The organism is Streptomyces sp. AC512_CC834, assembly GCF_019049325.1.
GTDB lineage: Bacteria > Actinomycetota > Actinomycetes > Streptomycetales > Streptomycetaceae > Streptomyces.
Genome location: NZ_JAGMUO010000087.1, coordinates 4,865 through 58,725, shown reverse-complemented (window position 1 = coordinate 58,725; position 53,861 = coordinate 4,865). Strand labels below are relative to the sequence as shown.

59 protein-coding genes and 1 pseudogene are annotated in these 53,861 nt (G+C 71.3%); 15 read left to right on the top strand and 45 right to left on the bottom strand.

Translation table 11 applies throughout. The annotated features are described in order from the left end of the window. Nucleotides 1-94 precede the first annotated feature (94 nt). On the bottom strand, nucleotides 95-1,972 hold the full coding sequence (locus KUM40_RS27470; RefSeq protein ID WP_374227430.1) for a prolyl oligopeptidase family serine peptidase: 1,878 nt from the start codon (nucleotides 1,970-1,972) through the stop codon (nucleotides 95-97). A gap of 143 nt (nucleotides 1,973-2,115) precedes the next feature. Here KUM40_RS27470 and KUM40_RS27465 point away from each other — a divergent pair, with 143 nt between their 5' ends. After that, entirely contained in the window at nucleotides 2,116-2,955 is an 840-nt protein-coding gene (locus tag KUM40_RS27465; RefSeq protein ID WP_308401246.1) for an SURF1 family protein, read from the top strand. Nucleotides 2,956-2,992: 37 nt separating this feature from the next. Here the strand turns inward: KUM40_RS27465 and KUM40_RS27460 are convergent, their stop codons facing one another. The 10 genes from KUM40_RS27460 to KUM40_RS27415 form a co-directional block, all read right to left on the bottom strand. After that, nucleotides 2,993-4,192 (bottom strand): hypothetical protein, encoded by a 1,200-nt coding sequence (locus KUM40_RS27460; protein WP_254395749.1) that lies wholly within the window; start codon nucleotides 4,190-4,192, stop codon nucleotides 2,993-2,995. Then, nucleotides 4,189-4,761 (bottom strand): SigE family RNA polymerase sigma factor, encoded by a 573-nt coding sequence (locus tag KUM40_RS27455; RefSeq protein WP_217168885.1) that lies wholly within the window; start codon nucleotides 4,759-4,761, stop codon nucleotides 4,189-4,191. The genes KUM40_RS27460 and KUM40_RS27455 overlap by 4 nt, the downstream gene beginning before the upstream one ends. A 485-nt stretch (nucleotides 4,762-5,246) precedes the next feature. Then, nucleotides 5,247-6,332, bottom strand: a complete 1,086-nt coding sequence (locus KUM40_RS27450; RefSeq protein ID WP_217168878.1) for an aspartate-semialdehyde dehydrogenase — start codon at nucleotides 6,330-6,332, stop codon at nucleotides 5,247-5,249. Beyond that, complete coding sequence (locus KUM40_RS27445) at nucleotides 6,332-7,609, bottom strand: aspartate kinase (RefSeq protein WP_217168877.1); 1,278 nt, start codon at nucleotides 7,607-7,609, stop codon at nucleotides 6,332-6,334. Before KUM40_RS27445 ends, KUM40_RS27450 begins: the two co-directional genes overlap by 1 nt. Nucleotides 7,610-7,812: 203 nt before the next feature. Then, nucleotides 7,813-8,391, bottom strand: a complete 579-nt coding sequence (locus KUM40_RS27440) for a Uma2 family endonuclease (RefSeq protein WP_217168876.1) — start codon at nucleotides 8,389-8,391, stop codon at nucleotides 7,813-7,815. Between the two features lie 50 nt (nucleotides 8,392-8,441). Further along, nucleotides 8,442-8,831 (bottom strand): twitching motility protein PilT, encoded by a 390-nt coding sequence (locus tag KUM40_RS27435; RefSeq protein ID WP_217168875.1) that lies wholly within the window; start codon nucleotides 8,829-8,831, stop codon nucleotides 8,442-8,444. Next, nucleotides 8,828-9,103, bottom strand: coding sequence for a hypothetical protein (locus KUM40_RS27430; protein ID WP_217168874.1), 276 nt, complete (start codon nucleotides 9,101-9,103; stop codon nucleotides 8,828-8,830). The genes KUM40_RS27435 and KUM40_RS27430 overlap by 4 nt, the downstream gene beginning before the upstream one ends. 23 nt (nucleotides 9,104-9,126) lie before the next feature. Next, nucleotides 9,127-10,164, bottom strand: coding sequence for a hypothetical protein (locus tag KUM40_RS27425; protein WP_217168873.1), 1,038 nt, complete (start codon nucleotides 10,162-10,164; stop codon nucleotides 9,127-9,129). Between the two features lie 284 nt (nucleotides 10,165-10,448). Continuing rightward, on the bottom strand, nucleotides 10,449-10,634 hold the full coding sequence (locus KUM40_RS27420) for a DUF397 domain-containing protein (RefSeq protein WP_217168872.1): 186 nt from the start codon (nucleotides 10,632-10,634) through the stop codon (nucleotides 10,449-10,451). Beyond that, the gene (locus KUM40_RS27415; RefSeq protein WP_308401245.1) at nucleotides 10,627-11,424 is read right to left on the bottom strand and encodes a helix-turn-helix transcriptional regulator; all 798 of its coding nucleotides are present in this window, start codon (nucleotides 11,422-11,424) and stop codon (nucleotides 10,627-10,629) included. Before KUM40_RS27415 ends, KUM40_RS27420 begins: the two co-directional genes overlap by 8 nt. An 84-nt stretch (nucleotides 11,425-11,508) precedes the next feature. Here KUM40_RS27415 and KUM40_RS27410 point away from each other — a divergent pair, with 84 nt between their 5' ends. Together KUM40_RS27410 and KUM40_RS27405 are read left to right on the top strand one after the other, a co-directional pair. Further along, nucleotides 11,509-11,907 (top strand): hypothetical protein, encoded by a 399-nt coding sequence (locus tag KUM40_RS27410; protein ID WP_254395748.1) that lies wholly within the window; start codon nucleotides 11,509-11,511, stop codon nucleotides 11,905-11,907. Nucleotides 11,908-11,914: 7 nt separating this feature from the next. Next, nucleotides 11,915-12,442 (top strand): ankyrin repeat domain-containing protein, encoded by a 528-nt coding sequence (locus KUM40_RS27405; RefSeq protein ID WP_217168870.1) that lies wholly within the window; start codon nucleotides 11,915-11,917, stop codon nucleotides 12,440-12,442. Between the two features lie 166 nt (nucleotides 12,443-12,608). Here KUM40_RS27405 and KUM40_RS27400 read toward each other — a convergent pair whose 3' ends face one another. Beyond that, nucleotides 12,609-13,052 (bottom strand): GNAT family N-acetyltransferase, encoded by a 444-nt coding sequence (locus KUM40_RS27400; RefSeq protein ID WP_217168869.1) that lies wholly within the window; start codon nucleotides 13,050-13,052, stop codon nucleotides 12,609-12,611. 14 nt (nucleotides 13,053-13,066) lie between these two features. Next, nucleotides 13,067-14,293 carry an MFS transporter gene (locus tag KUM40_RS27395; protein WP_217168868.1) on the bottom strand — a complete coding sequence of 409 codons (1,227 nt, stop codon included), beginning with the start codon at nucleotides 14,291-14,293 and terminating at the stop codon, nucleotides 13,067-13,069. Between the two features lie 108 nt (nucleotides 14,294-14,401). Here KUM40_RS27395 and KUM40_RS27390 point away from each other — a divergent pair, with 108 nt between their 5' ends. Further along, nucleotides 14,402-15,289, top strand: a complete 888-nt coding sequence (locus tag KUM40_RS27390; RefSeq protein ID WP_217168867.1) for a LysR family transcriptional regulator — start codon at nucleotides 14,402-14,404, stop codon at nucleotides 15,287-15,289. Nucleotides 15,290-15,304: 15 nt separating this feature from the next. Here KUM40_RS27390 and KUM40_RS27385 read toward each other — a convergent pair whose 3' ends face one another. The 3 genes from KUM40_RS27385 to KUM40_RS27375 form a co-directional block, all read right to left on the bottom strand. After that, nucleotides 15,305-15,964 (bottom strand): DUF5063 domain-containing protein, encoded by a 660-nt coding sequence (locus KUM40_RS27385; protein WP_217168866.1) that lies wholly within the window; start codon nucleotides 15,962-15,964, stop codon nucleotides 15,305-15,307. Next, on the bottom strand, nucleotides 15,957-16,556 hold the full coding sequence (gene recR, locus KUM40_RS27380; protein WP_217168865.1) for a recombination mediator RecR: 600 nt from the start codon (nucleotides 16,554-16,556) through the stop codon (nucleotides 15,957-15,959). The genes KUM40_RS27385 and recR overlap by 8 nt, the downstream gene beginning before the upstream one ends. A gap of 125 nt (nucleotides 16,557-16,681) precedes the next feature. After that, the gene (locus KUM40_RS27375) at nucleotides 16,682-17,035 is read right to left on the bottom strand and encodes a YbaB/EbfC family nucleoid-associated protein (RefSeq protein ID WP_217168864.1); all 354 of its coding nucleotides are present in this window, start codon (nucleotides 17,033-17,035) and stop codon (nucleotides 16,682-16,684) included. 262 nt (nucleotides 17,036-17,297) lie between these two features. Between KUM40_RS27375 and KUM40_RS27370 the strand changes: the two genes are divergently transcribed. Next, complete coding sequence (locus tag KUM40_RS27370) at nucleotides 17,298-18,062, top strand: SLATT domain-containing protein (protein ID WP_217168863.1); 765 nt, start codon at nucleotides 17,298-17,300, stop codon at nucleotides 18,060-18,062. Between the two features lie 147 nt (nucleotides 18,063-18,209). Here the strand turns inward: KUM40_RS27370 and KUM40_RS27365 are convergent, their stop codons facing one another. After that, complete coding sequence (locus KUM40_RS27365; protein ID WP_217168862.1) at nucleotides 18,210-20,219, bottom strand: serine/threonine-protein kinase; 2,010 nt, start codon at nucleotides 20,217-20,219, stop codon at nucleotides 18,210-18,212. Nucleotides 20,220-20,469: 250 nt separating this feature from the next. Here KUM40_RS27365 and KUM40_RS27360 point away from each other — a divergent pair, with 250 nt between their 5' ends. The 3 genes from KUM40_RS27360 (at nucleotide 20,470) to KUM40_RS27350 (ending at nucleotide 23,498) form a co-directional block, all read left to right on the top strand. Next, nucleotides 20,470-21,825, top strand: coding sequence for an aspartate aminotransferase family protein (locus KUM40_RS27360; RefSeq protein WP_217168861.1), 1,356 nt, complete (start codon nucleotides 20,470-20,472; stop codon nucleotides 21,823-21,825). A gap of 177 nt (nucleotides 21,826-22,002) precedes the next feature. Further along, a complete protein-coding gene (locus KUM40_RS27355; protein WP_217168860.1) occupies nucleotides 22,003-22,704 on the top strand; it encodes a GntR family transcriptional regulator in 702 nt (233 codons plus the stop codon). A gap of 143 nt (nucleotides 22,705-22,847) precedes the next feature. Then, on the top strand, nucleotides 22,848-23,498 hold the full coding sequence (locus tag KUM40_RS27350) for a hypothetical protein (RefSeq protein WP_217168859.1): 651 nt from the start codon (nucleotides 22,848-22,850) through the stop codon (nucleotides 23,496-23,498). A 44-nt stretch (nucleotides 23,499-23,542) separates the two neighbouring features. On the opposite strand, the gene KUM40_RS27345 is transcribed toward KUM40_RS27350, so the two are convergent. The 5 genes from KUM40_RS27345 to KUM40_RS27325 all read right to left on the bottom strand — a co-directional run bounded on the left by KUM40_RS27345 (nucleotide 23,543) and on the right by KUM40_RS27325 (nucleotide 27,078). Beyond that, nucleotides 23,543-23,833: a hypothetical protein gene (locus KUM40_RS27345; RefSeq protein ID WP_217168858.1), complete on the bottom strand. Its 291-nt coding sequence runs from the start codon at nucleotides 23,831-23,833 to the stop codon at nucleotides 23,543-23,545. A gap of 52 nt (nucleotides 23,834-23,885) precedes the next feature. Further along, entirely contained in the window at nucleotides 23,886-24,743 is an 858-nt protein-coding gene (locus tag KUM40_RS27340; RefSeq protein WP_217168883.1) for a sigma-70 family RNA polymerase sigma factor, read from the bottom strand. A 124-nt stretch (nucleotides 24,744-24,867) separates the two neighbouring features. After that, on the bottom strand, nucleotides 24,868-25,080 hold the full coding sequence (locus KUM40_RS27335; RefSeq protein WP_217168857.1) for a hypothetical protein: 213 nt from the start codon (nucleotides 25,078-25,080) through the stop codon (nucleotides 24,868-24,870). Between the two features lie 73 nt (nucleotides 25,081-25,153). Then, entirely contained in the window at nucleotides 25,154-25,645 is a 492-nt protein-coding gene (locus KUM40_RS27330) for a DUF3515 family protein (RefSeq protein WP_217168856.1), read from the bottom strand. Between the two features lie 149 nt (nucleotides 25,646-25,794). Continuing rightward, nucleotides 25,795-27,078, bottom strand: a complete 1,284-nt coding sequence (locus KUM40_RS27325; RefSeq protein ID WP_217168855.1) for an adenylosuccinate synthase — start codon at nucleotides 27,076-27,078, stop codon at nucleotides 25,795-25,797. 186 nt (nucleotides 27,079-27,264) lie between these two features. Between KUM40_RS27325 and KUM40_RS27320 the strand changes: the two genes are divergently transcribed. Continuing rightward, on the top strand, nucleotides 27,265-28,176 hold the full coding sequence (locus tag KUM40_RS27320) for a diacylglycerol kinase family protein (protein ID WP_217168854.1): 912 nt from the start codon (nucleotides 27,265-27,267) through the stop codon (nucleotides 28,174-28,176). A 71-nt stretch (nucleotides 28,177-28,247) separates the two neighbouring features. Then, a complete protein-coding gene (locus tag KUM40_RS27315) occupies nucleotides 28,248-28,676 on the top strand; it encodes a DUF6086 family protein (protein ID WP_308401243.1) in 429 nt (142 codons plus the stop codon). Between the two features lie 12 nt (nucleotides 28,677-28,688). Here the strand turns inward: KUM40_RS27315 and KUM40_RS27310 are convergent, their stop codons facing one another. Both KUM40_RS27310 and KUM40_RS27305 read right to left on the bottom strand, forming a co-directional pair. Then, on the bottom strand, nucleotides 28,689-29,279 hold the full coding sequence (locus KUM40_RS27310) for a Uma2 family endonuclease (protein WP_217168853.1): 591 nt from the start codon (nucleotides 29,277-29,279) through the stop codon (nucleotides 28,689-28,691). Between the two features lie 85 nt (nucleotides 29,280-29,364). Next, entirely contained in the window at nucleotides 29,365-29,874 is a 510-nt protein-coding gene (locus tag KUM40_RS27305) for a GbsR/MarR family transcriptional regulator (RefSeq protein WP_217168852.1), read from the bottom strand. A gap of 74 nt (nucleotides 29,875-29,948) precedes the next feature. Between KUM40_RS27305 and KUM40_RS27300 the strand changes: the two genes are divergently transcribed. The 3 genes from KUM40_RS27300 (at nucleotide 29,949) to KUM40_RS27290 (ending at nucleotide 32,791) form a co-directional block, all read left to right on the top strand. Further along, nucleotides 29,949-30,866 (top strand): ABC transporter ATP-binding protein, encoded by a 918-nt coding sequence (locus KUM40_RS27300; RefSeq protein ID WP_217168851.1) that lies wholly within the window; start codon nucleotides 29,949-29,951, stop codon nucleotides 30,864-30,866. After that, a complete protein-coding gene (locus KUM40_RS27295; RefSeq protein ID WP_217168850.1) occupies nucleotides 30,863-32,485 on the top strand; it encodes an ABC transporter permease in 1,623 nt (540 codons plus the stop codon). Before KUM40_RS27300 ends, KUM40_RS27295 begins: the two co-directional genes overlap by 4 nt. A gap of 93 nt (nucleotides 32,486-32,578) precedes the next feature. Beyond that, nucleotides 32,579-32,791, top strand: a complete 213-nt coding sequence (locus tag KUM40_RS27290; RefSeq protein WP_308401242.1) for a hypothetical protein — start codon at nucleotides 32,579-32,581, stop codon at nucleotides 32,789-32,791. Here KUM40_RS27290 and KUM40_RS27285 read toward each other — a convergent pair. Then, on the bottom strand, nucleotides 32,774-33,994 hold the full coding sequence (locus tag KUM40_RS27285) for a cytochrome P450 (RefSeq protein WP_217168848.1): 1,221 nt from the start codon (nucleotides 33,992-33,994) through the stop codon (nucleotides 32,774-32,776). The genes KUM40_RS27290 and KUM40_RS27285 overlap by 18 nt on opposite strands. 91 nt (nucleotides 33,995-34,085) lie before the next feature. Between KUM40_RS27285 and KUM40_RS27280 the strand changes: the two genes are divergently transcribed. Beyond that, nucleotides 34,086-34,628 (top strand): MOSC domain-containing protein, encoded by a 543-nt coding sequence (locus KUM40_RS27280; protein WP_217168847.1) that lies wholly within the window; start codon nucleotides 34,086-34,088, stop codon nucleotides 34,626-34,628. A 400-nt stretch (nucleotides 34,629-35,028) separates the two neighbouring features. On the opposite strand, the gene KUM40_RS27275 is transcribed toward KUM40_RS27280, so the two are convergent. The 3 genes from KUM40_RS27275 to KUM40_RS27265 are packed head-to-tail and all read right to left on the bottom strand — an operon-like array spanning nucleotide 35,029 to nucleotide 36,289. Beyond that, nucleotides 35,029-35,217, bottom strand: coding sequence for a DUF397 domain-containing protein (locus KUM40_RS27275; protein WP_217168846.1), 189 nt, complete (start codon nucleotides 35,215-35,217; stop codon nucleotides 35,029-35,031). A 32-nt stretch (nucleotides 35,218-35,249) separates the two neighbouring features. After that, complete coding sequence (locus KUM40_RS27270; RefSeq protein ID WP_217168845.1) at nucleotides 35,250-35,438, bottom strand: DUF397 domain-containing protein; 189 nt, start codon at nucleotides 35,436-35,438, stop codon at nucleotides 35,250-35,252. Beyond that, nucleotides 35,438-36,289, bottom strand: a complete 852-nt coding sequence (locus KUM40_RS27265) for a helix-turn-helix transcriptional regulator (RefSeq protein WP_217168844.1) — start codon at nucleotides 36,287-36,289, stop codon at nucleotides 35,438-35,440. The genes KUM40_RS27270 and KUM40_RS27265 overlap by 1 nt, the downstream gene beginning before the upstream one ends. 231 nt (nucleotides 36,290-36,520) lie before the next feature. Between KUM40_RS27265 and KUM40_RS27260 the strand changes: the two genes are divergently transcribed. Continuing rightward, complete coding sequence (locus KUM40_RS27260) at nucleotides 36,521-36,958, top strand: ATP-binding protein (RefSeq protein WP_217168843.1); 438 nt, start codon at nucleotides 36,521-36,523, stop codon at nucleotides 36,956-36,958. Here the strand turns inward: KUM40_RS27260 and KUM40_RS27255 are convergent. The 17 genes and pseudogenes from KUM40_RS27255 to KUM40_RS27175 all read right to left on the bottom strand — a co-directional run. Next, nucleotides 36,928-37,593, bottom strand: a complete 666-nt coding sequence (locus tag KUM40_RS27255) for a response regulator transcription factor (RefSeq protein WP_217168842.1) — start codon at nucleotides 37,591-37,593, stop codon at nucleotides 36,928-36,930. The genes KUM40_RS27260 and KUM40_RS27255 overlap by 31 nt on opposite strands. Next, nucleotides 37,590-38,936, bottom strand: coding sequence for a sensor histidine kinase (locus tag KUM40_RS27250; protein WP_374227429.1), 1,347 nt, complete (start codon nucleotides 38,934-38,936; stop codon nucleotides 37,590-37,592). The genes KUM40_RS27255 and KUM40_RS27250 overlap by 4 nt, the downstream gene beginning before the upstream one ends. Nucleotides 38,937-39,050: 114 nt before the next feature. Beyond that, nucleotides 39,051-39,737 (bottom strand): response regulator transcription factor, encoded by a 687-nt coding sequence (locus KUM40_RS27245; RefSeq protein ID WP_031085127.1) that lies wholly within the window; start codon nucleotides 39,735-39,737, stop codon nucleotides 39,051-39,053. Beyond that, nucleotides 39,734-41,137, bottom strand: a complete 1,404-nt coding sequence (locus KUM40_RS27240) for a sensor histidine kinase (protein ID WP_217168841.1) — start codon at nucleotides 41,135-41,137, stop codon at nucleotides 39,734-39,736. The genes KUM40_RS27245 and KUM40_RS27240 overlap by 4 nt, the downstream gene beginning before the upstream one ends. Next, nucleotides 41,130-42,368 carry an acyltransferase gene (locus KUM40_RS27235; RefSeq protein ID WP_217168840.1) on the bottom strand — a complete coding sequence of 413 codons (1,239 nt, stop codon included), beginning with the start codon at nucleotides 42,366-42,368 and terminating at the stop codon, nucleotides 41,130-41,132. The genes KUM40_RS27240 and KUM40_RS27235 overlap by 8 nt, the downstream gene beginning before the upstream one ends. Next, nucleotides 42,361-43,356, bottom strand: a complete 996-nt coding sequence (locus KUM40_RS27230) for an alpha/beta hydrolase (RefSeq protein WP_217168839.1) — start codon at nucleotides 43,354-43,356, stop codon at nucleotides 42,361-42,363. Before KUM40_RS27230 ends, KUM40_RS27235 begins: the two co-directional genes overlap by 8 nt. A gap of 230 nt (nucleotides 43,357-43,586) precedes the next feature. Next, the gene (locus KUM40_RS27225; protein ID WP_217168838.1) at nucleotides 43,587-44,477 is read right to left on the bottom strand and encodes an alpha/beta hydrolase; all 891 of its coding nucleotides are present in this window, start codon (nucleotides 44,475-44,477) and stop codon (nucleotides 43,587-43,589) included. Nucleotides 44,478-44,627: 150 nt separating this feature from the next. Then, nucleotides 44,628-46,028, bottom strand: a complete 1,401-nt coding sequence (locus KUM40_RS27220) for a kynureninase (protein WP_254395746.1) — start codon at nucleotides 46,026-46,028, stop codon at nucleotides 44,628-44,630. Next, nucleotides 46,021-46,836: a tryptophan 2,3-dioxygenase gene (locus KUM40_RS27215; protein ID WP_217168837.1), complete on the bottom strand. Its 816-nt coding sequence runs from the start codon at nucleotides 46,834-46,836 to the stop codon at nucleotides 46,021-46,023. The genes KUM40_RS27220 and KUM40_RS27215 overlap by 8 nt, the downstream gene beginning before the upstream one ends. 189 nt (nucleotides 46,837-47,025) lie before the next feature. Beyond that, the gene (locus tag KUM40_RS27210) at nucleotides 47,026-47,439 is read right to left on the bottom strand and encodes a DUF3151 domain-containing protein (RefSeq protein WP_217168836.1); all 414 of its coding nucleotides are present in this window, start codon (nucleotides 47,437-47,439) and stop codon (nucleotides 47,026-47,028) included. Nucleotides 47,440-47,479: 40 nt separating this feature from the next. Continuing rightward, complete coding sequence (locus KUM40_RS27205) at nucleotides 47,480-48,946, bottom strand: MFS transporter (RefSeq protein WP_217168835.1); 1,467 nt, start codon at nucleotides 48,944-48,946, stop codon at nucleotides 47,480-47,482. A 98-nt stretch (nucleotides 48,947-49,044) separates the two neighbouring features. Continuing rightward, the gene (gene fbaA / locus KUM40_RS27200) at nucleotides 49,045-50,076 is read right to left on the bottom strand and encodes a class II fructose-bisphosphate aldolase (protein WP_217168834.1); all 1,032 of its coding nucleotides are present in this window, start codon (nucleotides 50,074-50,076) and stop codon (nucleotides 49,045-49,047) included. A gap of 158 nt (nucleotides 50,077-50,234) precedes the next feature. Further along, the gene (gene pyrE / locus KUM40_RS27195; RefSeq protein ID WP_217168833.1) at nucleotides 50,235-50,783 is read right to left on the bottom strand and encodes an orotate phosphoribosyltransferase; all 549 of its coding nucleotides are present in this window, start codon (nucleotides 50,781-50,783) and stop codon (nucleotides 50,235-50,237) included. 10 nt (nucleotides 50,784-50,793) lie between these two features. After that, on the bottom strand, nucleotides 50,794-51,609 hold the full coding sequence (locus tag KUM40_RS27190) for an aldose 1-epimerase (RefSeq protein WP_217168832.1): 816 nt from the start codon (nucleotides 51,607-51,609) through the stop codon (nucleotides 50,794-50,796). A gap of 58 nt (nucleotides 51,610-51,667) precedes the next feature. Then, on the bottom strand, nucleotides 51,668-52,510 hold the full coding sequence (locus KUM40_RS27185; protein WP_217168831.1) for an SRPBCC domain-containing protein: 843 nt from the start codon (nucleotides 52,508-52,510) through the stop codon (nucleotides 51,668-51,670). 52 nt (nucleotides 52,511-52,562) lie between these two features. Next, a pseudogene (locus KUM40_RS27180) lies at nucleotides 52,563-52,793 on the bottom strand (response regulator transcription factor); the annotation flags it as partial. Nucleotides 52,794-52,867: 74 nt separating this feature from the next. Then, on the bottom strand, nucleotides 52,868-53,861 hold a 994-nt coding region (locus KUM40_RS27175; RefSeq protein WP_254395745.1), incomplete at its 5' end, for a transposase.

The following is a 53,861-nucleotide window of genomic DNA, read 5'->3' as shown; positions in this document are numbered from 1 at the left end:
CCTGGCTCCATCACTACAATCACCACCGCCCCCACACCGCAACCGGCGGCAAACCACCCGTCACCAGGTTGACCAACGTCCCTGGGCAGTACAGCTAGTCGTTCGGCAGGTGCCTCCTCGCGAAGTCGAGTTCCAGGCTCACCTGCTTGATGCGTTCGTCGACGACGAGGGAGCCGTGGCCCGCGTCGTAGCGGTAGACCTCGTGGACGGCGCCCCTGGTGTCCAGGCGTTTGACGTAGTTCTCGACCTGGCGGATGGGGCAGCGTGGGTCGTTGACCCCGGCGGAGATGTACACCGGGGCCTTGACCGCGTCGACGTAGGTCAGCGGGGAGGACGCCTCGAAGCGTTCCGGGACCTCCTCCGGGGTGCCGCCCAGCAGGGTGCGGTCCAGGGCTTTGAGGCCCTCCATCTCGTCGTGGTACGCGGTGACGTAGTCGGCGACCGGCACGGCGGCGATGCCCAGCGTCCACGCCTCGGGCTGGATGCCGATGCCGAGGAGGGTGAGGTAGCCGCCCCAGGAGCCGCCGGTGAGGATCAGCCGCTCGGGGTCCGCCAGGCCCGACGTGACCGCCCATTCCCGCACCGCCGCGATGTCCTCCAGCTCGATGAGGCCCACCCGGTGCTTGAGGGCGTCGGTCCACGCGCGGCCGTACCCGGTGGAGCCCCGGTAGTTCACGCGGACCACCGCGTACCCGTGGTCGACCCAGGCGGCCGGGCCGGCGGCGAAGGCGTCGCTGTCGTGCCAGGTCGGGCCGCCGTGGATGTCGAAGACCGTCGGGAACGGGCCGGTGGCGCCGGCCGGCTTCTGGACCAGGGCGTGGACGCGGCCGCCCGGCCCCTGAACCCACACGTCCTCCACCGGGACCGAGCGGGGCGACTTCATGCCGGGCGGGTCCAGGACGACCCGGCCGGCGGTGGAGCGGACGGTCGACGGCTCGGCGGCCGAGGACCACAGGTACTCCACGGTGCCGTCGGGGCGGGCCGTCGCCCCGGAGACGGTGCCCGGGGGCGTCTCCAGCTCCGTCAGCCCGCGCTCGGCGAAGTCGTAGCGGAACAGCTCGCTGCGGGCCTCGAAGCCGTGCACGATCAGCAGGCCGCTGCCGTCCGGGTACCACTCGGCGCTCACGTCGCCGGGCAGCTCCAGGGCGAGGTCGGTCTGCTCGCCCGTCGCCACGTCCCACACCAGGGGCTCCCAGCGGCCCCGGCGCTGGTGGCCGATGAGCAGGCGGGTGTCGCCGTCGACCGGCGCGAAGCCCAGGACCTCCAGGCCCAGCTCCTCCTCGCCGCCCTTGGTGTCGTCCAGCTCGGCGACCGTGGTGCCGTCGGGGCGCAGGACGCGCAGCGCCGAGTGCATGGCGTCGCCGTGCTCGGTGTGCTCGATCGCGATCAGCGTGCCGTCGTGGGAGAGGTCGCCGACGCCCGCGGACTCGCGGTGCCGGTAGATCTCCGCCGGGGCGCCGCTGTCCCCGCGCGCGAGGTGGATCGTCGTACCGTCCTCGTCCGTGGAACGGCCGATCACCGCCGTACGCCCGTCGCGGCCGAGGACGAGGCCCGCTGAGTAGGAGGGGTCGAGGCCGGGCACCGCGGCCTGGTCCGCGCCGCCCGCGAAGGGCTGGCGGCGCCAGACGCCGAACTCGTCGCCGTCCTTGTCGTCGAACCACCAGATCCAGTCGCCCGCCGGGGCGAGCACGCCGTCCGTCGTGCCGTTGGGCCGGTCCGTGACCTGGCGCTGCTCGCCGGACGACCGGTCCCAGGCGTACAGCTCGTACGTCCCCGTCGCGTTCGACACGAACAGGGAGCGGTCCGGGGCGTCCTCGGCCCAGTCGGGCAGCGACACCCTCGGCGCCCGGAACCGCTTCTCCCAGTCGGGCATCCGCTCGCCCCGCGGCTGCCGCCCGCCCTGCGTCTGCCGCTCGTCCACGTCCACGTTTACGTTCACGTCCTGCGGAACGGACCCGTTGCTCTCAGTCATGGCCCCATACTGCCCCGACCCGGCGACAACGCGCAGAAGAGATCCCCAGCCTGTGGACAACCTCGTCCGCCCAGCCCTCCCCGCACGCGATTTCCACAGCCCCGCGGCAGAGTCGCGCGGGCGCGCACCGTACCGTGGAGGGCGTGTACCGGTTTCTGCTGACGCCCCGATGGTGGGGGATCAACGTCTTCGTCATCCTGGCCATCCCCTTCTGCGTCTTCATGGGTTCCTGGCAACTGGGCCGCTTCGAGGACCGGGTGCAGGACCACGAGACCGCCTCCACGCAGCAGGAGTCGGCCGCCCGGGAAGCGGCGAGCCCGCTGGCCGAGCTGCTGCCCGTGGACAAGGCGACGGTCGGCAAGCAGACCACCGCGACCGGCCGGTACGAGGACCAGCTACTCGTCCCGGAGCGGAAGCTGGACGACCGGGAGGGCTACTACGTCCTCACGCTGCTGCGCACCGACGCCGGTGAGGCCCTGCCGGTCGTACGCGGCTGGCTGCCCGGCACCCCCGACCCGGCGAAGGCCCCGGCCCCGCCCACCGGCGAGGTCACCGTCACCGGTGCGCTCCAGGCCGCCGAGTCCCCTGGCTCGAACGGCGTCAGCGCCCGCTCCGGGTGGCCGGACGGGCAGACCGGCGCGATCAGCGCGGCGACCCTGCTGAACCTCGTGCCGTACGACGTGTACGACGCCTGGGTCACGCTGAACGAGGGCGATTCCGGGATGCGGGCCGTGCCCGTGAGCGCGCCGCAGAACACGGGTCTCGACCTGAAGGCCTTCCAGAACCTCGGCTACACCGCCGAGTGGTTCGCCTTCGTGGGCTTCGTGATCTTCATGTGGTTCCGCCTGCTGCGCCGCGAGGCCGAAATCGCCCGGGACGCGGAGCTGGGCCTGGTCACCGAGGACGAGAAGACCGGTGAAGACAAGGCGACCGGGGACGACGAGGAGAGCGGGGACAGGGCCGCGGCCGGGCTGACTTCCTGACCGGCGCTCCGGCGGGTGCCGCGCGGGAAGGGAAGCGCTACTCCGTACCGGCCAGCACACCCGTCCAGTACACGGTCCCCGCACACGCGTTGGACACCGTGGCCGTCGCCGATCCCGAGCCGCCGCCCTGCGGGGTGTACGTCACCGACACGCTGCCCTCGGCCGGGCCGTCCTCGCTGATGAGCTGGGCCGTGGGCCCGGCCTCGCCGCCGCCCGCCGAGGTGCCGCCCGCGGCGTTCGTGTCACCGGTGGGCGAGGGATCGGCCGTGGGCCCGCCGGTGCCGCCGTCCGTGGTGCCGCCGGTGGTGGGACAGGTTTCCGAGGGCACCCAGGCGAACTGCACCTCGTACGCGGAGCCCGGCGCCAGGGTCAGCGAGGCGGTCTCCAGCGACGGGTCGGGCAGTCCGGCCGCGGCGTCCCCTGCGGCGTGCCGTGCGGTGCCGATCCTGGACGCGTCCGCCGCGCCCAGCGAGGCGGTGACCACGTTGCCGGGGCCCGTGACGGTACAGCCGTCCGAGGAGACGTTGGTGACGCGGAAGGAGCCGTACACCACGCCCGTGGAGTCGGGGGCGGCGCTGCTCGCGACGGCCGGGCCGAGCGAGCCCGGCGCACACGCGGGGATGTCGGCGGGGCTGCTGGCGGTGGGCTCGGTGCCCGGGGCCGAGCCCGTCGCGGCGCCGCTCTCCTTGTCGCCGGGCGTCTCCTTGGGGTCGGCCTTGCCCGTGTCCTCGTCCGTGCCCCCGGAACCGGCGATGCCGCTCTTGCCGCCGGCCGGGTCCTTGCCCTGGGAGGCACCGCCCTGTGCCTGCGAGGCGTTGCCCGCGACGGACGGGTCTGCGCCCGCGCCGGTGGAGTTGGAGACGTGCACGAGGGCCGGGACCGCCGTGCCGATGAAGAGCGCGGCGGCGGCCGCCCCGACGACGGCCTGGCGCTTGCGGGCCCGCCGGGCGGGTACCGCGCGCCGCAGGTGCTCCAGGGTGCCGTCGCCCGGCTCCATCTCCCGGACCGCCTGGTGCATCAACATGCGCAGGTCCGGCTCGTCGGTGCCGGGGCCCTGTTCGGCGGGGCCCTGTTCGGCGGGGCCGTGGTTCACAGTTCCGTTCCCAGCGTGCGTGTGCGTGTGCGCGTCCGTGTGCTTCTGCTGCTCCTGCCCGTCCGTCCCGGCGGGAGGCCCGTCCGTTCCGGCCGGCTCGTGCCCCTCGTGGGCGTCCGGCCGCGCGTCGTTGCCGTCGCTCATACCGGTGCCTCCATGGCCACCCTGAGCGCCGCGATCCCGCGCGATCCGTACGCCTTGACCGAGCCCAGGGATATGCCGAGCGTCTCGGCGACCTGTGCCTCCGTCATGTCGGCGAAGTAGCGAAGCACCAGGACCTCGCGCTGACGGCGCTGGAGCCCCTTCATCGCCTTGATCAGGGAGTCGCGCTCCAGTTGGTCGTAGGCGCCCTCCTCCGCGCTGGCCATGTCGGGCATGGGCTTGGAGAGGAGCTTGAGGCCGAGGATGCGGCGGCGCAGCGCCGAGCGCGAGAGATTGACGACGGTCTGACGCAGGTACGCCAGGGTCTTCTGCGGGTCACGGACGCGTTTGCGCGCCGAGTGGACGCGGATGAAGGCCTCCTGGACCACGTCCTCGCAGGAGGCCGTGTCGTCGAGGAGGAGCGCGGCGAGGCCGAGCAGCGAGCGGTAGTGCGCCCGGTAGGTCTCGGTGAGGTGGTCGACGGTGGTACCCGCCGCCACGTCCTCCGCGCCGTCGCGCTGGTTGGGCAGGCCGGCCGGCCGTGCTGCGGGCATCGGCGCGATCACCGGCATGCCACCGGCCGGACCGGCCACACGGGGACGGACGGACCGGACGGGAGGGACGGGCGGCCGCACGGCGAGGCCGCGCGTCGCTGCGGTGAAATCGAGTACCTCTGCCACGCCTGTTGGACACGCCCACCCCCAAGAGGGTTGTACGTGCCGGGCGTCACGTTCCGGTGTCCGTCGGGCAGCCGTCCGGCTGACAGTGCGTCATAGGCCCTCATCGTCCGCTCTTCCCCTATGTCCCATGTGAACGGGCGTCCCCACGCTCGTCCTCGGCGTCCCCACGCCGACCCACGCGTCCCCGCGCCCTGAATGGGTGACCGCAAAGACGCTCCCCGCCGTCCGCGTGGTTGCGGAGGGCGGGGAGGAAATCCTCTGACGGCACGGGTGTCCGGTACAAGTAGTACGGACCAACTTCTGGATCACATCTCGTCCATGGATCCTACAAATGAAACCCACAGCGGGCAGGGCGTTTTACCCCGCCGATCCGCCTTTCACCCGAACTCGGCCGCCACCAGCTCCGCGATCTGCGCGGTGTTCAGCGCCGCGCCCTTGCGCAGGTTGTCCCCGCACACGAAGAGTTCGAGCGCCGTGGGGTCGTCCAGGGCCCGGCGCACCCGGCCCACCCAGGTCGGGTCGGTGCCGACCACGTCGGCGGGGGTCGGGAACTCCCCCGCGGCCGGGTTGTCGAAGAGGACGACGCCCGGCGCGGTGGCCAGGATCTCCCGGGCCCCGTCGACGCCGACCTCGCTCTCGAAGCGGGCGTGCACGGTCAGCGAGTGCGTGGTGACCACGGGGACCCGTACGCACGTCACGGCGACCGGCAGCCGCGGCAGCCCGAGGATCTTGCGGGACTCGTCCCGCACCTTCATCTCCTCCGACGACCAGCCGTCGTCGCGCAGCGAACCGGCCCACGGTACGACGTTCAGCGCGACCGGCTCCGGGAACGGCCCGGTGTCGTCGCCGACGGCCCGCCGTACGTCACCGGGGTGGGTCCCCAGCTCGGTGCCGGCCACCAGGGAGAGCTGCCGGCGCAGCGTGTCCACGCCGTCCTGCCCGGCCCCGCTCACCGCCTGGTACGAGGAGACCACCAGCTCGCGCAGCCCGAACTCGGCGTGCAGCGCGCCCAGCGCCACGATCATGGACAGTGTCGTGCAGTTCGGGTTGGCGACGATCCCGCGCGGCCGCATCCGCACCGCGTGCGGATTGACCTCGGGCACGACCAGCGGCACGTCCGGGTCCATCCGGAACGCGCCGGAGTTGTCGACGACCACCACGCCCTTGGCGGCGGCGACCGGCGCCCACTGCGCGGCGACCTCGTCGGGTACGTCGAACATCGCGACGTCGACCCCGTCGAAGGCCTCCTCGGTGAGCGCCACCACCTCGACCTCCTCGCCGCGCACGGCCAGCTTGCGGCCGGCCGAGCGCGGTGAGGCGATCAGGCGGATGTCGCCCCAGACGTCGGCGTGCTGGGACAGGATCTGGAGCATGACCGAGCCGACGGCGCCGGTCGCTCCCACGACGGCGAGCGTGGGCCGCCCGGTACGCCCGTCCCGCCCGGTGCCTCCCGTGCCGGACATCAGCGCCCGGTGCCCCCGTAGACGACTGCCTCGTCGCTGTCGGAGTCGAGCCCGAAGGCGGTGTGCACGGCGCGCACGGCCTCGTTCACGGCGTCCTTGCGGGTGACGACCGAGATACGGATCTCGGAGGTCGAGATCAGCTCGATGTTCACACCGGCGTCGGAGAGTGCGGTGAAGAAGTCGGCGGTGACGCCCGGGTTGCTCTTCATCCCCGCGCCGACCAGCGAGATCTTGCCGATCTGGTCGTCGTAGCGCAGCGAGTCGAAGCCGATGGCCGACCGGCTCTTCTCCAGCGCGTCGATGGCCTTGCGGCCCTCGCTCTTGGGGAGCGTGAAGGAGATGTCCGTCAGGCCCGTGGTGGCGGCGGACACGTTCTGCACGACCATGTCGATGTTGACCTGGGCGTCGGCGATGGCGCGGAAGATCCCGGCCGCCTCGCCCGGCTTGTCGGGCACACCGACAACCGTGACCTTGGCCTCGGAGGTGTCGTGCGCGACTCCGGAGATGAGGGCCTGCTCCACGTGCTTTTCCCCTTGCTTGATCGGCTCGCTGCTGACCCACGTGCCCTGCAGTCCGCTGAAGCTGGACCGCACGTGGATCGGGATGTTGTACCGGCGGGCGTACTCCACGCAACGGTGGAGCAGCACCTTGGAGCCGGAGGCAGCGAGCTCCAGCATGTCCTCGAAGGAGATCCAGTCGATCTTCTTCGCCTTCGACACCACGCGCGGGTCGGCGGTGAACACGCCGTCGACGTCAGTGTAGATCTCGCAGACGTCCGCGTCGAGCGCGGCGGCGAGCGCGACGGCCGTGGTGTCGGACCCGCCCCGCCCCAGCGTGGTGATGTCCTTGCTGTCCTGGCTGACGCCCTGGAAGCCGGCCACGATGGCGACGTTGCCCTCGTCCACCGAGGTCTTGATGCGGCCCGGTGTGACGTCGATGATCCGCGCCTTGTTGTGGACCGAGTCGGTGATGACTCCGGCCTGGCTGCCGGTGAACGACTGGGCCTCGTGACCCAGGTTTTTGATCGCCATGGCCAGCAACGCCATGGAGATACGCTCTCCGGCGGTCAGCAGCATGTCGAGTTCACGCCCGGCAGGGATCGGGGAAACCTGCTCGGCGAGATCGATCAGCTCGTCCGTCGTGTCGCCCATCGCGGAAACGACGGCGACCACCTGGTTGCCGTTCTTCTTCGCTTCCACGATCCGCTTGGCGACGCGCTTGATGCCCTCGGCATCGGCTACGGAGGAACCTCCGTACTTCTGCACGACAAGGCCCACGTGCGCTCCTCGCTCAATCCGTCTCTTTCCGCACGTACGTATATGTACTGCGGTCGGCTCATTTTACCGAGCGTCCGGGTTTCGCCCCTGCGGTACCGCATGGTGAGACTCCGGGCCGCCCACTGTTCGGGGTGGCTCATGCCCAGAGGGACGCGGGTCACTCGGGAAAGTGCCCTGTGTCACACGTTCACAACTGAGAGGGCTCAGTCCGCCAGGTCTTTGAGGGGCTCGGTGTCGAGAGTGATGTCGACGGGGGCGGGGAGGTGCACGGGGGCGCCGAAGGGCAGCTTCTCCTCATGCTGGTAGCGACCGTTGTCCGGCTGGTTGAACACGACGACGGAGCAGTTGTCCCGGTCGACGAGGAGGTAGACCGGGATCCCTGCGGCCGCGTACCCGTCGGGCTTGTCCACGCGGTCCCGTTGCGCGGCATCGGAGTCCCACGAGGTCACTTCCACGGCCATCAGGGCGCTGTCGGGCGCCGACCACTCACCGTGTCCCTTGAAAGCGCCTTTGGGAACCAGCACCCCGTCCGCCCGCGCCCGTCCCTTGCGGTAGCTCTCCGTCTTGAGGCCACGCTCCGCGTGCAGCCAGAGATCGGGACGGTGCTGCATGCAGAGCCTCTGCAGCCAGGCGACGATCTCGCTGTGGTTGCCGTCCGGCATGGGCTTGACCTCGACCCTTCCCCTGATGAACTCCAGCCGCACCAATTCCGGGGCATGGCGTTCCAACTCCTCGAACTCCTCGACGGACATCTGCGGCCGGTGCTCGGTCCTGGGGGTCATGGCGTCGCCTCCTCGACACCATGGTGCCCCGACCGGCGCCTCCTGCACGCTCACGGGCGCTCCACGTGAATGCGTTCCCGGCCCGCGCAGGCGGCCAGTGCTCGGATGTCGCCCAGGTCGTCGGTGAGGATCGGGGCGTCGTCGTAGGCGAGGGAGGCGAGGACGACGGTGGCGTCGATGACGTCGGAGGTCTTGTTCTCCTGGCAGAGCGCGGCCGCGGCCTTCGCTCCGGCCTCCGTCAACGGGGTCACCCGGCAGCCGCCCAGCGTCCAGTGCAGCATGGCCGCCGAGGCGCGTCCGTCCCAGCACTGCGCCAGTACGCCGGCCGGAACCAACGGGATGACTCCGCGCAACAGCAGCGCCTTGTGGCGGCCGAGGAAGCGCCGGTCGTTCTTCGCGGCGGCGATGAGGGCGCCGCTGTCGTAGACCACGTGACTCATACGGTGCGCCGCTCCTCACCGGGTCGCTCGAAGAGGGCGGCCACCCGGGCGTCGGCCTCGGCCATCTCCTGCTCCGAGAAGGGGCCGTACTCCGCCTCGTAGTCCGCCATCGCCCGCAGCCCGGCGCGGATGACGCGGCGCTCGTCCAGGTACTGCTCCAGGGCTCGGCTGATCACGGCCGAGATCTGCTCGTCCTCGGCGGCGGCGAACTGCCGCAGTGCCGTTCCGAGCTCGGCGTCGATGCTCACGCTGAACTTCACCTTCTCTGCCATATTACGAATGTAATCCAGATGCCCTACGGCTTCCAGCGCCGTGGCGGCAGGCCGTTCGCGATGCGGTCGCGGTTGTCGCGGTAGTGGTAGCCGACCCTGTCCTCGATGGGCACGGGGCGGAACGTGTCGGGCACGGGGCCGCCCGTGGCGCGCTCCAGCTTCTTCTTGAGGTGGTACGCCGACGCGGTGCCGAGAAAGGCGATCTCCTCGACCTCCTTGATCACGTCCTCGTCGGACATCGGGTTCGCCTCGTTCTCCCTGCGGCAGTCCTCGCAGATGCCCCGGTCGATCTTCACCGTGCGTTCGTCCTGGTCACAGGTGGCACAGGCCATGATCACGCGGGTCACCTTGGCGCGCGGTTCGCGCTGCTGCGGAGGCATCTTCGACTCCAGTCGTCGGCGGGCGAGTCCGCCCGGGTTGCTGACAGTGGGTGGGAGCCCTTCGGCGAGGGCTCGGGTGATGTCCTTCGGCGCCGCGCCGCGCGACAGCCACTCCTCGGCCAGCGGTTCGAGCGAGCGGCAGTCGCCCTCGGTGAGCGCCATGCGCGGCTCGGCGGTACGCAGGGCACTGAGCGCGCGGTACGCGGCGCTGTCCGGCTCGGGGTCGGGCTCGGGTTCCGGCTCGCGCTCAGGTTCGGCGGCATCGGGTACGGCGGCGGCGAGCGCCTCTTCGATCCGGGCCAGGCCGGGCTGGTGGTCCCGGGTCACGTCCTTGCCGTGCCGCTCCCGCGCGAACTCCGCCCACCACTCCGCCGACCTGCGAGTACGCGACCAGTACGTCCGCGTGACCCACCGCATGGTGTTGTCCTCGACGGTGATGTGTTCCTTGATCCAGCGCAGGTGGCCGGCTTCGGTGATGCGGGTCAGTGACGAGCGCGTCGACTGCTGGCCGTAGCGCGGGTGTTCCGCCGCGAGCACCTTGTGGCCCATCGCGTGGCCGCTGTCGAGATGGTCGATGAAGACGGCGACCTCGGCGTCACGCGGGAGCAGATGTGCGAAGTCCGGGTCCGCGTGCGGGGCTTCGTCACCTGCGAGGCGTTTTCCGTAGCCCGGATTGGCCATGGGGTGGGACGGGGACGGCAGGGCGGGACTAGTGTTGGCGCAAGCCACGGTCGAACCTCTGTCTTCGATGCGTCGGCTAGGTCCCGGTTGGGTGTTGGCGCACCGCCGGGGCCGACTTTTTTCGGTCGTTTGCCGCGAACCTAGGGCGGCTTCACGCACCGACGCAAGCTGATCACGCAACGTCACCCGTACGAGGTACGACGCATTAACTCACGTTCAGACTTGGTTGGTTGGGTATTTCAACCAGACCAGAAAACCCAAGGGAAGAGCTCGGGTCCCGGGGCTCAAGCTCCGGGCTGAACTGCGACGACGAACGCCGACCAGGCGGGGGCCGAGACGTGGATTTGAGGGCCCGCCGGCGCCGTCTTGGAGTCACGGATGTGGATGGTGGGGGCGAGGGCGACCTCAACGCAGTCGCCGCCCTCGTCGTCGCTGTAGCTCGACTTGCACCAGTTCAGCCGGTCACTCATCACGGTCCACCATCCGTTCGATGAAACGGGTCGACTCAGCAGGGCTGAGAGCCTGCGTGCGGATCATGCTAAGTCGCTCGGTCACACGGCTGACAACCCCGGGATCAGCCGAGAGTTCACTGGCGAACGGACCCTCGGTGAAGGCGAAGCGCTCATGCGCCCGCGTTTCGAGCAGCACCATCGGCCCCAGTAGGGCCGCAGGGACGCCACACTCGAACGGGAGCACCTGCAACGCAACATTCCGCAGCCGCGACACTTCCAGCAGGCGGCGTAGTTGCTCGGCGTCCACCAGCGGGCTGCGCAGTACCGCCTCGTAGAGGACGAAGCTCAACCCGACCGGCGGCTTGCGCCTGGCGAAAATCGTCTGGCGCTCCAGACGGGCGTCGATCCGCTGCTCCACGACCTCCTCATCCAGGGGCGGGTAGCGGTTCTCGATCAGAGTCCGCGCGTACGTCTCCGTCTGCAACAGGCCAGAAACCAGCGTGGCCTCGTACGACCACCGGCTGATCGCCTCCTTCTCGCGCTCCATGAACTCCTGAGCCCTTGCCGGGTACTTCTCCCTGCTCAGGTAGTCCTTCGCTGCACTCAGCAACCCTTCCGCGCGGCACAATTCGTCGGCCGCATCAAGGACTTGGGGCGTCGGCATACGCGCCCCCTGCTCCATGGCCTTGATCGTGTCCGGGGAGTAGTTCGCGGCAGCCGCCAACTGCTCACGACTGATGTTGGCCTTGGTCCGCCATCGCTTCATCTGGTTGCCGCTGAAGCGCCACATGACAGGCGACTGGGACACAGCACGCACCTCCGATGGATACACCCCGGCGTGTATCACTTCAGTCGCTACCGAGCGTAGCGTCGCGCACGCCAGCGTGTGACCATGACGGAAACAATTCACCGCCCTTCCTGGGTCCCGTTCGCCGGGCATCAACTGCACCTCGCCGGCGTGCACTTCGACGCCCTACGGGTCGACGGCATCCGTGGAGAGCTGATCGCCGACTGGCTCGTCGAGGCCACGGACGACGACGCCGGGCCCATCGTGTGCGAGGCGAGTGGCGGACGGTGGGTGTACTTCCTGCTGGCGCCCGGCGAGATCGCGGCGTACGACTGGCCGCTCGGAGTACAGCGGTTGGGCGGCGGCGGACGGGGGACACGGACCGTCACGTACGTCGGCATCCCGGCGCTGGAGGGCAACACCTGGCCGCTGCGCTGGTACAGCGTGCCGACGGCGACCGCGCCGTACGTGTGCCCGGCCCGGCTGCGGGCCGCGCTGGAATGATGCGCGGATGGAGAGATCGTACGAACTGTCGCGGGCGGCGCAGGACGGGGACGTGGCGACGGTGGTCCGGTTGTTGGACGCCGGTGTCGCGGTGGACACCCTTGGAGAGGACGCGCGGACCGCGCTGGATCTGGCGGCGCAGTGCAATCAGGCCGACGTCGTGCGGGTACTGCTCGCGGCCGGTGCGGACACGGCGGCGCATGCCGGGCCGTACGGCGACCTGACGCCGCTCACCTGCGCGGCGATGTTCGGGAGTACGGAAGCCGTCGGGGCACTGCTCGACGCCGGGGTGTCCATGGCGGCGCAGGACCGGATCCCGTACACGCCGCTGGTGGTGGCGGTGGGCGACAACCATCTCGAGACCGTGGCCCTGCTGGTCGAGCGTGAGGCGGACGGCGCTCGAATGGGCAGCCGGCTTCGGGCACGTCGAGGCGGTGTGCCTCCTGCTCGACCTGGGGGCCGAGGCCACGGACACGGCCCTGCGCGCGGCGCTGTGATGCGCGCCCTCCCACCCCCACCATCCCAAAAACCGTGAACAGAAAAGCCGAACTGTCCTCGCAGCGCTCGTCTGAGCACCCAAAGGACACTTCCCCACCATCTGTTCACGCTTTTCAACACATCCCCCGCCCCCACCCCGCCGCAACGGGCCGCGTCACGTGACCGGGCACAGGCCCGGCGGACGGCCCGATGAAGCGGCGTCGTCATTCCTCCGGGCGGAGCAGCCCCGTGTCGACGGCTCGTCGCGGGTCGGACCAGACCGCCATTGCCGTGTTCATGTGGAGGAAGCCGAGCCCGCGGTAGAAGTCCTCGGTGCCGGGGGCGGCGTAGAGGATGATCTTCTTGTGGCCGTCCGCCAGCTCCAGGAGCTTGCGGATGATGTCGGACCCGAGGCCCCGCCCCTGGTATTCGGGGTGGACGGCCACGTCGGCGATGTAGGCGCAGTCGACACCGTCGGCCAGCGCCCGCCCCGCGCCGACGAGCACGTCACCGGCGTAGACGAAGCACATGAAGCGGCTGTTGCCGAACACGGTGGCGAGTGCCTCGGGAGGTTTGTTGCCCAGCGGGGCCAGCAGATACAGCCGTGACAGCTCATCGAGGTCCACGTCGTCGAGGCGGTGGACCCAGGTGTGGTTCTCCAACGTCACGTCTTCCCTTCATCTCATCCGGCGGTGGGGACGAGGTCGTCCTCGGACTCGTTGTCCGGGGTCTTCTTCCCCCAGCCGGTGCCCAGCCGCAGCAGCAGCGAGGCCGCGGCCAGGGTCACACCGAACCAGATGACGCTCGTGACACCGACGTGGTCGACGAAGAGACCGCCGAAGAGCGCGCCGAGCGCGATGCACGTGTTGTACGCCATGGTGTTGAGCGACATGGCCGCTTCGAAGGTCTCCGGTGCGGCGGCGAGCGTCATGTTGATCTGGGACAGTTGCACGGCGCCGAAGGAGAGTCCCCACAGGACCAGCGCGACGACGGCGCCCGTCTCACCGTTGCCCACGGTGCGCAGCAGCAACAGGGCGACCAGGAGTCCTACGAGACCGATGACGAAGGTGCCGCGCAGGCTCTTGTTCACCGTGTAACCGGCGACGAAGTTCCCGACCGCGCCGCCGACGCCGAAGATGATCAGGACGGTGGTGATGAAGGCGGACGACGCGTCCGCGGTGTCCTCCAGGTAGGGGCGCACGAACGTGTAGGCGCCGAAGTGTCCGAGCACGAAGAAGACGACGATGAACAGCGCGGTGCGCAACTGTCCGTTTCTGAGCGGCAGTTGGAAGACCTCGCGGACGGACACGGCGTTCTGCGACGGCATCGACGGGATGAGCGCCACGACCGCGATCAGGACCAGCACGCTGAGGCCGGCCCAGATGCCGAAGGTGGTCCGCCAGTCCGTCTGCGCCTCGATGACGGTCCCGAGGGGGATGCCGACGACCGTGGCCACGGAGATGCCGGACATCACCACGGCGGCGGCCCGGTTCGCATGCCGTTCGGGCACGATCCGCATGGCCATGCTCACGCCGATGGCCCAGAAGACTCCGCTGGCGAAGCCCATGCAGAGCCGGGTGCCGAGGATCAGCGGGTAGTTCGGTGAGACGGCGGTGACGAGGTTGCCCAGGGCCAGCACCGCGAGCAGCGTGGTCAGCAGCGGGCGTCGGTCGACTCGTCTGGTCCAGGCGACGATGAACGGTACGCCGAGACCGGCCGCTACGCCCTGTGCGGTGACCATGAGGCCGGCGACGCCGACGGAGATGTCCAGGCTCTCGCTCAGCGGCGTGAGCAGGCCGACGGGCATCAGCTCGGTGGTCAGGAAGACGAAGAGACTGGCCGTGATGGCGGCGACGCCCAGCCATCCCCTCAGGGGCGAGGGCGGACTCTCGTGTACGCGTGCAGACATGACAACTCCAAGGGTTGGGTGGCCCGTCCCCGAAGTCTGCTTCCGTCCCGATCAATGAGTCCAACACATGTTTGTCACCGTATTCATCTTGGAGCAAGATAAATACTCATGGAACTCCAGCAGATGCGCTACGTGCTCGCGGTCGCCGAGACCATGAGCTTCACTCGTGCCGCCGAGCGCTGTCTCGTCGTCCAGTCCGCCCTCAGCCACCAGATCGCGCGGCTGGAGCGGGAACTGGGCACCAAGCTCTTCGAGCGCACCACCCGCCGGGTGCGGCTGACGCCGGCCGGGGAGGCGTTTCTCCCGGCCGCCCGCCAGTGCCTGGCGGCCGCCGAACGCGCGGTCGTCGAGGTCGCCGCCGCCATCGGCGAAGTCCGCGGGCAGCTCCGCGTCGGCGTGATCTCGTCCGTCGCCGCCGTCGACATCCCGCGCGCCCTGCGCGACTTCCGCCGGCGGTGTCCGAACGTACGCATCAGCCTGCGCGTGGGCGCCAGCGAGGAACTCGTCGAGCGGGTCAAGGAGGGGGACATCCAGGTCGCCTTCCTCGGGCTTCCGACCACCGCCCGCCCCGAGGGGGTCGAGGCCCACGTGATCGGGCGGGACCGGCTCGTCGCCGTGGTCTCCCCCGATCACCCGCTCGCCAAAGGAGGGCCGGTCGATCTGCGACGGCTCGCCGAGGAGGAGTTCGTGGACCTGCCGGTGAAGACCGCCGGCCGCGCCCAGTCCGACCTGGCCTTCTCCGCCGCGGGCCTCACCCGTGACGTCGCCTTCGAAGTGACGAACACAGCCTTCCTCGCGCGGCTGGTCGGACAGGGCCTCGGCGTGGCCATGCTGCCCTCCGCGTACGCGCCCCAGCTCAGCGGCGTGACCACGATCCAGGTCACCGACGCACCCGCCCGCGTCGAGTACGTCGTCTGGCCAACTGGCAGCCGCACGCCCGCGGCGACCGCGTTCCTCCGCCTGCTCGAGGTCCCGGACGTCAGCGACGAGACCTGAGATCCAGGAGCGCCGCTACGTGACCGGGCGCAGGCCCAGCGGGTCCGCGATCTCCTGGACCATGACCCGGCCGGCCTCCTTCTCCAGGGCGTCGTCGCCAAGGTCCTGGTCGGTGTCGAGGCCGTTCAGCTCCTCCAGGGGCTGGTTCAGGCGGACGTGGGCGACGACCGACTGGAGGGCGCGCAGGGTCGCGGAGGCCGTGGAACCCCAGTTGGAGAAGTAGGAGAACTGCCACCACCACAGGGCCTCCGTGGTGCGGCCGGCCCGGTAGTGGACCATGCCGTGGCGGAGGTCGGTGATGACGTCGGTGAGGTCGTCGGAGATACGGGCCGGGACCGGGGCCTTGCGCGGCTCGTAGGGGTCGAAGACCTCGGAGTAGACGTCGACCGGTTCGAGGATGCGGGCCAGGTTCTCGCGGATCTCGTCCACGTCCAGCTCCGGGCCCGGGTCGGGCTCGTAGCGCTCGTCGGGGACGATGTCCTCGTGGGCGCCCAGGCGGCCGCCTGCCAGCATGAGCTGGGAGACCTCCAGGAGGAGGAAGGGGACGGCCGAGTCCGGCTCGTCGCCCTTCGCCACCTCGGTGACGGCGACCAGGAAACTCTCGATCTGGTCGGCGATCTGGACCGCGAAGTCGTCCGGATTCTGGTTGGTCGCGTGCAGCGTGGCGTCAGACATCTAGGAGTCGTCTCCCCTCGAAGGCGCGGCCGAGGGTCACCTCGTCCGCGTATTCCAGGTCGCCGCCCACAGGGAGGCCGCTGGCCAGGCGGGTGACCTTGAGGCCCATGGGCTTGATCATGCGGGCGAGGTACGTGGCCGTCGCCTCGCCCTCCAGATTCGGATCCGTGGCCAGGATCAGTTCCGTGACCGTGCCGTCCGCCAGGCGGGCCAGCAGTTCACGGATACGGAGGTCGTCGGGGCCGACCCCGTCGATCGGGCTGATCGCGCCGCCGAGCACGTGGTAGCGCCCGCGGAACTCGCGGGTGCGCTCAATGGCGACGACATCCTTCGGTTCCTCCACCACGCAGATCACCGCCGGGTCGCGGCGCGGGTCGCGGCAGATGTTGCACTGCTCCTCCTGCGCGATGTTTCCGCAGGTCGCGCAGAAGCGGACCTTGGCCTTCACTTCCATGAGGGCCTGGGCGAGCCGCCGTACGTCGGCCGGTTCCGCCTGGAGGATGTGGAAGGCGATCCGCTGCGCGCTCTTGGGACCGACGCCGGGCAGCCGCCCCAGCTCGTCGATGAGGTCCTGGACCACGCCTTCGTACAACGGACTGCCGTCCTTCCTGAGGTTCGTGCACTACGTACGGTAGATGGCTTCGGCCGGTCTGAGAAAGGCGAACTGGGAAAGGCGGACCGAGAAGGGCGCATCCAGAAGAGCGGATTCAGGCGGATTCAGAAGGGCAGGCCTGGGATGCCGCTGCCGCCGCTGCCGCCGCCCAGGCCCTGGGCGAGCGGGCCGAGCTTCTCCTGCTGGAGGTTCTGCGCGTTCTCGTTGGCCGCCTGGACGGCGGCGACGATCAGGTCGGCGAGGGTCTCGGTGTCCTCCGGGTCCACCGCCTTGGGGTCGATCTTCAGGCCGCGCAGCTCGCCGGAGCCGGTGACCGTGGCCTTCACCAGGCCACCGCCCGCCTGGCCGTCGACCTCCGTCTGCGCCAGTTCCTCCTGCGCGTTCGCCAGGTCCTGCTGCATCTTCTGGGCCTGCTGAAGCAACTGCTGCATGTTGGGCTGGCCGCCACCGGGGATCACGTTCAGCTCCTATCGCTTATCGCTTGTCGCTACGGTTTTGCCGTTCGGGACGAGCCTACGTGGTCCGGGCGGCCCTCGCCCCAGCACTCTTTCGAGTGATACGGAGAGATCCCTATACCTGATCAACGCCCTCTTCCGGGCGGAAAAGCGGCCGAACCCGGCCCTTCGCCACCCATTGGGCGGTAGGAAGGGTGCCGGCGCAGGAGGTCTTCGCGGCCGGCGAGCAGTACGGCGAGCAGTGGCGAGCAGTAGGGAGTGCCGGGTGGGTCAGCCGGAGATGCAGCCCGAGAGGCCGCCGCAGGACGGGCGGGACGGCGAGGAGGCGGCCGGACCGCGACCCGTCGACCTGACCGGGCGGGCGTTTCCCCTCGGGGACTGGGCGCTGCCCGCCGAGCGGCTGGACGAGCTGTACCGGTGGGTGGAGCGGGGTGCGCTGGACACGGCGGCCTGGTATCTGGCCGACCGGGTGTGGAAGCGGCGCGGTGCCGTACTGCTGCGGGGCGGGGCCGCGGTGGGGGCGGTCGCCGGGGCGGCGCTGCCGCTCCTCGACATGTCCCAGATGGTGGGCGGGGCGGCTCCCTGGGGGTATCTGGCGCTGCTGTGGGCGGTGGCGTGCGTGGCGGGTGACCGGTTCTTCGGGGTCACGTCCGGGTGGATGCGGGACGTGGCCACGGCGCAGGCGGTGCAGCGGCGGCTTCAGGCACTCCAGTTCGACTGGGCGTCGGAGAGCGTGCGCGAGGTGCTGGGACCGGCGGACGGCACGGCGAGTGAGGCGGCGGAGCGGTGCCTGCTGGTGCTGCGGCGGTTCTCCGAGGACGTGACGGAGCTGGTGCGGGCGGAGACGGCAGACTGGATGGTGGACTTCCGGACCGGGGTCGCGCCGCTGGGCTTGCAGTCCGGGACGGCCGGCGGCGCGGCGGGGCGGTCCGAGGCGTGGGCGGGGGCGGTGGGACCGGGTCGGTTCTCCGTGCCGGCGAACGGGGCCCGGCCGAACATGCCCCGACAGCGGCCACCGGAGCCGCGCTGAGGTGTTGGGGCGGTGGGCGTCGGCGTGGTCCGGTGTTTGGCCTCGCGACTCCGGCCCCCGGATCGCAGGGTCGGGCCGCGCGGCCCGGCCCTGCCGCCGCTGCCCGGCTGAACAAGGACCCGGCGCACCGCCGCCCTCAGGGTCCGCTCACTGTCGGGTGTAGATCAGGCTGTCCCCGCTGTCGTTGTTCACCCGCTGCAGGCTGCCGTCCGGCAGCAGCGTGACCGTGGTGGGCTCCCCCGGGGTGCAGGAGGTGGCCGGTCCGACCGTCACCGTTGAGGGGCCGACGCGCACCGGGCCTTCGGAGCCCGGGGCGCCGGTCAGGTCGGCCTCGAAGACGCAGTGGTAGGTGCCGTTGCCCGTGGGGCCGTCGGCGACGAGGGAGACGACCGTGTCGCCCACGTCGCCCTGCTGGATGGTCAGTCGCCGGGTGTGGGCGCCGGTCGCGTTGTCGATGGTGGCGGACCACGTCCCCAGGTAGGCCGTGGGGATCGTGCCGTCCTGGGCCGTCTGGGAAGGGTTCGGCCCGTCGACGCCGGTCGTCGGGGTCGACCCGTCCGTGCCGGGTCCGGGCCCCGGGTTCTGGGACGCGCCGGCCGTCGGGGTGTTCGTGGGGTCGCCGCCGGCCCGGTCGCCGTCGTCGCCCCCGCTCATCAGGGCGTAGACCGTGCCACCGGCGCCCAGCGCGACGACCAGGGCGACGACGATCAGCAGCGCGGTGGAACGGCCGCTTCGGGACGGCTCCCGCGACGGGCCGTACGGCGGCGGGGGCTGCGGGGGCCCGTAGGGCGGAGTCGGGCCGAGGTCGGCGCCGTACGGCGGCTGGTCTCCGGGCGGCGGGGCGTTCCAGCCGGGGGTCGGGGCGTACCCGTGGGCGGGCGGCTGGGGGTGTTGCGGGTACTGCGGGTGGCCGTGGGCGGCGGGCGGGGGCGCCGGAGGGCTCTGGCCCTCGACCAGGGTGGTGAGGTGGTTGAACGGGGCGCCGCTGCCCGGGTCACGCGGTGGCGGCGCGCCGCCCGGCGTCGCGGCGACAGGTTCCACAGGTTCCCGGTCCGGGACGGCGGGCGGATTCTCAGGGGGACGCGGCTGCGGGTTCCGGACCGTGTCCGGACCGTCGCCGCCCGGCTCCGGGACGGCCCCCGCGGCCGGGACCGCCGCAGCGGCCCCCGGTGCACCCGGTGCACCCGGTGCCTGCGGGTGCACCGGGTGCTCGAAGTTCTCCGGGTTCTCCGGGTTCTCCGGGTTCTCCGTTTCCAGTAGCTGTACCGCGTGGCGGCCGAGCTGGGCCACCAGCGCGCTGGGCAGCCACGGGTCGCGGGAGCGGCCGTCGGTGACCGTGTCCTGCGCGCCCGTGCGCTCCAGGACCTCGGCGAGGGAGGGCCGCGCGGCCGGGTCCTTCCTCAGACATTCGCGTACGAGGTCGGCGATGCCCTCGGGCACGCCCTCCAGGTCGGGCTCCTCCTGCGCGATGCGGAACATCAGAGCGTGCACGCCGCTGTTCGCGTTGCCGAAGGGCAGGGCGCCCGTGGCGGCGTAGGCGAGGACCGAGCCGAGGCAGAAGACGTCGCACGCGGGCGTGACACGGTTGCCACGCACCTGCTCGGGCGCCATGAAACCGGGCGAGCCGACGAGCGCGCCGGTACGGGTGAGCCCGCCGTCGGTCACCGTCTCGAGCGCGCGTGCGATGCCGAAGTCGATGACGCGGGGGCCGTCGATGGTGACGAGGACGTTGGACGGCTTGAGGTCGCGGTGGATGATCCCGGCGGCGTGGATGTCCTGGAGGGCGTGGGCGAGCCCGGCCGCCAGCGTGCGGACCGAGCGCTCCGGCAGGGCACCGTGGTCGTGCCCGACGACCTGCTTGAGGCTGGGCCCCGCGACGTACCCGGTGGCGACCCACGGCACGGCGGCCTCGGTGTCCGCGTCCAGTACGGGCGCCGTCCAGTATCCGCCGACCCGGCGCGCGGACTCGACCTCCTGCCGGAACCGTCCGCGGAACTCCTCCAGCGCGGCCAGTTCCTCGCGCACCAGCTTGACGGCGACGGTGCGGCCGCGGTCCGAGCGGGCCAGGTAGACATGCCCCATGCCGCCCGCGCCCAGCCGCCCCAGCAGTCGGTAGGCTCCGATGCGCTGTGGGTCCCCGTCCCCCAGCTTCCGCATGCCGCGCCGCCTTCCCCTCCGAACGTGAACAACAGAGCGAGGATAGTGCGGGGCGGCCCCGCGCCGAGTCGCCCCTTGTCCACGGTTCCGTAACGGAACGGAGCGGCTCCCCCACGTCGACACAGGTCCGACACACGTCGACACGGGTCGACACCGGTCGACACACGTCGACAACCTGTCGTGGAAAGCTCCCGACCGCAGACAGGACGCCGATTCCGTTTCCGCATCGCGGACATCTACGCTCGGCCGCATGACCCCTCAGCCGAATCCCCAGGCCGGCGCGGCCGTGAAGGCCGCGGACCGCGCGCATGTCTTCCACTCCTGGTCAGCGCAGGAGCTCATCGATCCGCTCGCCGTCGCCGGCGCCGAGGGGTCGTACTTCTGGGACTACGAAGGCAAGCGCTACCTCGACTTCTCCAGCGGGCTCGTCTACACCAACATCGGCTACCAGCACCCCAGGGTCGTCGCCGCGATCCAGGAGCAGGCGGGGCGGATGACGACGTTCGCGCCCGCGTTCGCGATCGAGGCGCGTTCGGAGGCGGCGCGGCTGATCGCCGAGCGGACGCCCGGCGACCTGGACAAGATCTTCTTCACCAACGGCGGGGCCGACGCGGTCGAGCACGCCGTGCGCATGGCGCGGCTGCACACCGGCCGGCCGAAGGTGCTGTCGGCGTACCGCTCGTACCACGGCGGCACCCAGCAGGCGATCAACCTCACGGGCGACCCGCGCCGCTGGGCCTCGGACGGCGGCGCCGCCGGTGTCGTGCACTTCTGGGCACCCTTCCTGTACCGCTCGCGCTTCTACGCCGAGACCGAGGAGCAGGAGTGCGCGCGGGCGCTGGAGCACCTGGAGACGACGATCGCCTTCGAGGGCCCGGGGACCGTCGCCGCGATCATCCTGGAGACGATCCCGGGCACGGCGGGGATCATGATGCCGCCGGCCGGATACCTGGCCGGGGTCCGCGAGATCTGCGACAAGTACGGGATCGTCTTCGTGCTCGACGAGGTCATGGCCGGGTTCGGGCGGACCGGTACGTGGTTCGCGGCGGACCTGTACGACGTGGTGCCCGACCTGATGACCTTCGCCAAGGGCGTGAACTCGGGGTACGTGCCGCTGGGCGGTGTCGCCATCTCCGGGAGGATCGCCGAGACGTTCGCCGAGCGGCCCTACCCGGGCGGCCTGACGTACTCCGGGCACCCGCTGGCCTGTGCCGCCGCCGTCGCCACGATCGACGTCATGGCCCAGGAGGGCGTCGTCGAGCACGCGGCGCGGCTCGGTGCCGAGGTCGTCGAGCCGGCGCTGCGGGAGCTGGCCGAGCGCCACCCGAGCGTGGGCGAGGTGCGCGGGACCGGCATGTTCTGGGCGCTGGAACTGGTGAAGAACCGGGAGACCCGGGAGCCGCTGGTGCCCTACAACGCGACCGGACAGGCGGCCACCCCGATGTCCGCGTTCGCCGCGTCCGCCAAGTCCCACGGCCTGTGGCCGTTCGTGAACATGAACCGGACCCACGTCGTGCCGCCGTGCAACATCTCCGAGGCGGAGCTGAAGGAGGGCCTGGCGGCCCTCGACACGGCACTGTCCGTCGCGGACGAGTACACCGAGTAGGACCTGAGAGCAGGGTCCTGAGGACAGGGCCCCGAGAGCAGGCCCTGCCCGCATACGGGCAGGAGGGGAACCCGAGCGCGTAAGGTGGCGTGCCCGTACACCGTAGACACGTGTGCGAGCACGCCACAGACGTATGTGCGCGTACGCCCCCGGACGCGACGAGGAGACCGCCCGACCATGCCCGGCCCCAGCGGCACCGGTGCCGTCACGCGCAGCACCCTGCGGCAGCAGATCGCCGACGCGCTCCGCGACGAAGTGCTGGCGGGGCGGCTCCAGCCGGGGCAGGAGTTCACGGTCAAGGAGATCGCCGAGCAGTACGGGGTGTCCGCGACGCCGGTGCGCGAGGCGCTGGTCGACCTGTCCGCGCAGGGGCTCCTCGACGCCGACCACCATCGCGGTTTCCGCGTGCACGAGTACTCGGTCGACGACTTCCGCGGCATGATCGAGGCCCGCGCTCTCGTGACCGACGGGATGTTCCTCGCCCTCGCCGCGGACCTGCCGGGCGGGCCGGACCCGGGCCACCCGCGCGTCGCCGCCGCCCTCGCCGGGGTCCGCCGGCGCGGCGACGAGGCCCAGCGTGCCGCCGCGGCCGGCGACCTGACCGTCCTGATCGGCTACGACCTGCGCTACTGGCGCGAGCTGGCCGCCCTCTTCGGCAACCCCTACCTCTCCGACTTCCTGCACCGGCTGCGCGTGCAGAGCTGGGTGTGCACGGTGCAGCACCTGCGCCGGCTCAGCGAGCTGCGCGGCGCGCTGTGGTGCGGGCACACCGAACTGGTCGACGCCCTCGCCCTCCGCGACATCACAGGCGCGCGCTCGCTCGTCAACGCGTACAACGCCCACTCGCTCGCCCTCATCGAGCGGCTCACCGGGCGATGACGTGGTGACGTGATGACGTGATGACCAACGTCTGAGGTGTCGTGGTCCGGCGTCAGGTGGGTAGGGGACCTGCACGCGACACGCAACACGCAAACGCACCGACTACGCTTCCCTGACCGCTGTGCTGTGTGAGGAGCCCTCCTTTGGCCTGTGACCTGTGGCTGGTACCGCTCGTCGATGTCTTGTGCCACACGCCGGACAACCCGTTCGCCGAGGAACTCGCGCAATACGACAAGGTGCTCGCCGAGGCCGGACTGCCGCCGGTGCCGGTGTACCAGTACATGCCGGGGCTCTCCGGCGAGGTCGCCCCGGTGGCCGGGTTCGACTACGACGCGCTGCACTTCCTGCGCCGGGCGCACCTCCTGCAGGTGTGCGGGCTCCAGGTGACGCCGGTGGACGAACTCGGCGGTGACTACGAGCAGTTGCTGGAGATGTTCGAGTCGACGGCCCAGCAGTCCCACCTGGTCTGGCACTACGACCACGCGGGCGCCTACGTCCCGGTCGACTTCCCGCACCCGCTCGCCAACGACGAACTCCTGGCGGACGGCGGCCCCCTGGGCTCCTCGCACACCCTGCTGCGGGAGCTGGAGGCGGTCGCCCCGGTTCTCGGGATCGATCCGGCCAACCCCCCGGCTCCGCCGCAGCCGCCGCTCGCCCCGACGGAGCTGGAGGAACCGGCCGTGCCCGCGCCGTACGACTCCAGCCCCTTCGCCCGGGAGCGCCATGTGTGGCTGGGCCTGCACGCGGCGGCCACGCGGAGCCTGGCACAGGGGTCGATGATCGTCTTCAGTTGATCCCGTGCTGAATTCCGTGCTGATTCCCGTACTGATTCCGTGCGTCACTGAATCTTGGCGAGGCCCTTCGCGAGGTCCTCGCCGTTCATGATCGGGCAGACCTCGACCTCGGCCTTCATCTCGGTGAAGAAGGGCTCACCGAGGCGGGGCATGTCCGAGTTGTCCTGCATGTCGAACACCATCAGGACCGTCCGGCGGCCACCGAGGGCACCGAAATAGGCGGCCTCCGGCTTCATGCGGTCGAGCGTCTCCTTCATCAGGTCCGCCATCTTGCCGCTGCGGACGAGTTCGTTCGACGTCTCCGTGTCCATCGTCGCTTTGAGCAGCATGCGCATCGCACTCACCTTCTTCGATCGACGCGACGCGACGCGTACAGCTCGTACAACCTCAGCCTATGCCCGCAATGTCCAGTTCGCTCAGCCGTTCCGGCTCCGCGATCACGTCGATACCGGTGATGCGGCCGTCGTCCGCGAAGGTGAACCGGAGTACCACGCGCAGCCGGCCGTTCTCGGCCATCGCCATGCCCACCCGGCCGTCGACGAGGACGACACCGGCGGCCCTGGCCCGGCCCATCGAGGCCATCGCGCCCCTGGCCACCCGCTCGACGCCGCTGATCGAGACGGGCTCGGGCGTCGGAACGACCGCCGCGTCGGCGCGCAGGACGACGTCCGGGTGGAGCAGGGCGACCAGCGCGTCGAAGTCGCCGCCACGGGTGGCCGACAGGTAGGCGTCGACCGCGCGGCGCCGGCGGGGCAGGTCGGCGTCGGGCACGGGGACGCCCCGGACCCGGCGGCGGGCGCGGCTGGCCAACTGGCGGGTGGCCGAGGGGGTCTTGTCGAGCATCACGGCGATGTCGTCGAAGGGCACGTCGAACATGTCGTGCAGAACGAACGCGAGCCGCTCGGCGGGGCCGAGGGTGTCCAGGACGATCAGCAGCGCGACACCGACGTCGTCGGCGAGCTGCGCCTCCTCGGCCGGATCGGCGAAGGCGTCGGCGGGTCCCCGGTCCGCCGAGTCGTCCAGCGGTTCCTCGCGGCGGGTGTCCCGGGTACGGAGCATGTTGAGGCAGACCCGCGCGACGACCGTGGTGAGCCAGCCGGAGGGGTTCGCCACGTCGGAGGTGTCCGCGCGGTCGGCGCGCAGCCAGGCGTCCTGGAGGGCGTCGTCGGCCTCGCCGAGGGAGCCGAGGATGCGGTACGCGACCGCCCGCAGCCGGGGCCGGTCCCGCTCGAACCGCTGTGCCATGTCGTCGGATCGTCCGGACACCGTACGGCTTCCTTCCGCGTCCCCACGCCCTCGCAGGCGGGTCGCCCAAGTCAACCACCCCGGCGTGAGCGCGCCCTCAGTGGCCTCTCACCGGTTCACCGGTTCACCGGACCAGGGTGACCCCCGGCGGCCACAGCACCCCGTCGGCCAGCAGCAGCGCGGGCCCCAGGTGTACGGGGCACACCCGCAGCGGTGTCCGCAGATGCCGGGCGACCTCGAAGCGGGCCGGGTCGCCGCAGTCGCCGCAGTCGCCGCCGGGTTCGGTCCCGCCACCGTACGGGCCCTGGCAGGAAGCGGCGCGGTCACGGTCGGTCATGCCACCGATCCGACACCAGCCCGCGCTCCGGCGCCCGGCGAAGGGGTCCGAATGAAGAGGGCCGAACGAAGAGCTACAGGGCGGTGTCGGCGTCGTCGAGGCCGACGCACTTCCGCTTCTGCGGGATCCACTTCACGGCGGGGTCCAGCGCGGCGAGGATGCCGCCCACGTCCTCGCGCGAACCGGTGTACGTGAGTTCCACGGCCGGGGAGCGGCCGTACGTCCGCAGGACGCTCACGCCGTCGCGTTTGAGCCGTGCCTCGTCCAGGACCCAGTCGACGCCGTCCGCCGTGACGCAGAGGTTGATGTTGGGCGGCAGTTCCTCGGCACCGCACCTGAACAGCGCCTTCTGGCCGCCCCAGGACGCGACTCCGTCCCCGAGGGCCCAGTCGCGCGACGCGCCGGGTATGTCGTCCGGCAGGCGGGAGACCACCTTGTCGCACTTGGGGTCGTCGGCGTGCGGGGCGGCGGAGACGCGGTGGGCATCGACGTAGAAGAGACCGCCGGTCACGGCGACGACCGCCACGGTCAGCCAGATCCACGTCCGGGTGGTGGGCTTCCGCATGTTCCGCTCGCTCCGCGCTGTCCGCGCTGTCCGTCCGCTGCTGGTTCCGGGCCAGCGTAGCCGCCGCCCGGACGCCGACGGCCGGGACCCCGCGCAGGGTCCCGGCCGTCGGCGTCGGTGTGCGTACGCGGTTCCCGGTTCCCGGTTCCCTACAGGAACGAGTTGATCTCGATCGTCTCGTCCCGGCCCGGGCCGACGCCGATCGCGGAGATCGGGGCGCCGGACATCTCCTCGAGCGCCTTGACGTACGCCTGGGCGTTCTTCGGCAGGTCGGAGAAGGACTTCGCCTTGGTGATGTCCTCGCTCCAGCCGGGCAGCGTCTCGTAGACCGGCTTCGCGTGGTGGAAGTCGGACTGCGAGTACGGCAGCTCCTCGACGCGCTTGCCGTCGATCTCGTACGCCACGCAGACCGGGATCTGCTCCCAGCCGGTGAGGACGTCGAGCTTGGTGAGGAAGAAGTCGGTGAGGCCGTTGACGCGGGTGGCGTAGCGGGCGATCACCGCGTCGAACCAGCCGCAGCGGCGGTCACGGCCGGTCGTGACACCGCGCTCGCCGCCGATGCGGCGCAGGGCCTCGCCGTCCTCGTCGAACAGCTCGGTCGGGAAGGGTCCTGCGCCGACGCGGGTCGTGTACGCCTTGAGGATGCCGATGACCCGGCTGATCTTCGTCGGGCCCACGCCGGCGCCGGTGCAGGCGCCGCCCGCGGTCGGGTTCGACGAGGTGACGAAGGGGTACGTGCCGTGGTCGATGTCCAGCAGCGTGCCCTGGCCGCCCTCGAAGAGGACCACCTTGTCGTCGTCGAGGGCCTGGTTGAGGAGCAGGACGGTGTCGGCGACGTACGGGGCGAGCTTGTCCGCGTAGGCCAGCAGCTCCTCGACGACCTGGCCGGTGGCGATGGCGCGGCGGTTGAAGAGCTTGGTGAGCATCTGGTTCTTGATGTCGAGCGCCGCTTCGACCTTCTGGGTGAGGATCGACTCGTCGTAGAGGTCCTGGACGCGGATGCCGACGCGGTTGATCTTGTCGGCGTAGGTCGGGCCGATGCCGCGCCCTGTGGTGCCGATCTTGCGCTTGCCGAGGAAGCGTTCCGTCACCTTGTCGACGGTCACGTTGTACGGCGTGATGATGTGCGCGTTTCCGCTGATCAGGAGCTTGGACGTGTCGACGCCGCGCTCGTTCAGCCCGCTCAGCTCGGAGAACAGGACCGACGGGTCGACAACGACGCCGTTACCGATGACCGGCGTACAGCCGGGAGACAGGATTCCGGAAGGGAGCAGGTGGAGGGCGTACTTCTGATCGCCCACGACTACCGTGTGGCCGGCGTTGTTGCCGCCCTGGTAGCGCACCACATAGTCGACGGAACCACCGAGCAGGTCCGTCGCCTTTCCCTTGCCTTCGTCACCCCACTGAGCACCGAGCAGCACAAGTGCGGGCACGCGCGTACACCCCTTCCGGGCGGGGCATGTCCAAGGTCGAGGGCGTACGCGGAGCGTATGGAACCGCGTGCACCGCGACCGTCGTTGGCCGCCAACCGTCGGACCGGATGCCCCGGAATAGACGAAGCCCCTGGCGCAATAGCGCAAGGGGCTCTTGCACAAAGATGCTACCCGAGGAAGCGAGGCATGGCCGAGGTGGCGACTTCCGCGAGCTCTTCCGCGAACTCTTCAGCGAGGTCCGATCAGCTTCTGGTGGTCGTCGATCCGGTCGCGCGACGGCTGGACGGGGAGTCCGTCCGGATCGCGAAAGACGTGCTCAGCGCGGGTGCGTCGCATACGAAGGTGTGTCTGGCGGACGGTCCGGAGGAGTTCGCGCGGGCGCTTGTGCGGCGCGGCTCGCGGCGGCCCGTCGTGGTCGGCGACGACAGTGCGCTGCTGCGGGCCGTGACCCTGCTGCACCGGCAGCGGGAGCTGGCGGGCTGCGCGCTGTCGGTGGTGCCGGTGGGCTCTGCGCTCGGTCTCGCCCGGTCCCTGGGGCTGCCGATCGGGGCGGTGGCGGCGGCGCGGGCGGTGCTGGACGGGGCGGAACGGCGCCTCGACCTGCTTGTCGACGACAGTGACGGGGTGGTGCTGGGGGCGGTGGGCATTCCGCCGGTTCCGGTGCCGGTACCGGCGCGGGAGGACGCGGACCCCGGTGGCGCTTCGGACGGGGCGGCGTCGGCCCGTCCCTGGCTGCGGACCTGTCAGTCGTTCGTACGGACGCTGGCGGCCTCGCGTCCGGCCCGGACCGCCGTCGCACCGGGGGTCGCCGGTCCGGCCCGGCTGCGGGTGGAGGTGGACGGGGTGACGCTGGTGGACCTGGACCAGCCGGTCGCCGGGGTGTCGGTGACGCCGGGTGCCGGAGGCGTCGCCGTGGTGGAGGTGCGGCCGCTGTCGGTGGGCGCGCAGGCATCGCCGCTGACGGCGAGCGGGCGGACGGTGACCGTGTCGGGGGCACACTTCCGCTACCGGGCCGACACGGTGGTGTGCGGGCCGGTGGGCACGCGGACGTGGGTGGCGCGCGAGGGGGCGTGGGGGCTGACGCTGCCGGCGGGATGACGGGCAAAACGACGTGCGCGAGCCCGGGGCCGGTGCCTACGCTCACCGCCGGACCTGATCAGGGGGCATGCGTGAGCCAGTACTTCGATGTGGGCGACGAGACACTGTGGAATCCGTCCAACGGGGCAGCGCGGCTGTTCCTGCGGCAGGTGGCCGTGTATGAGGCGGAGCTGGGCATCCCGTCCGGTGTCGGGGAGATGGTCAACGACGAGTGCCAGGTTGATCCCGGCGCCTACGAGAGATTTGTGAACGCCCTGGTGGAGTGGCACTACAAGACCCATCACCGGATCATCCACGCCCTTTCCCGCGGCTTCGTCGCCACGGCCCTTGCCCTCGCGAACCGGGCGGGGGCCGAGGTGCGCTTCCCGGACGCCGCCGACCACGACTTGTTGGAGGGGCGCACCGACGTGCAGGTGCCGGTGCCCGCGCAGGAGCGCTCGGAGTGGGATGAACACCTGCGCGAGCAGGCCAAGGCCATCGAACGCGCCATGCCCTGCTGAGCCACGCCTGTGTCAGGGGGCCCGGAAGCCCGACGTGTCCAGCAGGCAGTCGAACGGGGCGGGGATGGGGAGTTTCTCGCCGAACGGCCTGGTGATGCGCGACTCGTATCCCTTGGTGGACGGCGTCCACAGAACCGTGGCCTGCTCCTCCTGCATGTCGAGAAGCAGATAGACGAGAACGCCGGCCCGTCCGTATACCTCCACCTTCTCGGTCAGGTCGTTGTTCCGGGTAGCGGGAGAAGTCAGCTCAGCGACGAAGGACAGGCCCTCACCGTCCAGATGATTGCTCTCCGTCTCGAAGACTCGCTCATGCGCCACGTGGATATCCGGTCCGTAGGCGCACTCGTCTCCCGGGAAGACATAGAGGAACGGCCCTCGTTCGATCACATGCGATTCGGGAAGGTGTACCTCCAGTTGCGCGCACACCAGGCGCATCGCCCGGAGGTAGTAGCCCTTCGACCACGGCGACACGACGATGCTCCCCCTCATGATCTCGGCTCTGTAGCCGTCGGGTACAACCAGTTCATCGAGGGCTGCCAGCAGTTCCTCGAAGCTCTGGTACTCGGTGCCGCTCATCGTCGGTCGCTCCGCCATGACTGTCATGATGCGCCCTCCCCTAGATGCGGACCAGTGGCAACTCAGTGTAGTCGAGCGCCTACGCTCACGTGACCCGCTTTTCCGATCACCGTCAGCCCCGCCCGAACCGCTCCTCCCGGTGCACCCGCCAGCGCTCCATCATCGCCGCGATCTCGTCGTCGACGAACTCGAAGAAGGCGAGCGTCTCGGCCATGCGCCGACCTGCCGGGGTGTCGGCGCCGAGGCTGGTGACGCCCTCGCGCAGCGCGCTCTCCCATCGCTTGATGATGGCCTCGCGGTTGGTGAGCGCCTCGTACCACTGGTTGCTGTGCACCCGGTAGCGCTCCCGGCGTGAACCGGGTTCGCGCTCGCGGGAGACCATGTGCTGCTGGGAGAGGTAGCGCACGGCTCCGGAGACGGCGGCCGGGCTGACCTGGAGCTGTCCGCCCAGTTCGGCGGAGGTGAGCGAGCCCGAGTCGGAGGCCAGCAGCGCGGCGAAGACCCGGGCCGGCATCCGCTGCATCCCGGCCTCGACGAGCTGGGCCGCGAAGCCCTCCACGAACTTCGACACCGCCTCGGGGTCGCGCCCCGGCTCTGCTGCTCCCGCTGGTTCCGTCGTCATCCGTCGATCATCTCTCACGCTCTTGACGGTTTCTTAACTTCACAAGTTTCTGAAAGAAGCGTACGTTCCGAAACATGACGAAGGCAATCAGTGTCTCCGGACTCCACAAGTCGTTCGGACGCACGCACGCGCTGGACGGCCTCGACCTGGAGGTCGAGACCGGCGAGGTCCACGGGTTCCTCGGCCCCAACGGAGCCGGCAAGTCCACCACCATCCGCGTCCTGCTCGGCCTGCTGCGCGCCGACTCCGGCGCCGCGCAGGTGCTCGGCCGCGACCCGTGGGCGGACGCGGTGGAGGCACACCGCCGGATCGCGTACGTCCCCGGCGACGTGACGCTGTGGCGCAACCTCTCCGGCGGCGAGGTCATCGACCTCTACGGCCGGCTGCGCGGAGGCCTCGACACGGGGCGCCGGGCCGAGCTGGTCGAGCGGTTCGAACTCGACCCGACCAAGAAGGGCCGCACGTACTCCAAGGGCAACCGGCAGAAGGTCGCGCTCGTCGCCGCCTTCGCCTCCGACGTCGACCTGCTGATCCTCGACGAACCCACCTCCGGCCTCGACCCGCTGATGGAGGAGGTCTTCCAGAAGTGCGTCGAGGAGGAGCGCGAGCGCGGCCGGACGGTGCTGCTCTCCTCCCACATCCTCAGCGAGGTCGAGGAGTTGTGCGACCGGGTCAGCATCATCCGCAAGGGGCGGACCGTCGAGAGCGGCTCACTCGCCGACCTGCGCCACCTGACGCGGACCAGCGTCACGGCCGAACTCGCGGGCGCCCCGAACGGCCTCTCCCGCCTGCCGGGCGTGCACGACCTCGACGTCCAGGACCACCGGGTCCGGCTCCAGGTCGACACCGACAAGCTGGACGCCGTCCTCAAGTCGCTCAGCGAGACGGGCGTACGGTCGCTGACGTCGACGCCGCCGACGCTGGAGGAGCTGTTCCTGCGGCACTACCAGGCCGAGGACGCGAAGTCCGGGGCGGAGGTGGCGGCGCGATGACCGCCACCGCCGAAACCGCCGCCCCCGCCTTCGCGGCCCGGTCCGGGGGCTCGCGCCAACTGGCCGGTACCGGCACGCTGCTGCGGTTCGCCCTGCGCCGCGACCGGGTGATGATCCCGGTCTGGGTCGCGGTGAACGCCCTCATGGTGCTGTCCATGCCGGGCACCATCAAGGGCCTGTACGGCACCGCCGCCGAGCGCGCCGACCTGATGCGGCAGATGGAGACCAACTCCTCGCTGCGGGCCATGGTCGGCCCCGTCTTCGACGACAACCTCGGCGCGCTGACCGCCTGGCGCGTCGGGCTGTACGCCGCCGCGCTCGCCGCCGTGATGAGCCTGCTGATCGTCGTACGGCACACCCGCGACGAGGAGGAGAGCGGCCGGCAGGAGGTGGTCGCCTCGGGGATGGTCGGCCGCCGGGCCTCGCTGACCTCGGCGCTGCTCACGGCTGCCGTCGCCAACGCCGTCCTGGCGCTGCTGGTGGTGGCCGGACTGGCCGGGCAGGGAGCGGTCGGCGCGCTGGCCCTCGGGCTCGGGATCGCGGGCGTCGGGATGCTCTTCGCGACCATGGCGGCGATCGTCGCCCAGCTCACCGAGAGCGCACGGCTGGCCCGGGGCCTGACGGCGGCGGTGCTGGGCGGTGCCTTCGTACTGCGCGCTGCGGGCGACTCCGCCACGGACGACGGTTCGTCGGTGCTGACGTGGGTGTCGCCGCTGGGGTGGCTGGAGAACCTGCGGGCCTTCGCCGGTGAGCGGTGGTGGGTGCTGCTGCTGATCGCCGGCGCGACGGTGGCACAGGGGGCGGTGGCGTACGGGCTGGTCGGGCGCCGGGACCTCGGCATGAGCTTCCTGCCGACCCGGCCGGGACCGGCCGCCGGGCGCCTGCGTACGGCCGGTGCGCTGGCCTGGAGGTTGCAGCGGGGCGCCGTCCTCGGCTGGAGCATCGGCTTCTTCCTCGCCGGGGTCGTCTACGGCGGGATGACGGAGGGCGCGGCCGACCTGGTCGGGGACAACGAGCAGGCCCGCCAGATCATGGAGCGGATGGGCGGCCAGGCCGGGATCACCGACGCGTTCGTGTCCGCGATGGTCGGGATGCTCGGCCTGATCGCCGCGCTGTACGTCGTGGCGTCGGTGCTGCGACTCAGCGGCGAGGAGGCCTCCGGGCGCGCGGAACCGGTGCTCGCGGGTGCCGTGGGCCGGCTGCGCTGGGCGGCTGGGCATCTCGTCGTCGCCTTCGGCGGCGCGGCGCTCATCATGCTGCTCGCCGGGCTCGGTTTCGCCGCGGGGTACGGGCACGACGCCGGGGCGATCCTGGGCGCCTGTCTCGTGCAGTTGCCGGCGGTGTGGGTGATCGGCGGGGCCGCGGTGCTGCTGCACGGGCTGCTGCCCCGGGCGGCGGTGGCCGCGTGGGCCGTCGCGGGCGCGGTGCTGCTGCTCGGGTGGGTCGGACCGGCGCTGGACGTGCCGCAGGCGGTGCTGGACGTGTCGCCGTTCGGGCACCTGCCGAAGCTGCCGGGAGGGGAGATGAGCTGGACGCCGGTGCTGGTGCTGCTGCTGATCGCGGCCGTGCTGGTCGGGGCGGGACTGGCGGGGCTGCGGCGGCGGGACCTGACCACCTGAGATGAAACCGGCCGTGCGGGTGGGAGCGTCAGGGCAGGTATGAGTCGGGATGCGGTGACGGGTGGTGGCTGTGCGGTCTCGTTGGCAGGGGCCGTGGGTGCGGTGGTCGTGTGGTGGCAGACCTCGCGGACCCAGCGGCACCTGGGCAACGAGTTCGAGAACAACGGGCAGGACTTCGGCGCCGTCCTCACCGAACTGCCGTTGGTCTTCCTCGCCGGGGCCGTCGTGCCCGCCGTGGTGTGGGGGCTCGGCGCCTGGCTGCTGGGGCGGCGCCGACGCGCGGAGTCGTCACAGTTCCACGCGTAGCCCCGTCAGACCGCGCATCACGAAGTTCGGCCTGCGTTCCGGTTCCGCCGCCAGGCGCAGGCCGGGGGCCCGCTCCAGCAGGGACGTCATGGACGCCGCCAGTTCGATGCGGGCCAGCGGGGCGCCGATGCAGTAGTGGATGCCCGCGCTGAAGGAGATGTGGGGGTTGTCCCGACGGGTGAGGTCGAGGCGGTCCGGGGCGGTGAAGACCGCCGGGTCGTGGTTGGCGGAGCCGAACAGCATCGCCACCTCCGCGCCGCGCGGCAGTGTCGTCCCGTCGATCTCGATCTCGTCCAGCACCCAGCGTTCGAAGAGCTGGAGCGGGGTGTCGTAGCGCATCAGCTCCTCGACGGCCGTGGGGACGAGGGAGTGGTCGGCGCGCAGGGCCGACAACTGGTCCGGGTTGCGGAAGAGCGCCAGCCAGCCGTTGGTCGTGGAGTTCACCGTGGCCTCGTGACCGGCGTTCAGGAGCAGCACGCAGGTCGAGATCATCTCCTGCTCGGTGAGGCGGTCGTCGTCCTCGTCGTGGGCGGCGATCAGACCGGAGATCAGGTCGTCGCCGGGCTCCTTGCGACGGGCCGCGATCAGTACGCGCAGGTAGTCCGAGAACTCGAGCGACGCCCGGACCGCCTTCGCCGCCGTCTCCTCGGACGGGTTCAGCTCGTACATCCCGCAGATGTCCGCCGACCAGGGGCGCAGCGGGGCCCGGTCGGACTCCGGGATGCCCAGCATCTCGGCGATCACGGCGACCGGCAGCGGCTCGGCCACGTCGGTGAGCAGATCGCCGCCGCCCGCCGCCACCACTTCGGCGACCAGGTCGTCCGCCAGCCCGTGCACGTACGGCTTCAGCCGCTCCACCGTGCGCGGCGTGAACGCCTTCGACACCAGACGCCGGATACGGGTGTGGTCCGGCGGCTCCAGGTCGAGCATCCCGTGGTCGTTCAGCGTGTGGAAGGGCTCCTGCTCCGGCGGGGGCGGGGTGCGGCCGAAGTCCTCGTGCGAGAAACGGTGCTGGTAGGTCCGGCCGAGCCGGCGGTCGCGCAGCAACGCCGAGACGTCCGCGTGGTGCGGGACCAGCCACTGGTCGCTCGGCTCGTAGTAGAGCACACGCCCCCGGGCCCGCAGCTCGGCGAACGCGGGGTACGGGTCGGCGACGAAGGCGGGGTCCCACGGGTCGAATGCGCGGGCGGATTCAGCCGTCATGCCCGGACCATAGAACGCCGACCGCTCCCGTGCCCAGAGCCGTCGGTAAGGTCATGTCTCACCGAAGCCGCGCCACTGGGGGGATCCTTCGTTGAACGGGAAAGTCACGGCAGTCAACAGCAATGGCGAGTACTCGTTCACCAAACCGAACCGGGACAGCATCACGCTGCTCGCCGGGCTCGGGGTCGAGGGGGACGTACACGCCGGCGAAACGGTCAAGCACCGTTCGCGGGTCGCGCAGGACCCCACCCAGCCGAACCTGCGCCAGGTCCACCTCATCCACCAAGAGCTCTTCGCCGAGGTCGCCGCAGAGGGATTCGAGGTGCTGCCCGGTGACCTCGGCGAGAACATCACTACCCGTGACATCGATCTGCTCGGCCTGCCGGTGGGCACCCTGCTGCGCATCGGCGACGATGCGGTGCTGGAGGTGACCGGCCTGCGCAATCCCTGTCTGCAGATCGACAACTTCCAGGACGGGCTGCTGAAGCAGGTGGTGGGCCGCGACGCAGCCGGGAACGTCGTGCGCAAGGCCGGAATCATGACCGTCGTGCAGGTGGGCGGCACGGTGCACCCGGACGACACGATCAAGGCAGAACTCCCCGGCGGACCCCACCGGCCCCTGGACCGGGTCTGACCCACAGGCCGCCACACCCGCACCATGGTCGCCCCGCCCCGCCCGCCTGTCCGCGCGAGCGGGGGCCTTGGAGTCGCGGAAGCGTCCGCTACTCACTGTCATCGCGATGCCGGCCTGCCCATAGGACCCATGGTCGGAAAATGCGTGAGCACTGAGGAGGATTCTGTCATCAAGGCGCTCGAATGAGCGGCTGGAGGACAGTTGGGGGCTGAGTGTTCACGGTTTTGAGGGAGAGGGACCCCGCTGCGCATCGCGTCGCTCCGGAGGCCGTATCCGCTACGCCGGGCCATTGAGCCCTTCCCGGCGAGCGCCCGCACCTCGCCGTGATCACGATGCCGAAGCTGCGGCCCGGGTCAGCCATAAGTCCGGGCAGGCGTAGGGCTTACTGAACGAGCGGGGCTCACACACCTGGCGGGCGGAGCCGCTTGATGCCCTCAACGAAGACGGTGAAGGAGGGGGCGGGGACGGAGAGGGTGGCCCGGGTGGGCGCCTTGGAGTCGCGGATGGCTATGTGGGTGACCGACTCCGCGATCTCGACGCAGGTGTCACCTTCGCCGCCATCGGAGTAAGTGGACTTACGCCAGTTCATTACAGGTCCTTCGCCAACCGTGAATGAGGGACTCACGCCCCGGGCCAGGAGTGCCGCTTGACGCCCTCGACGAAGGCGGCGAAGGAAGGGGCGGGGACGGAGAGGGTGGCCCGGGTGGGGGCCTTGGAGTCACGGATGGCTATCCGGGTGACCGACTCCGCTATTTCGACGCAGGTGTTGCCTTCGCCGCCGCCGGAGTAGGTGGACTTCCGCCAGTTCATCACAGCTCCTTCAGCAACCGGTGAACGAAGTCCCGTGACTCCGAGGGGTTCATCGACGACGTCTTCACCGTACGGAAGAGCGTTTGGAGGCGATCCAGGTGGGCTGCCGCATCGATGAACAGGGTGCCGGTGGGTGAGTCGAGGAGCCCCGTGTCCAACTTGGGGACCGGCCCGCCCAGATACATCATCGATGCGTCAGCGCCTGCGAAGCCGTCCTGGTCGACCGGGATGATCCGGACAGTGGCGTGCCCCTTCTCGATCTCCTCCAGGATGAGCCGAAGCTGGGACACAACCGTCCGGCGGTCGGCCACACGAATACGAAGGGCAAACTCGTGGATCACCGTCTCGTACGGAGTCGGCTCGTCACCCTCGATCGCCTTGCGCCGTCGCATCCTGTGCTCCACTCGTGGCGCCAGTTCACTCTCCGGCAGATCAGGGCGCATGTACCTGAAGACCGCCCGAGCATAGTCCGGGGTCTGGAGAAGGCCGGGAACGTGCGTGACCACGACCTCCCGCAGGAAGGTCGCATGATGTTCGGCCTCGGCCACATCCATGTTCACCTGAGGCAGGACTCCTCGGTAGTCGTCCCACCAGCCGTGTGACCTCTCACCGGCCAACGACACCAGGGCGTCGATGAACGCCTCGTCCCCGCAGCCGTAATGAGCCGCCAGTCGACGAACACGCTCGCCGCTGACACCTGAGATGCCCAACTCCACCTGACTCATCTGCGCCGAAGTCGAGTTCAGAAAGGCCGCCACCTCACGCGCCTTCATGCCCGTCGCCTCGCGCAACTTGCGCAACTCGGCCCCCAGCCGCACTTGCCGAGCGGTGGGATTGCTCCTCGGCGCCATACGTTCTCCGTCCCCAACGCCTCTGCGTACGTGCCACGTTCGAGTGCCAGATTATGACAACAGCTTGCGTGAGGAGAAATTACTCCTCTACCGTCGGTGACGCGACGCACACGCTGCGGAACACCGGGGCGCCGGAAGCGCACCGCACCGTCCTGCCATGACGGATGCGGCATGGACACCGCCCGGGGGCCGCGCCCTCCCTCACCTCCCCTCACCGAACGGAGTTGACGCATGCCCGAAGACGAGGCCTGGGAGTACTCCCTGTACATCCCGAACGATCCACGCGCAGTCACCGTCAGTCGACGCACCCTGCGCCTGATCCTCACCATGCACGGACTGATCCGCCTCGTCGATGTCGCGGAACTCCTCGCGGCGGAGCTGATCGGCAACGCCGTGCTGCACACCAAGGGCCCCGCCGCACTGCGGGTGCGCTGGTCGCCGCCGGAGACGCTACGGATCGGCGCGTGGGACGCGGACCCCGAACCGCCCGACGCTCCTGCCCGATTGGCGGACGTGACCGGCGACGAGAGCGGGCGGGGGCTCGCCCTCGTCAAGGCCTGCTCCGACCTGTGGGGCTGGCAGCCCCTCTCCCGGTTCGGCAACAGAGGCAAATACATTTGGTGCGAGATCGGCGCCGGTCAGCCCGGGGTCACCAGGCGGGCCTCGTAGGCGAAGACCGCCGCCTGGGTGCGGTCACGCAGGCCCAGCTTCACCAGGACGCGGCTGACGTGGGTCTTGATCGTCGACTCGGCGACCACCAGGCGCCCGGCGATCTCCGCGTTGGACAGGCCCTGGGCGATCAGGACCAGCACCTCCGTCTCGCGATCGGTCAGGTCGCCGTACGCCGCCTGCGTCGAGGGCATCAGGCGCGGGGTGTCGGACAACTTGGAGAACTCGGTGATCAGGCGCTTGGTGATCGAGGGTGCGAGGAGGGCCTCGCCGGCCGCCACCACCCGGACGCCCTCGGCGAGCTGCCGGGCCGAGGCATCCTTGAGGAGGAAGCCGGACGCGCCCGCGCGCAGCGCCTGGTACACGTACTCGTCGAGGTCGAAGGTGGTCAGCACCAGCACCTTAGAGGTGCCGTCCGCCGCCACGATCTCCCGCGTCGCCTCGATGCCGTTCAGCTCGGGCATGCGGATGTCCATCAGGACGACGTCGGGGGCGAGCTCGCGGACCTTCGCCACCGCCTCCCGGCCGTTGACCGCCTCACCGGCGACCTCGATGTCCGGCATCGCGTTCAGCAGGACCGAGAAGCCCTCGCGCACCATCATCTGGTCGTCGGCGATCAGTACCCGGATCGTCATGCGTCACCCTCGGTCTGGGCGACGACCGGCAGGAACACCGCCACCTCGTACCCTCCGTCGTCCGTCGGTCCCGCCGTCATCTCGCCGTTCAGCATCGAGACGCGCTCGCGCATACCGGTGACTCCGTGCCCGGCGCCGGGCGACGGCTTGACCAGGGTGTTCGGCGGGATGGCGGTGTTGACCACGCGCAGGCCCAGGCCCCCCAGTACGTAGGACACCTCGACGCGGGCCGTCGCGCCGGGCGCGTGCCGCAGGCTGTTGCTCAACGCCTCCTGCACGATCCGGTACGCCGACAGCTCCACACCCGGCGGCAGCTCGCGCACCGCGCCGGTCACCGCCTTGTCCACGGCCAAGCCCGCTTCGCGCACATTGGCGAGCAGGGTGTCCAGGTCGGCCAGCGTCGGCTGCGGGGCGTCCGGGGCCTCGTAGTCCTCGGCGCGGACCACGCCCAGGACACGGCGCAGCTCGGTGAGGGCCGCCACCGCGTTCTCCCGGATGGTGGCGAAGGCCCGCTCCAGCTCCTCCGGCGGATTCGCCACGCGGTAGGGCGCGGCCTCCGCCTGGATGGCGACCACCGACATGTGGTGGGCGACCACGTCGTGCAGCTCGCGGGCGATGGTGGTGCGCTCCTCGAGCAGAGTGCGGCGGGAGCGTTCGTGTGCGGTGACCGTCTGCTCGGCGGTCACCTGCTGCCGGGCGTCGCGCCGGATGTGCCAGACCGATATCAGGAGCAGGACGATGGCGGTCAAGACGAGCAGTGGGGCCGAATTCCCCGCGTAAGGGCCGCCGAACAGGGCCTCGGAGAGGAAACCGTAAAGCGCGGTCAGAGCCCACATCCACGCGGCCGTGCGGGGCCGGGTGCGTATCGCGACGATCGCCAGGACCGACACGTGGCACATGAACGCGCCGGGCCCCCAGGGCCAGTCTCCCCACTCGCCGCCGACGACGGCGAGCACCGGGGTCGCCGCCATCGACAGCCAGAACGCGCCGACCGGCCGGACCATCGTCGCCAGCACCGGGACGGCGCACAGCAGCCCGGCCAGCAGAGACAGCAGGCCGTCGGAGACACCACCGGTCGTCGAACCGCCGAAGAAGCACAGCAGCGCGAGCGCCCCGACCACCGCGTAAGGAATCCGGGCCGCGCGGGGCCGAACCCGCGCCGGGAGGTGGCGGATCAACGGACCGTCCGTGGCCATACGGGGCAGCGGGCGGTAGGCGAAGGCGTCGTTGAACAGGTCCTCGCGCAGTCCGCTCAAGGCTCGCACGGCGAGGCGGTACTCGGGGCTGCGCGATGCGGCTCCCTCGCCAGGGGGCGGGGTCCGCATCTGGGTTGTCTCGGTCACGTTGCCAAGGTAGGCGGCGCGACAGTGGGCCGTCGTCACCAGTGAGAGGGGTCCTTCGGTATCCGCCTCAGGTACTACGGAGGTACGGACCGACCCGGCGCCTCCCACGGCCGGTCAGTATCCCGCCGGCCGGACCAGGCCCGACTCGTACGCGAACACCGCCGCCTGCGTGCGGTCCCTGAGACCCAGCTTCACCAGGATCCGGCCCACATGGGTCTTCACCGTCTGCTCGGCGACCACCAGGCGCTGGGCGATCTCCGCGTTCGACAGGCCCTGCGCGATGAGGGCGAGCACCTCCGTCTCCCGCTCGGTCAGCTCACCGACCCGGGCCTTCAACGGGGCGCGCGGCCGGTCGTCCAGCCGGGAGAACTCGGCGATCAGCCGCCGCGTGATCCCCGGCGCGAGCAGCGCGTCACCGGCGGCCACCACCCGGACCGCCTCGGCGAGCTGGTCGGCGGACGCGTCCTTCAGCAGGAACCCGGACGCCCCCGCCCGCAGCGCCTCGTACACATACTCGTCGAGGTCGAAGGTGGTCAGCACCAGCACTCTGATCTCCGGGGTCGCCCCGGTGATGCGCCGGGTGGCCTCGATGCCGCCCAGCTCGGGCATCCGGATGTCCATCAGGACGACCTCCGGGGCCAGCTCCGCGACCTTGGCCACTGCGTCCAGGCCGTCCACCGCCTGCCCGATCACCTCGATGTCGGGCTGGGTATTGAGCAGCACGGTGAAACCCTGCCGGACCATCTGCTGGTCGTCGGCGATCAGCACGCGGATCACGCGGCCGTTGCTGCTGGTCGTCATGGGGAGTCGTCCTCGGTGAAGGGAGCGGTGGAGTGGTCGGTGGGGTGATCGGTGGCCGGGGCGTCGGTGGCCGGGGCGGGGCCGTCTACCGGCAGGAACGCCGCCACCTGGTAGCCGCCGTCCGGCAGCGGGTGCGCCGTCAGGGTGCCGTCGAGCATCGCCACCCGCTCCCGCATGCCGAGCAGCCCGTGCCCGGCCCCCTGTGACGGCGCCGGTGCGCGCTTCGGCCGGGTGTTGGAGACCTCCACACGCAGCCCGATCGGAAGGTGGGTGAGGTGGACCCGGGCACTCGCGCCCGGCGCGTGCCGCAGCACGTTGCTGAGCGCCTCCTGCACGATCCGGTACGCCGACAGCTCCACGCCGGGCGGGAGCGATCTGCGCGTCCCGCTCGTACCGGTGGCGACGGTCAGCCCGGCGGCCCGGGTGTTCTCCACCAGCGCGTCGAGCCGGTCCAGGGTGGGCTGCGGGGCGTGCGGAACGGCGTCGCCCCCCTCGGGCGCCTCCAACGCGTCCGGGTGCTCGGAGCGCAGCACTCCCAGCACGCGGCGCAGCTCGGTCAGCGCCTCCAGCGCGTTCTGCCGGATGCCCGCGAGGTTCTCCTTCAGCTCGTCCGGCGGGTTCTCGACGAGGTGCGGGGCCACCTGGGCCTGGATGGAGATCACGGACATGTGATGGGCGACCACGTCGTGCAGCTCGCGCGCGATACGGCTGCGCTCCTCCAGCAGGGTGCGCCGGGCCCGCTCCTCGGCGGTCAGCGAGGTCTGCTGCGCCAACTGCGTGCGCGCTTCTCTGCGACCGCGCAGGGCCATGCCGAGGACGACGACGACCGCGAACAGGATGACGGCGAGCTGGCCCGTCGGCAGGTAGTTCGGCGCGCCCACCAGGCCCTGCAGGACATAGGTGCAGAGTGCGGTCAGGGTCAGGGCCTCAACGGACACCCGGGTGGGGACCCGCAGCGCGAGCAGCAGCATGACGAACAGGTGACCGATGAGTCCGGCGGCCGTCCAGGGCCAGGTGAACTCGTGGCCGCCCGGGACCATCTCCGCCCGCACGGCGGTGGCGCCCACCAGCATGGCCGCCATCGAGAGCCACCACGCCGCGACCGGACGCCACAGCGCGAGCACCATCGCGCCGGCCTGGGTGACACCGATCAGGAAGGCGAACCCGGGATCGACCCCGCCGTTGTCGCCGAGTTGGGCGGCGTCACCGAGCAGCACCCCGAGCGCCGCCAGACACACCACCCCGTGCGGAAACCAGCGCAGCCACACCGACGGCGGCAGCGGGTCCGCCCGCCAGGTCCACAGGTCGTCGTGGAGCACGCGCAGTACGCGATCGGCCCGGGCCCGGGACCAGGCCCATTGCCGTTTCCCCCTTCGCTTCACGGGCCCCACCCTAGACATGACGTGCACCCGCCGTACTCGTCCGGCCCTGTGGGCGATGCGTACGGACGACCCGGGAGCGGCGCCGGACACCACCACGCTCGCAGGAGCGGAAGGTGGCCCAGCAGCCGGCCAGGACCAGCGCGAACACCGGGAGCCAGACGAACCGCGCCGCGACCCAGTCCAAGCCGTCGGGAACCGTGTGCAGGCCGGGCAGCCGGCCCACCAGGAGGCCCGTGGCCGTGGTCGCCATCAGCGCGGTCTGGTGCCAGAGGAAGATCGTCATCGCGGAGAGGTTGACCAGCGCGACCGCCGCCCACGCCACAGGACACCGCATCGCACGGCGCAGCCACTCGCACAGCAGCAGGGCCAGGCCGCACTGCGCCAGGCCGAAGGTGACGGCGGCCAGGGTCGGCGGATTGAGGTTCGACACCGGCGCGCCGGGGACGCCGACCATCGACGCCGGGTAGCCCGCCCAGGCGACGAGCGCCGCGGTCGCCGCCGTACCGCCGGTGAGCAGGATCCAGCCCGCGCGGCGGCGGTCCAGTTCGCCTCGGGTCCAGGCGGCGCCCAGGCAGTAGGGGACCAGCCAGCCGGCCGCGAGGTTGACCCGGCCGAGCCAGGAAGGTGCGCCGAAACCGAAACGCAGCAGGTCTATGTGGAGGACAACGACCAGCGGCCACAGCGGATGCAACCGGGTCAGCAACGGCGTCGCCGCGGTCAGCGCGGCGAACACCAGCAGGAACCACATCGGGGACAGGGCCAGCTTCAACAGCGTGTGGACGGTCACGTACTCCGCGCCCGTCAGGAGCAGCAGCGCCGCCATCACCGTCCACAGGCCGAGGACGGCCATGACCGGTCGGAAGAGGCGGGACAGCCGGGCGGTCAGCCAGCGGACGTAGGACTCGCCCCGGGCACGGGCCGACGCGTATCCGCGGGTGGCGACATGGCCACCCACCAGGAAGAACACGGCGAGCGTCTGGAAGGCCCAGGAGACCGGGGCCAGCCAGGGCATGTCCCGCAGCGGGCTGGCCGCGTGCAGGGTGCCGCCGTCGGCGACCAGGGCCGTCACCAGCCAGTGCCCGAGGACCACCCCGAGGATGGCGAAGGCGCGCAGGGCGTCGACGGCCCGGTCCCGCGACACCGGCGTGGCGGCGTCCACGCGGGCGGCGGCGCGGCACAGTGTGCCGCGCGGTGCGGTGGCCGGCCGCGAAACCGGGTGCGTGAGGAAGGCCGGGGTCAGGTCAGTCATGGGTCACCTCCGTGGTCTCGCCCAGGGCGATCCGGGCCAGGTTCGTCAGGGAGAGGGAGCCGGTGTCGAAGTAGTCGCTGTGGCCGCCGTCGCCGGCGTCGAAGACGCGGGCGCCGAAGTTCGGGGAGAGCGGGTCGGTGCCGAAGCCGACCGTGGTGCCGAACAGGTCCGCGCTCGCGTGCGGAACGTGCTCCACCCAGTCGTCGGCGCCCCGTGCCGCCCATATCCGGGCGCCGGTGTGCAGGCTCGCGGCGGTGTCGGCGCCGGTGCCGGGGCTGCCGACCAGGACGATGTCGGCGACGTCCAGGCCGTCGGCGGCGCGGGCGCAGACCACCGAGCCGTAGGAGTGGCAGAGGAGGGTGAGACGGGTGCCGGGGCCGGTGATCCGGCGCAGGTCGGCCACCAGGGCGCGCAGCTCGGGGGCGGCCCGGTCGGCGCGGTCGGTCGTGGCGACCGTCGTGCTGACGGTGCCCGGCGTCTCGTAGCCCAGCCAGGCCACGACGGCTGTGCGCGTCCCCGCGGGAGCCTCGGCGACGAGCTGCCGGTGCAGGGCGAGGGCGGCGGCGCGAAACCGGCCGTACGTGTCGAGGCTGGTGTCGGAGCCCGGGACCAGAGCGGCGACGCGGTCGGCGTGCGCCAGGTCGCCGAAGACCTGGGTGGCCAGTCCGGCGCCCCGGCCGTCGAAGGCGAGGAGGTGGCGGGACCGGTCGGCCATCGCACGGTCCGCCGCCGCGCGGTGCCGGTCGCCGTGGCCCGCGGCCATCCGGGAGGCCTCCGCCGCGTTGGCCCGATTCGCGGCGTACGTCTCGTCCAGCGTGGCGGCCGTCGGGGCCGCCAGTATGGCGGGAGCCGGGGCGGGGATCTCGGGCCGCGCGGCAGCCGAGAGGGGGAGCACTACGGCACCGGCGATGAGGGCGGCGCAAACGGCGCGGCGCCAGCCGCCGCCCACACGCCGCCGCCGCCAACGTACCGTCGTCCCGGGCCCCATGGCCGCTCCCCTCCAGCGTGCCCGTCCATCGGGCCTGTCTGAAAGGGAAGTTATGAATCGGGCCGGGTAACCCGCGTCCCGCCGGGGAGCTCACCTGGCGGCTAGCTCTCAGGTATTACGGGTACGGGTACGACACCCGTACCTATACCCGTACCCGGCTCATTTGAGCGGGCCGTGAGCACTCTCGGGGAAACTGTTCACGCTTTTCATGACGCACCCTCCCCGCCCGCTCACCACGCCAACTGCGCGATCTCCTCCGCCACCACCGCGCACGCGTCCGCCGCCGGGTCGATCAGCGGGTAGTGGCCGACGTCCTCCAGCAGCGTCACGCCCACCACCTCCCCGGCCTTCGCCGCCGCGTCGGCGTACGCCTCGGCGACCGCCTGCGGAACGTCCACGTCGGCACGGCCCTGGACGAGGGTCGTCGCGATCCCGGTGGGCAGCAGCAGAGCGGGGTCGGCATAGGGCCGGCGCTGCGCGAACATCTCTCTTCCGCCCAGGAGTTGCCGCGCCGCGCCCCCGCACACGTCGAGCTGGTCGGCGACCTCGAAGTCGGCGATCGGCGCGAGGGCGACCACACCGCGCAGCGGTGCCGGGCGGTCGGTGCGCCACGGGGCGTCGGCCGGCAGCAGGTGCCGGGCGGCCGCCCACAGGGCGAGATGCCCGCCGGCGGAGTGGCCGGTGAGCACCACACGGCGCGCGTCGGCCTCCGGCAGGTGTCGCCGTACCAGGCCCGGCAACGCGTCCAGTGCCGCGGCCACGTCGTCGAAGGTGTCGGGCCAGCGCCCCGCTACGGGATCACCGCCCGCGCTCTGCGTACCGCGGCGGTACTCCACGCTGGCCACGGCGAGGCCCCGGTGGGCCAGGAAGCCGGCGAACGGGCTGACATGACGCCGGTCGTACGGGGCGCGCCACGAGCCTCCGTGCAGGACCACCACGACGGGAGCGGCCTCACCCGGGCCCGCCGGTCCGCGCGGTACGTAGAAGTCGATCACCTGGTCGGGGTGGTCGCCGTAACCGGCGGTGCTGTCGGGCCCGACCGCCGGGTGGGAGAGGGCCGATTTCTCCTCCGCGGCGTCCCTCGCGGCAGCGGTGCCCGGTTCTGCGGCGGCGTCCGGCATGCTCAACCTCTCAGCGGCAAAACGGTGTTGGCGGACCGGAAGAATGAAATCGGCCGTTGCCGGGACGGTATCAGGCCGATGACGTGCGCGGACATGGGGATGTGACGCAGGGTGAGGGCCAGACGGTTCGCCCGGCCCCCACCCCGCGACTCAACGCACCAGCGTCCGGGCCAGCACCCGCGCCGCCCGCTCCACGTCCGCGAAACCGACGTACAGCGGGGTGAAGCCGAAGCGCAGCACGTCCGGAGCGCGGTAGTCCCCGACCACGCCGCGCTCGATCAGCCGCTTCATCACCTCACCGGCGTCGTCGCAGCGCAGCGCGACCTGGCTGCCCCGCTCCGCGTGCGACCCCGGCGTCAGCGACTCCACCCGGCCGTACGGGACGTACGCCCCGACGCAGCGCAGGAAGAAGTCCGTCAGCGCCAGGGACTTGGCCCGCACCGCCGCCACCGAGACCCCTGCCTCGTCCCACACGTCCAGCGCCGCCTCCAGGGCGAGCAGGGAGAGGATGTCCGGCGTGCCGACCCTGCCGCGCACCGCACCGGACGCCGGGGCGTACGCGGGGCGCATGCCGAAGGGCTCGGCGTGCGAGTTCCAGCCCGGCAGCGGGGAGTCGAAACGGTGCTGGAGGTCGCGGCGCACGTACAGGTAGGCGGGCGAGCCGGGGCCGCCGTTGAGGTACTTGTAGGTGCAGCCGACCGCCAGGTCGACACCGTGCTCGTCGAGCCCGACCGGCAGCGCGCCCGCGCTGTGGCACAGGTCCCAGACGACGTACGCCCCGGCCGCGTGCACTGCCGCCGTGAGGCCGGGCAGGTCGTGCAGCCGGCCGGTGCGGTAGTCGACGTGGTTGAGCAGCACGGCGGCGATCCGGTCCCCCCGGTCCGCCAGCGCCGAGGCCATCTCGGCCGGGGTGACCGGGCACAGGGCGCAGCCCGTCATCCGGGCCGCGGACTCGGCGATGTACCCGTCCGTGGGGAAGGTGGTGGCGTCGACGAGGATCTCGTCCCGGCCCGCACCGCCCGCACCGGTCGCGGCGCCTGCACCGCCCCCACGGCGCACACCGTCCGCGCCACCGACACCGCCCGCACCGCCCTCACGGCCTGCGCCGCCCGCGCCGCCGACACCACCTGCGCCGCCCGTACTGCCCGCGCCGCCGACACCGCCGACACCGCCGACACCGCCCTCACGGCGTGTACCGTCCCCCCGCGCCATGCGCACGGCGGCGACGAGGGCCTTGAAGACGTTCACGCTCGTCGAGTCGCCCACCACGACCTGCCCGGCCGCCGCGCCGACCAGCGGGGCGATCCGGTCGCCGATCCGCTCGGGCGCGGTCCACCAGCCGCTCTCCTCCCAGGACCGGATGCGCAGCTCGCCCCACTGACGCCGTACGACGTCCTCCACGCGCGCGGGGACGTGTGCCGGGAGGGCGCCCAGCGAGTTGCCGTCCAGGTACGTCACGTCGTCGAGGACGAAACGCTCGCGCAGGGCCGCGAGCCCGTCCGCGGCGTCCAGCCGCTCCGCCTCGCTCGCGAGACTCACCGGCTCAGACATACGACCGCGCCGTCCACAGCTCGGGGAACACGTTGCCGCGGGCCCGCTTCTCCAGCCACGCCACGCCGGCCGAGCCGCCCGTGCCGGTCTTGGAGCCCATCGCGCGGCGGGTGGCGACCAGGTGGTCGTTGCGCCAGCGCCACACCAGCTCGGCGACGTCGGTGAGGGCCTCGCCGAGGCGGGCCAGTTCGCCGTTCTGGTCGCCGGAGTAGACGGCCGTCCAGGCGGCCTCGACCTCGGGTGCCGGCTCGTACTTCTGGGTGACGTCGCGCTCGAGCACGGCGTCCGGGACGTCGTATCCGCGCCGGGCGAGCAGCCGGACGACCTCGTCGTACAGGCTCGGCTCGTGCAGCGCCTTCTCCAGTTCCGCGTGGACGCGCGGGGCACCGCGGTGCGGGACGAGCATGGACGCGGACTTGTCGCCGAGCAGGAACTCCAGGCGGCGGTACATCGCCGACTGGAAGCCGGAGCCCTCGCCGAGGGCGGACCGGTAGGAGTTGAACTGGGCCGGGGTGAGCTGCGCCAGCGGCGTCCAGGAAGCGTTGAGCGCCTCCAGTTCCCGCACCGAGCGCTTGAGCGCGTCGGTCGCCACCGGGATCCGGTCCTCGCGCAGGGCGCGGGCGGCGGTCTCCCATTCGTGGACGATGACGGTGAACCACAGCTCCATGACCTGGGTCGTGACCAGGAAGACCATCTCTCCGGGATCGTCGGAGAGGGTGTGCTGGAGGTGGGTGAGCACGTCCGCCTTGACGTAGTCCTCGTACGGCGTGCTGCCCTCGAAGTCGAGATTCGGGGCTTCGTGGGACATCGCTGTCTCCTGATGTGCACGGGTAGCGGTCCGCCCTGCCGTTACCGGCACGGGGCCCCGGTCCCCAAGGCATCCTCCGCAATCGTGCCAGGAAACCGCAAGGCCCGCCCGCGCACGGCAGGCGGGCCAGGACGTGGCCGTTTCAGCCCAGTCGTTCCAGCTCAGTCGTTCCGGCTCAGTCGTTCCGGCTCAGCCCAGCACTTCGGCGGCCGCCGGCGAGGAGTCCTTCAGGAACTGGCTGCAGCGCTCGTACTCCTCCTTCTCGCCGATCGCCTGGGCGGCGCGGGCGAGGGCGTGCAGGGCGCGCAGGAAGCCGCGGTTCGGCTCGTGCTCCCAGGGCACCGGGCCGTGCCCCTTCCAGCCGCTGCGGCGCAGGGAGTCGAGGCCGCGGTGGTAGCCGGTACGGGCGTACGCGTACGACTCCACGACGCTGCCCCGCTCGAACGCCTCGTCGGCCAGCCGGGCCCAGGCGAGCGAGGACGTCGGGTACTTCGCGGCGACGTCGGCGGGGGAGGTGCCGCCCGCCAGCAGCTCGCGCGGCCCGGGGTCGTCGGGGAGGTGGGTCGGGGGCGGTCCCCCGAGGAGGTTCTCGTGAATGGACATGGCACAAGTCTGCGGCATGCGCCCCGCTCCGCCGGACGGGTCACACGGCCTGGTCGCGCTCCCGCGTTCCCTCCAGGGGCGGCGCCATGACCGAGCCGTGGGTACGGCACTGGGGCCGGCGGCAGTCCGGCGCCGGGCGGCGCACCGTCGTGAAGGCGATCACGGAGCCCGCCACCAGGACGCCCGCGCAGATCAGCATCGCCGGTCCGAACGCGTCGTCGAACGCCTGAGCGGACCGGTAGGCCTCCTCCCCCATGCCGGTGAGCAGGGGCAGCGCGGCGACCGCGACCAGGCCCGCCGCACGGGCGGCCGCGTTGTTGATGCCGCTGGCAAGGCCGGCCCGCGCGGTGTCCACGGCGGCCAGCACGGTCGCCGTCAGCGGGGCGACCAGCGTGACCATGCCGAGCCCGAGCACCAGCAGGGCCGGCAGCACGTCGGCGACGTACGAGGCGCCCGGACCGACCCGCAGCATCAGCACCATTCCGGCCGCGCACAGCAGCGGGCCGACGCTGAGCTGGAGCCGCGGGCCGAGACGCTCGGCGAGTTCGCCGGAGCGGGCGGAGAGCAGCAGCATCAGGACGGTGGTCGGCAGCAGCGCCGTACCGGCGGCCAGCGCGGACCAGCCGACGACGACCTGGAGCTGGAGCGCGGCGAGGAAGAAGAAGCCGCCGAAGGCCGCGTACACGCACAGCGTGACGACGTTGACCGCCGTGAACTGACGGGACGCGAAGACGTCGAGCGGCATCATCGGGTCCTTGCCGCGCCGCTCGACGACGACGAAGGCCACGGCGGCCGCCGCCCCGGCCACCGCGCTCAGCGCCACCGCCCAGGACGCCGTACGCGCCTCGATCAGCGCGTAGGTGAGCAGCGCGAGGGCCGCCGCGCACAGGGCCGCGCCGAGTACGTCGAAGCGCGAGTGGGCGCGCTCGTCCGAGGACTCGGGCACGTGCCGCAGCGCGACCGGCGCGCACAGCAGCGCCAGCGGCACGTTGAGCAGGAAGACCCAGCGCCAGCCCGCGCCGTCCACCAGCCAGCCCCCGAGGAACGGCCCCACCGCCGCGCCCACGCCCCCGAACCCCGACCACAGGCCGACCGCCCGCCCCCGGTCGTCGGCGTGGAAGGAGGCCTGGATGAGGGCCAGGGAACCGGGCGTGAGCAGTGCCCCGCCGATGCCCTGGAGGGCGCGGGCGATGATCAGGACGCCGGCATTCGGCGCGAGGCCGCACAGCAGGGACGCGGCGGCGAACCACAGCACGCCGATGACGAAGATCCGACGGCGGCCGAACCGGTCGCCGAGTGCGCCGCCCAGGAGGATCAGCCCGGCCAGCGTGACCATGTAGGCGTTGACCGTCCACTGCAGGGCGGCGAGGTCCGCGTCGAGGTCGCGGCCGATGCGGGGCAGCGCGACGTTGACGACGGTCGAGTCCAGCAGGGCCATGCTGGAGCCGAGGACGGTGGTCAGCAGGATCCACTTGCCCTGCGGTGAGGCCAGCCGGACATCGGGCATGGCCCCAGATATACACCCAGAGACGCGGCGAGCCCGGCGCGCGGGGCGCCGGGCTCGTGCGAACGGGTCGCTATGGACGACCTGGTTCTGACCTGGTTCTACTTGATCTTCTGGCCCGTCGAGCGCAGGTGACCGCAGGCCTCGACGACGCGCGCGGCCATGCCGGCCTCGGCCAGCTTGCCCCAGGTGCGCGGGTCGTAGGTCTTCTTGTTGCCGACCTCGCCGTCGACCTTCAGGACCCCGTCGTAGTTGCGCAGGACGTGGTCGGCGACCGGACGCGTGAAGGCGTACTGGGTGTCCGTGTCGATGTTCATCTTGACCACGCCGTTCTCCAGCGCGGTCGCGATCTCCTCGGCGGAGGAGCCGGAGCCGCCGTGGAAGACGAAGTTGAACGGCTTGCTGCCGGCCGGCTGACCGTACTTGGCGGCGATGCCCTCGTTCAGGTCCTTCAGCAGGTCGGGGCGGAGCACGACGTTGCCCGGCTTGTACACGCCGTGCACGTTGCCGAAGGACGCGGCGAGCAGGTAGCGGCCCTTCTCGCCCAGGCCCAGGGCCTCGACGGTGCGGACCGCGTCGTCGACCGTGGTGTACAGGGAGTCGTTGATCTCGTGGGAGACGCCGTCCTCCTCGCCGCCGGTCGGGGTGATCTCGACCTCGAGGATGATCCTGGCGGCGCGGGCGCGCTCCAGCAGCTCGGTGGCGATGGAGAGGTTGTCGGCCAGGGTCTCGGCCGAACCGTCCCACATGTGCGACTGGAACAGCGGGTTGCGGCCGGCCTTGACGCGCTCCTCGGAGACCGCCAGCAGCGGACGCACGTACCCGTCGAGCTTGTCCTTCGGGCAGTGGTCCGTGTGCAGGGCGACGGTGACGTCGTACTTCTCGGCGACGATGTGCGCGAACTCGGCGAGGGCTACGGCGCCGGTCACCATGTCCTTGTTGTGCTGACCGCCCAGGAACTCGGCGCCGCCGGTGGAGATCTGGACGATGCCGTCGCTCTCCGCCTCCGCGAAACCGCGCAGGGCGGCGTGCAGCGTCTGGGAAGAGGTCACGTTGATGGCGGGGTAGGCGAACTTTCCTGCCTTCGCCCGGTCCAGCATCTCGTTGTAGACCTCGGGAGTTGCGATGGGCATCTGTCCGCTCCTTGTATGTGCGGGTGGGCGCGTGCTGTTGCTTATGGCCCTGACCTAGGACTGGGGGGCGACGTCATCGTCGGCCCCATCCTTCCAGACGAACCGGGAATACCCGAGTGGACGTCCGTGCCGGTCCTCTGTGCGGCCCCGGTCCCGGCTCAGTCCAGGCCCAGCTCGTCCTTGTCGTAGGCGTACCGGTACGGCACTCCCGCGCCGTCCTGGATCTTCTCGGCGGCGCCGGTCGCCCGGTCGACGATCGTGGCGACGGCGACCACCTCCGCGCCGGCCTCGCGCACGGCCTCGACGGCGGTGAGCGGGGAGCCGCCGGTGGTGGAGGTGTCCTCGACGACGAGGACACGGCGGCCCTTGATGTCCGGGCCCTCGACGCGCCGCTGCAGCCCGTGCGCCTTGGCGGCCTTGCGGACGACGAACGCGTCCAGCCTGCGGCCGCGCGCGGCGGCGGCGTGCAGCATGCTCGCGGCGACCGGGTCGGCGCCCATGGTCAGCCCGCCGACCGCGTCGAACTCCAGGTCGGCGGTCAGGTCGAGCAGCACCTGCCCGACCAGCGGCGCGGCCTCGCCGTCCAGGGTGATGCGGCGCAGGTCGACGTAGTAGTCGGCCTCCAGACCCGAGGAGAGGGTCACCTTGCCGTGCACCACGGCCTTGTCCTTGATCTGCTGCAGCAGCTCGCCGCGTACGTCCGTCATGTACCCGAGTTTAGAGGCGGCGCCAGGCCCAGGTCGTCGTGGCCTCCAGCGGCTCCAGGGGTGTGACCAGGCGCGGGAGGGTGTTCAGGCCGTTGGGCGGCCCGGTCTGCGGCTCGACGCAGACGGCGGCCTCCTGCTCGTCGTACACCACGACCCACTGCTCCCGGCTGGTCACCTTCAGCTCCAGCCGCCCGGGCCAGGTCAGCGTGACGTCGACGCCGTCCGGCATGCCGAAGCAGTCGTCCCACGGGCCGGGCTTCGGCTCGACGCGGTTGCCGGTGGGCAGGTGGTCGTCGCCGCGCTCCTCCTGCCAGGCGGGGTCGAAGGCGATCTCGGCGCCCGGCCCGTCCGCACCGCCGAGGGTCCCCGGGCCGCCGAGGGTCCGGTTGAACCAGGGGTGCCAGCCGATCTGCGCGGGGAAGGACGACTCGTACGTCTCCACCGACATCGTCAGCGTCAGCCCGTCCTCGGCGAGGGCGATCACCTGCGTGACACGGCCGCTGTAGGGCCAGGGGTCGGTGAGGTCGTACGTGATGACGGCCTCGTCGGCGGTGACGCGGGCGGTGCGCCAGGCGGCGTCGCGGGCGGTGCCGTGGATGGCGTGCGGCGGGGAGTTGAGGGGCATCTGGTGGACCACGGCGCCGTCGCCGAAGCGGCCGTCGCGGATGCGTCCGCACCAGGGGACCATGGGGAAGCAGCCGTAGCGCTCGCCCTGGCGGAGCAGTTCCGTGCCGCCGACGCGGAGTCCGCCGATCCGGCCGCCGTTGCCCGGCAGCACGGTCGCCTCCGCGTCACCCGCGGTCAGCGTGATGGGTTCGTTACTCACCCCACGACCCTACTGGGGCGATCAAGGGTGCACCGGTACGCGGGGTCCGGGAGGCGGTTCAGCGGCGCTTGCGCAGCGCGCGGCCCACGACGATCGCCCCCGCCACGACCACGGCCGCCGCGGGTGCGGCCCAGCGCAGGGGGGCGCCGGCGACGCCCGACTGGGGCGCGGGGACGGGGGCGTACCGGCCGCGCGGCGGGGCGTGGTCCACCTCCTCCGCGCTGCGGCCGATCATCGTGCGGCGCGCGTGCGCGGCCTCGGCGGGGGGCTGGACGATCGGCTCGTCGTCGGCGCCCGGCGCCTCGGGTCCCTTGTCGCCGACCGTGTTTCCGCCCGTGTTTCCGTCCGTGTTTCCGTCCGCGCTCTCGTCCGGGGTACCGCCCGTGCTCTCGTCCGGGTTCGAGAGAGACGGCGGAGGGACCTCGGTGTCGAAGACGGAGGTGTGCCGCGGCTCGGGTTGTGGCTCCGGGGATGGCTGCTGCGCCGCCGTGCCCAGGTTCTCGGCGAAGCGGGTCAGCAGCCGGATGATGGCCGACGTCACCGACTCCCGCGGCAGCTCCGTGACCCGCCCGTCCGCGGTGGCCGTCCCGGCGAGGACGAGGGTGGCTCCGCCTTCGGCGTCCCGGAGGGAGAGGGTCAGCGCGAGCGCGACCGTGCCGGTGCCGCGCGACTCGGTGGCGTCGCCCTCGACAGCGTACGTGCCGTCCTGTCGGGCGGACAGGCGCACGGAGCCTCGGTAGGTGATGGAGTGACTGCCGATGCGCACCTTCAGCCGGCCCGCGACGGGCTCGGCACCCGCGTCCTGCTGGAGCCCCGGAACCGCCCGGGCGACCCGTACGGGGTCGGCCAGCACGTCCCTGAGCCGCTCGGCCGGAACCGGAACGAACACCTCATGCTCCATGTCGACGCAGCCTACCCAGCGGGCGACCGGAACACCCCCCGTCTGCGCAAAGTCACCCGGCGCCCGCGCCGCCCGGCGTCACCAGTCCCGTCTCGTACGCCACGACCACCGCCTGGGCCCTGCTGGTCAGGCCCAGCTTGCTCATCGTGCGGTTGAGGTGGGTCTTCACCGTGGCCTCGCTGATGAACAGGCGGTCGGCGGCCTCGGCGTTGCTCAGACCGCGGGCCACCAGTCTCAGGACCTCGCCCTCGCGGGTGGTCAGCGCGGGCGGCTGGGCGGCGTCCGGGGCAGCGGTTCGCCCGGTGTCCGTCATCCGTTTGAATCCTCCCCTCCCTGAAGGGGGAGGGGATTCCTGGCTCAGGCTGCCTCCTGGAGCGGCGCTCCAGGAGGTCTTCCGCCCTCGGCACCAGCCGGGTTGAGACCAGCCCGGAGGAGCATGACGCGTGCGGAGTTCTTGTCCCTGGGGGACGCTGTTCCGCAGGCGGTGCAGGTGTAGGTGCGTTCACCCAGCGGCAGTGCGTGCTTGGCTCTCGCTCCGCACTGCGCGCAGTCCATCGTGGTGTACGCGGGGTGGACCAGGCGGATGTCCCGCCCGTGTTTGCGCCCCATCTCGATCAGGGCGGTCTTGGTGGCGCCGATGGCGGCGTCGGCGGCCTTGCGGGCCATGGTCGTCCTGGCCAGGAACTTCGGCCGGAAGTCCTCGACCGCTACGGCATCGTGGTCACGGACGACCTTCTTGGCCCACTTGCGGCCGGTGTCCGCACGCTGCCGGGCGGCCTTCTTGTGGGCCTTCGCCCGCAGCTTCTTCGCCGTCCGGTAGCCCCTCGACCCGGACGTCCCCTTCTTCGGCCTGCGGCGGGCCATCATCCGGTCGTACCGGGCCACCCTCACCCGCGCCTTCCCGCCATACCCGGCGTGCGGCAGATCGTGCGCGTCGGACGTCGTGGTCGCCGTCTCCCGCACACCCCAGTCGACACCGAGCACCCGGCCGGTCTTCGGCAGCGGCTGGACCTGGGCCGGGACGACGAACGAGCCGTACCAGTGCCCGAGACTGTCCTGGTACACGCGCACCGAGGACGGCTCGCCCGGCAACTCCCGCGACCACACCACCGACACGACGATGCCACCCGCCAGATACAGCCGGCCGTCGCCCAGCCGGAACCCGCGCCGGGTGTAGTTCAGGGACGCCAGCGCCTCACGCCTGGTCTTCCACGTCGGCATCCCGGCCCGGCGCGCCACGGGCAGACGCCCGGCGATGTCCTGCTGCGCCTTGGCACGGGAGCGGCCGAAGTCGCGGACGACCTGCTGCTGCGGAACGCACGAGCCCTCCCGCAGCCACGGAGTACGGGCA

Bases quoted from the DNA above. Each gene is read 5' to 3' on its own strand.
- KUM40_RS27470 (WP_374227430.1), bottom strand. From the start codon at position 1,972: ATGACTGAGAGCAACGGGTCCGTTCCGCAGGACGTGAACGTAAACGTG.
- KUM40_RS27460 (WP_254395749.1), bottom strand. From the start codon at position 4,192: ATGAGCGACGGCAACGACGCGCGGCCGGACGCCCACGAGGGGCACGAG.
- KUM40_RS27455 (WP_217168885.1), bottom strand. From the start codon at position 4,761: ATGCCGGTGATCGCGCCGATGCCCGCAGCACGGCCGGCCGGCCTGCCC.
- KUM40_RS27450 (WP_217168878.1), bottom strand. From the start codon at position 6,332: ATGTCCGGCACGGGAGGCACCGGGCGGGACGGGCGTACCGGGCGGCCC.
- KUM40_RS27440 (WP_217168876.1), bottom strand. From the start codon at position 8,391: ATGACCCCCAGGACCGAGCACCGGCCGCAGATGTCCGTCGAGGAGTTC.
- KUM40_RS27435 (WP_217168875.1), bottom strand. From the start codon at position 8,831: ATGAGTCACGTGGTCTACGACAGCGGCGCCCTCATCGCCGCCGCGAAG.
- KUM40_RS27430 (WP_217168874.1), bottom strand. From the start codon at position 9,103: ATGGCAGAGAAGGTGAAGTTCAGCGTGAGCATCGACGCCGAGCTCGGA.
- KUM40_RS27425 (WP_217168873.1), bottom strand. From the start codon at position 10,164: ATGGCCAATCCGGGCTACGGAAAACGCCTCGCAGGTGACGAAGCCCCG.
- KUM40_RS27420 (WP_217168872.1), bottom strand. From the start codon at position 10,634: ATGAGTGACCGGCTGAACTGGTGCAAGTCGAGCTACAGCGACGACGAG.
- KUM40_RS27410 (WP_254395748.1), top strand. From the start codon at position 11,509: ATGACGGAAACAATTCACCGCCCTTCCTGGGTCCCGTTCGCCGGGCAT.
- KUM40_RS27405 (WP_217168870.1), top strand. From the start codon at position 11,915: ATGGAGAGATCGTACGAACTGTCGCGGGCGGCGCAGGACGGGGACGTG.
- KUM40_RS27395 (WP_217168868.1), bottom strand. From the start codon at position 14,293: ATGTCTGCACGCGTACACGAGAGTCCGCCCTCGCCCCTGAGGGGATGG.
- KUM40_RS27390 (WP_217168867.1), top strand. From the start codon at position 14,402: ATGGAACTCCAGCAGATGCGCTACGTGCTCGCGGTCGCCGAGACCATG.
- KUM40_RS27385 (WP_217168866.1), bottom strand. From the start codon at position 15,964: ATGTCTGACGCCACGCTGCACGCGACCAACCAGAATCCGGACGACTTC.
- KUM40_RS27365 (WP_217168862.1), bottom strand. From the start codon at position 20,219: ATGCGGAAGCTGGGGGACGGGGACCCACAGCGCATCGGAGCCTACCGA.
- KUM40_RS27360 (WP_217168861.1), top strand. From the start codon at position 20,470: ATGACCCCTCAGCCGAATCCCCAGGCCGGCGCGGCCGTGAAGGCCGCG.
- KUM40_RS27355 (WP_217168860.1), top strand. From the start codon at position 22,003: ATGCCCGGCCCCAGCGGCACCGGTGCCGTCACGCGCAGCACCCTGCGG.
- KUM40_RS27345 (WP_217168858.1), bottom strand. From the start codon at position 23,833: ATGCGCATGCTGCTCAAAGCGACGATGGACACGGAGACGTCGAACGAA.
- KUM40_RS27340 (WP_217168883.1), bottom strand. From the start codon at position 24,743: ATGGCACAGCGGTTCGAGCGGGACCGGCCCCGGCTGCGGGCGGTCGCG.
- KUM40_RS27335 (WP_217168857.1), bottom strand. From the start codon at position 25,080: ATGACCGACCGTGACCGCGCCGCTTCCTGCCAGGGCCCGTACGGTGGC.
- KUM40_RS27330 (WP_217168856.1), bottom strand. From the start codon at position 25,645: ATGCGGAAGCCCACCACCCGGACGTGGATCTGGCTGACCGTGGCGGTC.
- KUM40_RS27320 (WP_217168854.1), top strand. From the start codon at position 27,265: ATGGCCGAGGTGGCGACTTCCGCGAGCTCTTCCGCGAACTCTTCAGCG.
- KUM40_RS27310 (WP_217168853.1), bottom strand. From the start codon at position 29,279: ATGACAGTCATGGCGGAGCGACCGACGATGAGCGGCACCGAGTACCAG.
- KUM40_RS27305 (WP_217168852.1), bottom strand. From the start codon at position 29,874: ATGACGACGGAACCAGCGGGAGCAGCAGAGCCGGGGCGCGACCCCGAG.
- KUM40_RS27300 (WP_217168851.1), top strand. From the start codon at position 29,949: ATGACGAAGGCAATCAGTGTCTCCGGACTCCACAAGTCGTTCGGACGC.
- KUM40_RS27295 (WP_217168850.1), top strand. From the start codon at position 30,863: ATGACCGCCACCGCCGAAACCGCCGCCCCCGCCTTCGCGGCCCGGTCC.
- KUM40_RS27285 (WP_217168848.1), bottom strand. From the start codon at position 33,994: ATGACGGCTGAATCCGCCCGCGCATTCGACCCGTGGGACCCCGCCTTC.
- KUM40_RS27275 (WP_217168846.1), bottom strand. From the start codon at position 35,217: ATGAACTGGCGTAAGTCCACTTACTCCGATGGCGGCGAAGGTGACACC.
- KUM40_RS27270 (WP_217168845.1), bottom strand. From the start codon at position 35,438: ATGAACTGGCGGAAGTCCACCTACTCCGGCGGCGGCGAAGGCAACACC.
- KUM40_RS27265 (WP_217168844.1), bottom strand. From the start codon at position 36,289: ATGGCGCCGAGGAGCAATCCCACCGCTCGGCAAGTGCGGCTGGGGGCC.
- KUM40_RS27260 (WP_217168843.1), top strand. From the start codon at position 36,521: ATGCCCGAAGACGAGGCCTGGGAGTACTCCCTGTACATCCCGAACGAT.
- KUM40_RS27255 (WP_217168842.1), bottom strand. From the start codon at position 37,593: ATGACGATCCGGGTACTGATCGCCGACGACCAGATGATGGTGCGCGAG.
- KUM40_RS27245 (WP_031085127.1), bottom strand. From the start codon at position 39,737: ATGACGACCAGCAGCAACGGCCGCGTGATCCGCGTGCTGATCGCCGAC.
- KUM40_RS27240 (WP_217168841.1), bottom strand. From the start codon at position 41,137: ATGTCTAGGGTGGGGCCCGTGAAGCGAAGGGGGAAACGGCAATGGGCC.
- KUM40_RS27235 (WP_217168840.1), bottom strand. From the start codon at position 42,368: ATGACTGACCTGACCCCGGCCTTCCTCACGCACCCGGTTTCGCGGCCG.
- KUM40_RS27230 (WP_217168839.1), bottom strand. From the start codon at position 43,356: ATGGGGCCCGGGACGACGGTACGTTGGCGGCGGCGGCGTGTGGGCGGC.
- KUM40_RS27225 (WP_217168838.1), bottom strand. From the start codon at position 44,477: ATGCCGGACGCCGCCGCAGAACCGGGCACCGCTGCCGCGAGGGACGCC.
- KUM40_RS27220 (WP_254395746.1), bottom strand. From the start codon at position 46,028: ATGTCTGAGCCGGTGAGTCTCGCGAGCGAGGCGGAGCGGCTGGACGCC.
- KUM40_RS27215 (WP_217168837.1), bottom strand. From the start codon at position 46,836: ATGTCCCACGAAGCCCCGAATCTCGACTTCGAGGGCAGCACGCCGTAC.
- KUM40_RS27210 (WP_217168836.1), bottom strand. From the start codon at position 47,439: ATGTCCATTCACGAGAACCTCCTCGGGGGACCGCCCCCGACCCACCTC.
- KUM40_RS27205 (WP_217168835.1), bottom strand. From the start codon at position 48,946: ATGCCCGATGTCCGGCTGGCCTCACCGCAGGGCAAGTGGATCCTGCTG.
- fbaA (WP_217168834.1), bottom strand. From the start codon at position 50,076: ATGCCCATCGCAACTCCCGAGGTCTACAACGAGATGCTGGACCGGGCG.
- pyrE (WP_217168833.1), bottom strand. From the start codon at position 50,783: ATGACGGACGTACGCGGCGAGCTGCTGCAGCAGATCAAGGACAAGGCC.
- KUM40_RS27185 (WP_217168831.1), bottom strand. From the start codon at position 52,510: ATGGAGCATGAGGTGTTCGTTCCGGTTCCGGCCGAGCGGCTCAGGGAC.